Source organism: Streptomyces sp. NPDC048211 (assembly GCF_043202315.1).
Lineage (GTDB): Bacteria > Actinomycetota > Actinomycetes > Streptomycetales > Streptomycetaceae > Streptomyces.
Genome location: NZ_JBIDAD010000007.1, coordinates 56,900 through 114,570, shown reverse-complemented (window position 1 = coordinate 114,570; position 57,671 = coordinate 56,900). Strand labels below are relative to the sequence as shown.

Sequence of the window (57,671 nt, the reverse complement as noted above, 5' to 3'; positions counted from 1 at the left end):
TTCCGGCCCCGCAGGCGGAAGGACCCTCTCATGACGCGGAGCGCCAAGCGGCGGACCGGCCGTAAGAAGGCGGAGAAGCCCGGTGCCACGGCGCTGGTGACGCCCGAGGGCCCGGCGCGCGACGCCTGGCGCGAGGACTACCCGTACACGTCCAAGCTCGGCCGCAAGGCGTACGACACGTCCAAGCGCGCCCTGCAGATAGAGCTGCTGAAGCTCCAGCACTGGGTCAAGGAGCACGACGAGCGGATCGTCATCCTCTTCGAGGGGCGCGACGCCGCCGGCAAGGGCGGCACCATCAAGCGGTTCACCGAGCACCTCAATCCGCGTGGTGCGCGGGTGGTGGCGCTGGAGAAGCCCACCGAACGCGAGCGCTCCCAGTGGTATTTCCAGCGGTACGTGGCGCATCTGCCGGCCGCCGGGGAGATCGTGATGTTCGACCGGTCCTGGTACAACCGGGCCGGTGTGGAGCGGGTGATGGGATTCTGCTCGACCCCCGAGTACCTGGAGTTCATGCACCAGGCCCCGGGGTTCGAGCGGATGCTGGCGCGCGACGGCATCCACCTGGTGAAGTTCTGGTTCTCCGTCTCGCGCGACGAGCAGCGCAAGCGGTTCATGAGCCGGCAGACCGATCCGGTGCGGCAGTGGAAGCTGAGCCCGGTCGACCTCGCCTCGCTCGACAAGTGGGACGCGTACACCGAGGCCAAGGAGCTGATGCTCTTCCACACGGACACGGCGGACGCTCCGTGGACCGTGGTGAAGAGCAACGACAAGAAGCGGGCCCGGCTGGAGGCCATCCGGCACGTCCTGCACCGGTTCGACTACCAGGACAAGGACGCGACGGTGGCCGGGGAGCCGGACCCGCTGATCGCGGGCCCGGCCTCCCGGCTCTTCGAGCAGGGCGAGATGGAGGCCCGGCTGCTCACCACAGGACGCTCGGAGGCTTCCGCGGAACGTTAGAACACCACCAGGGCCCGGCCGCCCTTCCCGGCGATCATGTGGTCGAAGGCCGCCGGGATGCCGTCCAGCGCGATCCGGTCGGTGACCATCATCGAGAGGTCGAAGCGGCCCGCCCGGATGTGGTCGGCCAGCACCGGCAGGTCGCGGGCCGGGTCGCTGTTGCCGTACACGCAGCCGGTCAGGGACCTGCCCCAGTGGAAGATCTCCAGGGCGTTGAACGTGACCTGCTGGTCCTTGCCCCCGATGCCGACGACCGTGGCACGCCCGCCGCGGCGGGTGGACTCCCAGGCGGCACGGATGGTGGCGGCCCGGCCCACGCACTCGACGGCCACGTCGGCGCCCTGGCCGCCGGTGAGCCCCCGGATCTCACGGGGCGTGGTGGCGGAGGCGATCACGTAGTCCGTGGCACCCGCACGGCGGGCGAGGTCCTCCTTCTCCGGGGAGACGTCCACCGCGATGATCTTCGAGGCGCCCGCGATCCGGGCTGCCTGGAGCACGGCGAGACCGACGCCGCCGATGCCGAACACGACGACGGACTCGCCCGTGCGGACCCGGGCGCTGTGATGGACCGCGCCGTACCCGGTCAGCACCGCGCACCCCAGCAGGGCCGCGTCGGTGAGGGGGATGCCTTCCGGAGCGGGCAGGACGCAGTTCGCGGCGACCACCGTCTCCTGCGCGAAGGCCGCGACGTTGAGTCCGGGGTGCAGTTCGGTGCCGTCCGCGGTGTGGGCGTGGATGTGGGCCGCGCCTGCCAGCGCGTCCGTGCAGAGCCATACCTCGCCGATACCGCAGTGGCGGCAGCTGCCGCAGGACGGCGCCCAGTTGAGGACGACGCCGTCGCCCGGGGCGAGATGGCCGACGCCCTCACCGACCGAGACGACGGTGCCCGCGCCCTCGTGACCGAGGACGGCGGGGACGGGCAGCCGCATGGTGCCGTTGGACAGCGACAGGTCGGAGTGGCAGACCCCGGCGGCGGCGAGGCGGATGCGCACCTGGCCGGGGCCGGGCTCGGGCAAGGTGATGTCGGTGATCTCCAGCGGAGCTCCGACGGCGGGCAGTACGGCGGCGCGGACCACGGAGTGGCTCCTTGCTGATCGGGGGCGCGGACGGGGCGGGCGGTTCAGAACTGGAGGGACTTGGTCTGGAGGTACTCGGAGAGGCCGTGCTCGCCGAGTTCGCGGCCGACGCCCGACTGCTTGTAACCGCCGAAGGGGGCCAGCGGGTTGAACCGGCCGCCGTTGATGTCGACCTGACCGGTGTCCATCCGCCGGGCGAAGGCGACGGCCTCCGCTTCGTCGGCGGCCCAGACGGCGCCCGTAAGCCCGTACACGGTGCCGTTGGCGATGCGCAGCGCGTCCGCCTCGTCCTCGTACTTCAGGATCGAGACCACCGGGCCGAAGATCTCTTCCTGGGCGATGGTCATCTCCGGGGTGACGTCGGCGAACACCGTGGGGCTGACGTAGTACCCGGTGGCGAGCGGCGCCTCGGGGCCGCCGGCCACGACGCGGGCGCCCTCCTCGATGCCCTTCTCGATGTAACCGCGCACCCGGGCCTGCTGCTTGGCGTTGACGAGCGGACCGACGCGCTCGCCGGGTACGTACTTGGCGACGGCCGCGGCGGCGAGGGCGACCGCCTCCTCGTACCTGTCGGCGTCCACCAGCATCCGGGTCCAGGCGCTGCACGTCTGGCCGGAGTTGGACATCACGTTGGCGATGCCCACGTTGACCGCCCTGGCCAGGTCGGCCGAGGGCAGGATGACGTTGGCGGACTTGCCGCCGAGCTCCAGCGCGACGCGCTTGACCGCGCCGCCCGCCGTGGCGCCGATCTGCCGGCCGACCGCGGTGGAACCGGTGAAGGAGACCAGGTCGACGTCCTCGTGCGCGGCGAGCGCCTGTCCGGCGACCGGGCCGAGGCCGGTGACCAGGTTGAAGACACCGGCGGGCAGGCCGGCTTCCTCGGTGGCCTCGGCGAAGAGCTGCGCGGTGAGCGGCGTGTCCTCGGCCGGCTTGAGGACGACGGTGCAGCCCGCGGCGAGCGCGGGGGCGACCTTGGCGACGATCTGGTGCAGCGGGTAGTTCCACGGAGTGATGGCGCCGACCACGCCGACGGGCTCCAGGAACACGGTGGAGTTGCCGTGGCGTTCCTCGAAGGCGTAGGTCGCGGCCAGTTCGGCGTACGAACCGGCGACCAGGACCGGCACGCCCGCGTGCACCGTCTGCGACATCCGCAGCGGAGAGCCCAGTTCGGCGGTGACCGTCTCGGCGATCTCGTCCTTGCGGGCGGCCAGCACGTCGCGCAGGGCGCCGATCCGGGCGGCCCGCTCGGCGGGCGGGGTGGCGGCCCAGCCGGGGAAGGCGGCGCGGGCGGCGCGCACCGCGGCGTCGACGTCCTCCGCCGTGCCCGCCGGGACGTGCGCGATGACCTGCTCGTCCGCGGGGTTCACCACCGCGACGGTGTCCGTTCCGGCGGCGGGCCGCCATGCGCCGCCGATGTACATACCGTCATGGGCCTTCATGGCTGTTCCTCCCGGACGCGGTGACGGACGAGGTCGTCCGCGACCTAAACTAGCGCCGTTAGTTTTCTGGCGCCAGAGACGTCGGTCACGTGCCGGGGCCCGCCCGTCGCCCGGGGGAGGCGAGCGGCGGGCGGGCCCCGGTGTGTCGTCGCCCTACACCTCCAGGCCCGGCACGTCCCTCGGCAGCGGGCAGATGCGGCGGCCCTGGTGGTCGAAGACGTACAGGTGCGCCAGGTCGACCAGGAGCGGAACCTGGCCGCCGGTGCGCAGCCTCATGTCGGGGCCGGTGCGCACGACGAGGTCGCTGGACGTGACCGCGGGGCGGTCGGGGCTGCGCATGCCCGGCGGGAACGGCTCGGTCCCCGGGTCGTCGAGGACCGCGACGGGCGCTCCGGCCTGTCCGGTGGCGCGCTCCTTGAGCCGTTCCAGGACGCCGACCCCGGCGCCGCGGCGCTTGCGCAGGGTGCCGCGGTCCGGGCGGGCCGATTCCAGGTCCGGCACCACGGCGGGCTGCGAACCGGTGTTGAGGTGGACCAGCGCCTCGTGCCCCTGGTACTCGACGTGTTCGACGATGCCGCTGAGCGCGACCTCGCCGGGGCGGGCCTGGCTGGGCGGGGCGATCCGGACCGCCTCGGAGCGCAGCCCGACGATGATGCGCCGGCCCTGCTGGATGCGCAGCAACTGGTGGTCGGGGCTGAGGGGTTCGGGCAGCGGGAGGCGCTGGCGTCCGAGGTCGATCGACATCCGCCCTTCCAGGGGCGCGTGCACGACGGCCTGCAACAGGTTGATCCGCGGGGTCCCGATGAACGCGGCGACGAACACGTTCTCCGGCAGGGAGTACACCTCGCGCGGCGGGCTCACCTGCTGGAGCACTCCCCCGCGCATCACGGCGACCCGGTGGCCCAGCGACATGGCCTCCGCCTGGTCGTGCGTCACGTAGACCGTGGTGACGCCGAGTTCCTTGGTGAGCTGGGATATCTCGGCCCGCAGGTGGTTGCGGAGCTTCGCGTCGAGGTTGGAGAGCGGCTCGTCCATCAGGAAGGCCGAGGGCTGGCGCGAGATGGCCCGGCCCATCGCGACCCGCTGGCGCTCACCGCCGGAGAGCTGGCCGGGGAACCGGTCCAGGACGCTCTCGATGCCGAGCATCCTGGCCGTGTTCTCGATGCGCACGTTGTGGTCCTGGCGCGGGTTCTCCAGCTTCAGCGGGAAGCCGATGTTGGCGCGGTTGGTCATGGTCGGGTAGAGCGCGAAGTTCTGGAAGACCATGGCCATGCCGCGTTCGCGGGGAGTCAGGTCGTTGGCCGGTTCACCGTCGAGAAGGATCTCGCCCTCGGTGATGTCCTCCAGGCCGGCGATCATGCGGAGCACGGTCGACTTGCCGCACCCCGAAGGGCCCAGCAGGACGACGAACTCGCCCGGGTCGATGGAGAGCGAGAGGCGGTCGACAGCACGCGCGGAGCGTCCGTAGGCCTTGCTTACGTTGTTCAGGGTGATGGCGCGAGTCATGTGGTTCCGCCCGGGAGGATGAAGGTGGAGCGGTGGGGAGCGGCAGCAGTGGCCTGAAATTAGCCCACTGCGCAGGGTGAGGGAATGACTCGCGCAAAGGTTGCACCGCACGGGGCGTGCGGAGACGGAAGTGTCAGGTGGGATTCCGGTTGAGGCCGGCCCGCGCCGGGCCCTCCTCGGGAACGGCCGGATCCTGTTCCGGAACCCGGCCCGCACCCGACGCGCGATCATCCTTGCTCAGGACACCCAGACCCCCTACGGCCGGATCCTGTTCCGGAACCCGGCCCGCACCCGACGCGCGATCGTCCTTGCTCAGGACACCCAGACCCCCTGCCGCGACCAGCAGGGCGCCGAGCATGACGAACGGCGCTGCGGTGCCCGCCACTCCGGCGACGAGCCCGGCCGCGGCGGGGGCCGCGACCTGGCCGAGCCGGTTGCCGGTCAGCCGCAGGGCGAGCGCGGTGGAGCGCGCGGCCGCCGGGGCGGCCCGGACGACGGTGGTCATGGACAGGGGCTGGCCGACGCCGAGGCAGAAGCCGAGGACGGCGAGCATCAGGGCCAGGCCCGGGACGGGGACGGGGAGCGCGATGCCGGCGCAGAGCACCCCGGCCAGCAGACAGGTGGAGGCGAGCAGGGCGGTCCGGCCCAGTACCCGGAGCATCGGGGTCATCACGAGCCGGCAGGCGATGGTGGCGGCGGCGCGCAGACTCAGCAACAGGCCGACGGTGGCGGGGGCGATGCCGCGGTGCTCGCCGACGACCGGCAGATACGCGGTGAGGATGTCGGTCGCGGAGAGCACGGCGAGGCTGATGAAGATCCCGGCGGGGACGCCCCGGGCGCGCAGGATGCCGCCGACCGGCACCTTGGCGCCCGCGGACCCGCCGCGGCGCGCGGGGGCGGTCCGGTGCTCGATGCGCCGGAGCGAGCCGAAGGAGACGGCGGCGACGCCCGCCGCGACGGTCAGGGCGAGTGCGCTGGTACGGCCCATGGCCCCGTCGCGTTCGGAGATCAGGTACCCGGCGGCGATCGGGCCGATGAGCTGGCCGAGGGACGCGCCGATGGTGAAGTGGCCGAAGTTGCGGTCCTGATCGGCCGGGGCGGACTGGCGGGCGACGATCGACTGGGCCCCGATCACGAAGCACAGGTGACCGAGCCCCATGACTCCGCTCCAGGCCGCCATCGCGGTCAGGGACACCGCCCGGCCGCCGAGGGCGCAGCCCCCGGCGATCAGGACGACGCCGAACGGCAGGAGCGGTGCGCATCTGCCGTGGTCCGTCCGGCGTCCCAGGGGCACGGCGGCGAAGAGCGGGAGGAGCGCGTACGCCCCGGTGATCACACCGATGGCACGCGCGTCCGCGCCGAGCGCGAGGGCCCGGTAGGAGACGGCGGGCCGCGCCATCGACACCGCCCCCTGCGCGAACGCGAAGGCGATGACGAGGCGCAGCAGCCAGCTCCGGCCGGGCCCGGCGGTGTCGGCCATGGATCAGATGATCCCGAACAGGAGGCCGGCGCCGAGCACCACCAGGGAGGTGAGCGCGGCCCACTTGACGGTGAAGCGGGTGTGGTCGCCGAACTCGACCTTGGCCATGCCGACGAGGACGTAGACGGCGGGCACCAGCGGGGACGACATGTGCAGGGGCTGTCCGACCAGGGAGGCGCGGGCGATCTCCAGCGGGGAGACGCCGTGGGCGGCGCCGGCCTCGGCGAGTACGGGCACGACGCCGAAGTAGAAGCCGTCGTTGGACATGAAGTACGTGAGCGGGATGCTCAGCACGCCGGTGACCAGGGCCATGTGGGGCCCCATGCCCTCCGGGATCGCGCCGACCAGCCAGTCGGCCATGTGGTCGACCATGCCGGTGCCGGTGAGCACGCCGGTGAAGACGGCGGCGGCGAAGACCATGCCGGAGACGTTGAGGACGTTGTCGGCGTGGGCCGCGATCCGGGCCCGCTGGTCGGGCATGTGGGGGAAGTTGACGGTGAGGGCGAGGGCCGCGCCGAGGAGGAAGAGCACCGGGATCGGCATCAGCTCCATGATCATCGCGGTGAGCAGGGCGATGGTGAGTGCCGCGTTGAACCAGTAGAGCTTCGGCCGCAGGGTGGCGCGGTGGGGGTCGAGGCCCTTGAAACCGTCGTCGGCCTTCCCCGCTTCCTCGGAGCCCGTGCCGCCCGTACCGCCGGCGCCTGCGCTCCTGCCCGGGCGGTCGCCGCCGCCCGCGGCGACAAGAACGGTCTCGGGTTCCGTGACGGTGCCGGCCACCAGGGCCTCGTCGAGCGTGAGGGTGCCGAGCCGCTTGCGCTCACGCCTGCCGAGGACCACGGCCAGCAGGATCACCGCGAGCAGTCCGACGCCGAGCGCCGGGATCATCGGGACGAAGATGTCGCCGGCGTCCAGCTTCAGGGCGGTGGCGGCGCGGGCTGTGGGGCCGCCCCAGGGCAGGGTGTTCATGACGCCGTTCGCCGTGGCGGCGACCCCGGTCATCACGACCAGGCTCATCTTCAGGCGCTTGTAGAGCGGATACATCGCCGAGACGGTGATCATGAAGGTGGTGGAGCCGTCGCCGTCCAGCGAGACGATCGCGGCGAGCACCGCCGTACCGATGACGATGCGCATCGGGTCCGCCTTGCAGAAGCGCAGGATGCCCCGGACGACCGGGTCGAAGAGTCCGACGTCGATCATCACGCCGAAGTAGACGATCGCGAACATCAGCATGGCGGCGGTCGGCGCCAGATTGCCGACGCCTTCGATGACGTAGTCGCCGAGATGCGCGCCCTTGCCCACGGCTACGCAGAAGAGGGCGGGGATCAGCACGAGCGCCGCGATCGGCGACATCTTCTTCATCATGATCAGGACCAGGAAGGTCGCGATCATGGCGAAGCCGAGGATGGTCAGCATATGGATACCTATCGTTCACCCTTGAACTCCCACCGGAGCCGGCGGTGCGGATGACGTTAGGGCGCGCCATAAGGCGTTAACAAGGCGTTGACATGCGAGCAATACGAGCAAAACCCCAGGTCAACACGTAGGCGCCACGGAGACGGGGATTCCGTTGAGCACGGCGGTGCCGGAGAGCGGGTCGAGGCGGCTGCCGTCGAGGAGCTGGTTGACGTTGACGCCGGGCCGGTCGGCGGCGACGGACATCCTGGTGCCGGGACGGTCGTGCCCCCAGCCGTGCGGGAGGCTCACCACTCCGGTCCGCACGCTGTCGGTGACCTCGACCGGGACCGTCAGCGCGCCGCCGTCCGCGGTGACCGTGGCCGTCGCGCCGTCGGTCAGTCCGAGGCGTACCGCGTCCTCGGGGTGGACCTGGAGGGTGCAGACGTTGGACCCGCCGCGGAGCGCGGCGACGTTGTGCAGCCAGCTGTTGTTGGAGCGCAGGTGGCGGCGGCCGACGAGGACGAGCGCGTCGGGGTCGGCCCGCCCGTCGAGGGCGCGGCGCAGCCTGGGCAGATCGGCGGCGATCGGGGCGGGGAGGAGTTCGACGCGTCCGCTGCGGGTGGTGAGGACCTCCGGGACGCGGGGAGCGAGGGGGCCGAGGTCGATGCCGTGCGGGTGGGCGAGCAGCCGCTCCAGGCTCAGACCGTCGGCGTCGGCGCCGAAGCCCTCGCCGTACGGGCCGAGGCGCAGCATGAGGTCGAGGCGTCGCTCCGTCCCGGTGCGCCCGGTGAGCGCGGCACGGATGCCGGCGGGATCCCGGCCGTGGACGGGTGAGAGCGGGTCGGCGACCGCCTTGCCCACGGCCCGGTCGATGATCATGGCGTCCACCGCGTCCGGCTCCGCGCCGTGCATCCCGGAGGCGGCGAGGACGAGCCGCGCGAGGATCTCGGCTTCGTCCATCCCGCCTTCGTCCAGGGGCAGTGCGGGGCGGGTGTAGCGGACCTGGTTGCGGACGGCGAGGGTGTTGAACGCGAAGTCGAAGTGGGCGCTCTGCGAGGGCGGCGGCGGAGGCAGGACCACGTCCGCGTGGCGGGAGGTCTCGTTGAGATAGGGGTCGACGCTCACCATGAAGTCGAGCCCCTCGGCCAGCGCGGCATCGAGCCGGTCGCCGTCGGGGGCGGAGAGCACGGGGTTGGCGGCCAGCACGATCAGGGCGCGGATCCGCCCCTCGCCCGGCGTGCCGATCTCCTCGGCCAGTGCGGAGATGGGCAGTTCCCCCTTGGCCTCGGGGTGTCCGGAGACCCGGCTCGCCCAGCGGCCGAGGGCGAACCCCTTGCCGGGTGCGGCCGGGCGCGGGGCGCGGGCCGTCGCGGAGAGCGGGAAGAGGGCACCGCCCGGGCGGTCGAGGTTGCCGGTGAGGACGTTGAGGACATCGACGAGCCAGCTGGCGAGGGTGCCGTGTTCGACGGTGCAGCTGCCGATGCGGCCGTACACGGCGGCGGTCGGGGCGGCGGCCAGCTCCCGGGCGAGGGTCCGGATGGTGGCGGCGTCCACGTCGCAGGCAGGGGCTACGGTCTCCGGAGTGAAGTCCCGTACGGCGTCCGCGACTTCGTCGATGCCCTCCACGTGTTCCGCGAGCGCGCCGGGATCGGTGAGCTTCTCCTCGAAGAGGACGTGCGCCATCGCGGCGAGCAGCAGGGCGTCGGTACCGGGCCGGATGGCCACGTGCCGGTCGGCGAGGCGTGCGGTGCGGGTGCGGCGCGGGTCGACGACGGTGAGGCTGCCGCCGCGGCGGCGCAGCGCCTTGAGCCTGCCGGGGAAGTCGGGGGCGGTGCACAGACTGCCGTTGGATTCGAGCGGGTTGGCGCCCAGCATGAGCAGGTGGTCGGTGTGGTCGAGGTCCGGCACCGGGATGGTGTTCGGGTCGCCGAAGAGCAGCCCGCTGGAGACGTGTTTGGGCATCTGGTCCAGCGTGCTCGCGGTGAACAGCGCCCGGGTCCCCAGGGCCGCGAGCAGTGCGGACGGATAGAGGGCTCCGGCCATGGTGTGCACGTTGGGGTTGCCGAGGACGACTCCGACGGCCTGCGGCCCGTGTTCCCGCGCGATGGCCGGCAGCGCGCGGGCTATCGCGTCGAACGCCTCGGCCCAGCTCGCCTCCGTCAGAACGCCGTCCTTGCGGACGAGCGGGGCGCGCAGCCGGTCGGGGTCGTCGTCGAGTCCGCCGATGGAAGCGCCCTTGGGGCAGATGAACCCCTTGCTGAACACGTCGTCCCGGTCGCCGCGGGCGCCCGTGACCCTGCCCTCCTCGATGGTGAGCGTGAGCCCGCAGGTGGCCTCGCAGAGGGGGCAGATGCGCAGGGCGGTACGGGAGCTGCTGGGGTCGTGCGACATGGGCCCTCCCGGGCGGCGACAGCGGTGGCGCGCGGACATGAGCAAGCACGGCCGAGCATACCGACCGGTACGCATGCTGGGGAGGTGTGGAGGCGAGGAGCTTGCCCCGGAGTCCGTCCCCCTCAGTCCAGCACCCGCGCGAGGTAGGCCTGCACCAGCACACGGGTCTCGGCGACGATCGCCCGGTCGCCGGACGGGTCGGTGCGGAAGGCGAGTTGGAGCAGCGCGTCGGCGGCCTCCACGCAGACCAGGATGGAGCGCAGGAGGTCTTCGTCCGGCTCGCGCTCCAGATGGCCGGAGAGCAGCTCGGTGAGCCGTCCCGCGACGCGCTGGTTGGCGTCGTCCGCGGGGTCGTCCTCGGGCGCGGGGGCACCGAAGTCGATGAGGGAGAACCCCGGGACGGAGCTCTTCATCGCCAGGTACTCGTCGAGCACGGCGTCGATGGCGCGGCGCCAGTCGCCGGCCGGGATGACGACCAGCCGGTCGGTGATCCGCTCCACGTAGCTGTCCAGGTTACGGCGGGCGAGGGCGTCGGCCAGCGCCCGCTTGTTGGAGAAGAACCGGTAGACGGAGCCGATGGGAACCCCGGCGCGTACGGCGACGGCCCGGGTGGAGAGCTGCTCGTAGCCGGTCTCGTCCAGGAGTTCGGCGCAGGCGTCGAGTATCCGGGTGAGGCGCTCGGCGCTGCGCTGCTGAACGGGGGCGCGGCGGAGGTTCGTGTTCGCATGGGGCACGGGTTCCATGATGCCGTGGGGCTCCTCTGCCGGGTGCGGGGGCACCTTCCCGGCCTCAGGCTCTGCTGGGCGTCCGCCCTCGGGCTGCACGGGACAGGGGGCCACGCTCAGGTGTTGCGGGGCGCCCGCTCTCCGGTTGTGCGGGACGGGGCGTCCGCCCTCGGGCGTTGCGGGGTCTTCGCCCCCTGCTCCGCGGAGGCATCCGTCCTCCGCCACCCTGCGGGGACGCCCGCCCCCAGCGCCGCGGGGGCGTTCACTCAGGCGATGAGCAGCGCCAGTCCCCCGATCGTGTACGCGACCATCAGAACCAGGAGCGGAAGCTGGCCGGCGACGGCGCGTCCGGGCGGGAAGAGCCGGACGGAGCGGTCGTGGGCGGCGACGACGCCGAGAACGTGGCCGACAACGATCGCGACCACCTGGAGCGTGGCGACGCCGCCCGGCCCCAGCGGCGGTTCCGGCGGTGCGGGATTGTCAGCGCCCAGTGCCACCATGACGGTGCGTGGGCCTTCGGTGACGAAGAGTGTGAAGTAGTGGGCGACGAGATAGCCGAGGGCGATCGGGACCAGGGAGTGCGCGAAGGCGGTGAGGGGGTGCGGCAGTTGGCCGGAGAGGAGCCGGGTGGCACCGGCACAGAGGGCGTAGAGGGTGGCGACGAGGGCGACGGCGCCCAGGAGGCCCAGCGTGGCCGTGATGGTGCGGCCCAGCGCCGAGGTCTGGACGGTGGTGATCCAGGAGGGCGCGTCGGAGAAGCCGTCATAGGCGGTGGAGCCGAGCATCACGCAGACGGTGGCCACGAGACCGGGAAGCCCGGGCGTGGCGTCGAGTCCGTTGAACGGGGAGCGCAGGACGAGGCGGCGGTCCGCCCGGCGGCGTCCGATCGGGGAGAGCCGCGCGAGGAGGCCCGAATAGGCCTCGAAGGCATCGGCGTGGTCGAACCACCGGGCCCCGTACAGGGCGGCGCCCCCGAGTTGAACGGCGGAGTAGAGGGCGAGGAAGAGGAGCAGTGCGGTGGATGAGGCGGGGTCGGGGGCGACGAGTTCGAGCCAGGTGAAGGCGAGCAGCCCGACGGCGGCGGGCCACATCCCCAGGCGGACGGGCAGGGGGCGGCCGGCGGCCGGAGCGCGTCCGAGCGCCCGGCAGCCGAGGAGATGGAGGGTGCGCAGCGGGTTGAGCAGCCGCCAGACGGGCCCGAGCAGGAGGGAGGCCGGGACGAGCCCGACCCAGAGGAGTACGTAGACGGCGCCGGGGGCCGGGTTGCGGTCCGGGTCGGCCGGGCCGAGGAGGAGGTGGAGCACGACCAGGAGCGCTGCGGCCAGACCGAGCGCCCGGGCCGCGATGCGGGTGGAGCGGGCGTCGGCCACGCGTTGGACGACGGCCGGCAGGGGGCGGCCCGCCCGGTCGCCGCGGAACCGGGAGGCGGACCAGAGCAGGCCGAGGGCGAGAAAGGAGACGAAGAGCGCGGCGAAGGCCCCGGCGAACGCGTAGAAGGGCGAGAGGGGCAGGTCGTGCTGGGCGCCGATGCCGTGGGCGAGGACGCTCACGGCACCGGGATCATCGACGCCCGTCACCGTACGACGAGTTGGGTCAGGAGCAGGTCGGACTCGTGCGTCTCGACCTCGAAGAGCCCGGTGCGGTCGGCGGTGAAGGTGAGAGTGACGGTCCGGCCGGCGGGCAGCCGCGCCTCCTTGTCGTAGCCGTGTACGTGAAGGGTGTCCGCACGGTCGCTGCGGACCCGAAGACGCACGGTGCGGCCCTTCTTGACCTCGGTGCGCCCGGGGGCGGGGCTCACCCTGCCGTCGCGGACGGCGATTTCCACGGTGGTGCCGGGGGTGGGCGCGGGGCGGGTCGCCGACGTTGCCCCGCCGAGCGTGACGGCGGCCTGGACCGGGGCGGAGCCGACGGCCCAGGCGGTGTGGTCGTCGGCGTAGAGACGGGCCGTGAGCCGGGTGCCTCCCCCGGCGCCGCGCAGGAGCGACTCCGGGAGGTGGAACCAGGCGCCGTAGACACGGGCGAGGGGATGGCCGTCGAGGAGGAGTCGGGCGTGGCCGCGTCCGAGGAGTGCGGCGCCGCCGACACTGTCCGGGGTGAACCGGAAGTTCCGTACCGACAGGTGGACGTTCCAGCCGTCCTCCGAGTCCGGCCGCACGGCCAGGGTCACCTCGGGCGCGCCCTCGGCGTCGACCTGGCGCAGCCGGTGGCCGGAGCCGTCGTCCGCGGCCAGGAGCCGGCCGTTGCTGCCGGTGGCCTCCTCATGGCTGGTCCCCGGCTTGTGATGGGTCGTGGCCCGCCCTCCGCAGGCACTCGTGCCGGCCAGGAGGGCGACGGCGAGCAGCCCGAGGGCGACGCGACGGCCGGCCCGCCGGACCCGAACGGCCGGGCGGACCGGAAGGCCCCGGCCCCGGCTCCGGCTCCCGGCCGTGCCGGTGTCCCCGTTCGCGCCCGTGCCCAAGTCCCCGTTCGTGCCCGTGCCCGAGTCCCCGTTCGTGCCCATGCCCATGTCCCTGTTCGCGTTCATCGCCGTGCCCGCTTTCCCGTCCGTCGGCTTCGCACCCGCCCTCGCCCCCGCAGCCGTGGCGGCCGTCGCCCCCGCCCGCACCGGGGCCGCCGCGTCCACCGGGTGCCGCGTCACGACGGTTCTCCGTCCGGGGAGGCGGCCGGCGAGGCGGGCGCGGCCGGGCTCTCCGACGCCGACACGCCTACCGCACCGGTGCCCGAGTCCGGCCGGGTGCCCGGCGCCCGGTCCGGGTCCGCCGCCGGGGCCGTTCCCCCCACCGCCGGCTCCCCCTTCGCGCGTTCGCCGTGCCGGGCGGCGGCCACCACGGCCCACACCACCCAGACCAGGCCGAGCAGCCCGCGCCCCCAGGCCGGGCTCAGCGGGATCCACGGGATCATGAACACGCCCTTGTCCAGCGCGTCGAGCAGCGTCAGACCGCCCAGCACCACCGTGACCCAGCCCAGTCCCGGCCGTTCCCGCCGCAGCGCCAGCCCGATACCCGTCCACCAGAGACCGGTCAGCAGCAGCGCGAGAGCGGGGACGTAGGTGGAGGCGAGCCCCATGGTCGAACCGGCCACGTCCAGGGACAGACCGATGAGGCCGAGGACCGTGGCGGCCGTGGCGAACCGATCGGCCCGCAGCCTGCGCCACCACAGCACCCCGCCGACCAGCACCAGCACCACCGCGATCCCCAGGGCCGCCTGCACCTCGACGCGCTCGATGCCGCGCGCCCCGTACCAGTCGCAGCCGGCCGGCAGCCGGCGCGCCTGCACGTTGTAGTCGGCGCAGACCAGCAGCTGGGCGAGTTTGACGGGCTCGCCCACCAGCCGGTCCGTGCTGCCGCTGACGGAGCCGCGCTCGGACCCGCACGAGGGCAGCGAGCGCGGGGTGGACGCGCCCGCGTCGGACTGCCAGCAGTTGCCCGCCCCCTGGCCGTCCCACCACACATCGGTGCCGTTGGGGCGCGAGCGGCCCTGCTTGTCGGTGCCGAGGTGGTTGTTCGCGTACCGGTTGTGGTGCGAGGTGTCGGTCTGCTTGCCGAGCGCGTCCTCGCCACGGATGAAGGCGGGTACGGCGCTCAGGAAGAAGGCGGCACGCTTCTGCCCGTAGACCCAGTTGTTCTCGTAGAGGTTCCAGTTGCCGCCCGCGGTGATGATGCCGGTGCCCGGCGGCATGGAGATCTGCGGGCAGACCACCCCGTCCTCGTAGCCGCGCTCGACGGGCGGCTTGGCGCAGGTGCCGTCGGCGACGTACGGGTAGTAGTCGGCGTTGTTGTCGTGGATCAGGTTGCGTTCGAAGCGGGCGTGGTTCTGCGGCAGGCCGGGGTGGCCGGGGAAGGCGCTGTCCATCGAGGCGCCGCCCATGTTGTGGTCGAACTCGTTGTCGTGGACGTAGACCGAGTCACCCGCCGTGCCGGAGTAGCCGACCATGTTGTGGTGGCTGCGGCAGCCGGTGATCTCGATGGAGTAGCGCGGCACCTTGTAGCCGTACGCGTCGTTGATGTCCGACGCGCTGCCCGGGTAGATACCGGAGTCGCCGTTGCCGTACGACTCGCAGTTCCTGTACAGGCCGTGGTCGCTGGCGAAGGTCAGGAAGCCGTACTCGTCGTTCCACCGGGTCAGCACGTCGTCGATGACGAATCCGTCCTGGGCCAGGATGTACAGCGAGTTGAACGTGGTGCGCTGAGCGGTGAAGTTCTTGAAGTAGACACCGTCGGAGCCGTCCGCGCGCACCGCGTTGAGCTTCTGGTACTTGGCGTCGATGACGACGTCCGTGCGCGCGACGCCGGTGCCCTCGATCTGGAGGTCCTTCTTGCCGAGGATCGCGACCAGGTTCTGGTTGTGCGGGCACTTCGCCTGCTGCTCGTAGCTCAGGATCTGGTAGCCGAGCTGGGAGTTGGGTGCCTTCAGCCGGGCGCACTCCCCCTTCGGCTCCGGCAGCGAGGGCTCCTCCTCGTAGAGGCCGGGCAGGATCGCGATGTTCTTCCCGGGCCCGGTGACGGCGTCGACGGCCTGCTGGAGGTGGCGGTAGCCGGACTTCCGGCACCGCTCGAAGAGCGTCAGGTTCCTGGCCCGCAGGGCATCGGGGAATCCGGATATCCGGTGCTCGAAGTCGGCCCGGTCGTTCTTGCAGACCAGGAGGTCGGGCTCACCCGTGCGGTACACGGGGACGCTGCCGGTGCCGTCGGGCAGCGTGACCGGCCGTTCCTCGTGCGCCCGGGCGGCCGAGGCCGGGAGAAGGGCGGCAGCGAGGGCCGCAAGAACCACCAGAAGTCTTCGTGTCCACGACATGTGCCGGAGAGTAGAGCATTGTTCAACTTTTGGAACCCCCCTGTGCCGCACGAATGGCGTTGACTCGCCGCGATCCGATTCCTACGGTTGACCATAGGAATCCAGGATCGCGAACCCCTCTCTCATGCACCGGGAGCACTTATGAGCGGCATCGAGCAAGCACGGAAGACCGCGGAAGGGCTCGCGCATTCCGCCGGATTCGGCAATCAGCACAGCTCGGAGGCCGTGCCGGGGGCGCTGCCGCACGGCCGCAACTCGCCGCAGCGCGCACCGCTGGGGCTCTACGCCGAGCAGCTGAGCGGTTCGGCCTTCACCGAACCGCGCGTCCACAACCGCCGCTCCTGGCTCTACCGGATCCGTCCCTCCGCGGCCCATCCGCCGTTCGCCCGGATCGACAACGGCACCCTGCGCACCGCCCCGTTCACCGAATCCGTCCCCGACCCCAACCGGCTGCGCTGGGACCCGCTCCCGGAGCCCGCGCCCGGCACGGACTTCCTGTCCGGCCTGTGGACGCTGGGCGGCAACGGCGACGCCGCGCAGCGCACCGGCATGGCCGTCCACCTCTACGCCGCCAACGCGGCCATGACGGACCGGGTGTTCAGCGACAGCGACGGCGAGCTCCTGATCGTCCCCGAGCGCGGCGGTCTGCTGCTGCGCACCGAAATGGGCCTGCTGCGTGCCGAACCGGGCCATGTCGCCCTGATCCCGCGTGGTGTCCGCTTCCGGGTCGAGCTGCTCGACGCCACGGCCCGCGGCTACGTCTGCGAGAACTACGGCCAGCCGTTCGTCCTCCCCGACCTCGGCCCCATCGGCGCCAACGGCCTGGCGAACGCCCGGGACTTCCTCGCCCCGGTCGCCGCGTACGAGGACGTGGAACGCCCCGTCGAGGTGGTCAACAAGTACTGCGGGAACCTCTGGTCGGCGACGTACGACCACTCGCCGCTCGACGTGGTCGCCTGGCACGGCAACCACACCCCGTACGTCTACGACCTGCACCGTTTCAATGTCATCGGCTCGATCAGCTACGACCACCCGGACCCGTCGATCTTCACCGTGCTGACCTCGCCGACGGACACCCCCGGCCTGGCCGGCGTCGACTTCGTCGTGTTCGCGCCGCGCTGGCTGGTGGGCGAGGACACCTTCCGGCCGCCGTACTTCCACCGCAACGTCATGAGCGAGTACATGGGGCTGATCGAGGGCGCGTACGACGCGAAGACGGCCGGCAAGGGCGGCTTCGTGCCCGGCGGGGGCTCCCTGCACAGCATGATGTCGGCGCACGGCCCGGACCGGGAGACCTTCGAGCGGGCGAGCGCGGCCGAGCTGAAGCCGCAGAAGATCGACGACGGCCTGGCCTTCATGTTCGAGACCCGCTGGCCCGTCATCACGACCGGGCAGGCGGCGACGGCCGGACATCTCCAGCACGGCTACGACGACGTGTGGCAGGGTCTGAGCCGCAACTTCCATCCGTAACCGGGCCCCGTGTCCCAGCGACGACGAATGCAGGTGACCCTGGTGCCGCAGTCCCCTCCGCAGCCCCCCGCGCCCCCGGGGGCCGCCTTCGCGCCCGACTCGCTGGTCCTGAACCGCAAGCTGCCGCTGTGGTACCAGGTCTCTCAGTCGCTGCGGGCCTCGATACTGGGCCGCACGGCGGACGCCACCCTGCGGCTGCCGACCGAGGAACAGCTGGCCGCGCACTACGGCGTCAGCGTCCTCACCATGCGCCAGGCGCTCAAGGAGCTGGAGACCGAGGGGCTGATCAGCCGGCACCGCCGGCGCGGCACCTTCATCGAGCCGCGCGCCCGCCGGGTGTCGCCGGTGCGGCTGCTCGGTTCGATCGACGCGATCGTCGCCCAGCAGTCGGGCGAGCGGACCACCCTGCTCGACCACGGCCCGTCCCCGGTGCCGGGCGATGTCGCGGAGTACTTCCCCGGCTGCCCCGAGATCGTCGGCTACCGGCGGCTGCGGTGCGACGAGGAAACCGGCGAGCCGACCAACTGGGCGCAGAACTGGCTCCATCCACAGGTCGCGGCCGGTCTCGATCCCTCCGACCTCGACCGCTGGCCGATGACCAAGGTGCTGCGCGACCGCGTCGGCGTGCCCATCGCCCGGATCACCGACACCGTCGAGGCCACGCTCGCCGACCCGGTCACCGCCGGCCTCCTCCAGGTCCCGCTGCTCAGCCCGATCCTGCACTACACGGGGGTGACGTATGACGAGAGCGGCCGGGTGGTCGACGTGGCGCTGATCCGCTACCGGGGCGACCGGTTCTCCTTCTCGGTCACGGTGGAGGCGCGCTGACGGCTGCCGCGGGTCCCGGCAGGCGCCCCCTGCCGGGACCCGCGGCAGCGCCGTTACGATGCCGGGGAAGGCGGCAGACGTGGCGACGGGGAGGACGACACGGTGGCAGCTCCGGCAGCGGCCGGCTCCGGCGAGGGCCCGCACAGCCCGCTCCTCGACGACCTCATGCCCTGGTCGGTGCGGCCGCTCAGGACCGGGCGCCCCTGGGTGACCGCCCCGGACGCGGCATCGCTCAGGGCCCGCTGGGAGCGGTTGGTGCGGGCGCCGGAACCCGAGCGCGAGCGGTTGTTCGGACCCACCCGAGCGCGTACCCCGCAGACTCCGGTGGCCGCCCTGCCCGGGCAGTCCGCCGGGACCGTCCGGTTCGCCCGCGAGCCGGGGCCGTGCCCCGAGCCGGTACGGATCCTGCACGGGCCGTTCGACGAGCAGTGGCTCCTCCCCGACCACCGCCTGATCGACGTGGCCCGGCCCGAGCTGTGGCGGGTCGCCGACGACCACCAGGTCTTCCTGGTCGAGCACGGCCGGATCCCCCACGACGCGGGCCCCGCCCTCTCGGTGACCGCGCTGCTCCCCGACGGCCACTCCCCCGCGGGCCGGCCCGGCCGGATCCGTCCGCTGTACCGGCGTCCCGGCGGCGTCGAACCCAATCTGGCCCCGGGGCTGATCGACCTGCTCCGTGCCCGTCACGGAGCAGCGGTCACCGCCGAGTCGGTCCTGGCCTGGATCCTCGCGGCGGCCCGCCCCTCGCCGGCCGGCCCGGTGGTGCCGCTGCCCGCGGACACCGCGCGCTGGACTGCGGGGGTGGCGCTGGGGCACGAGCTGCTGCGGCTCCAGTTGCGCGGGGCACGGGGCGGCGAGCGCCCCCGGTTGCCGGGCGGGCGCCGCCCCTATGTGCGGGCAGCTGTGCCGCCCGCCCCGTCGGAGCTGTCGTACGACGCCGAGGAGCAGGTGCTGGCCCTCGGCTCCGGCCGCATCTCGCCGGTGCCCGCCGGTGCGTGGGAGTTCCAGGTGGGCGGCGTGCGGATGCTGGAACTGTGGTTCGGGCGCCGGACGGCGGTGTCCGGGGCGGATGGTCTGGAGACCGTACTCCCCCGCGCCTGGCCGCAGGAGTGGACCTCGGAGCTGCTGGAACTGATCACGCTGCTGGCCCTGCTCGCCGAGCTGCGGCCCCGGCAGCAGGAACTGGCGGAAGGGCCGGAGATCGACCTGCGCGAACTGCGGGCGGCGGGTGTGCTGCCGGTGCCGGCACCCGCCCGGCGGCCCGCGTCGGTGCTCGATCACCAGGAGGAGGGCCCGGACGGCCAGTTCGCCCTGCTGTGACACCGGCGGACCCGCGCCTTCACGTATTCCCGGAGGGCGGCTTCGGCGCCGCTACCCGGCCTCTTCCGCGCGGAAGGTGCGCCGGTAGGCGGCGGGCGTGGTGCGCAGCGCCTCGTGGAAGCGCCGGCGCAGGTTGACGGCCGAGGAGAGGCCGACCCGGCGTGCGATGGTCTCCACCGGCAGGTCGGTCTCCTCCAGCAGTGCCCGGGTGGCGGCGAGCCGCCGGTCGAGCAGCCGGCGGCCGGGGCTGATGCCCAGCTGCTCGGTGAAGCGCCGGGTCAGCGTGCGGGCCGAGACCTGGGAGCGGACCGCCATCTCGGCGACGCTGACCGGCTGGTCCAGGCGCCCGGCCAGCCATTCCAGCAGGGGGCGAGCGAGTCGGCGACCGGCCCGGACGTGGCCAGTTCGGCGTACTGCAACTGACAGCCCTCACGGTGCGGCGGCATCACCATCTGCCGTGCGATCCGCAGCGCGTGGGCGGCTCCGTGGTCGGTACGCACGAGGTGCAGGCAGAGGTCCACGCCGGCCGCCGATCCGGCACTGGTGGCGACGTCACCGTGATCCACGTACAGCACCCCCGGGTCCACCTGGACCTGCGGGAACCCGGCCGCCAGCTCGGCGGCCCGGGCCCCGTGCGTGGCGGCCCTCCGGCCGTCCAGCAGCCCGGCGGCGGCGAGCACGAAGGCGCCCGAGCAGATGGCGACGATGCGCGCACCCGCTCAGCCGGGCAGCGCGACCGGCCGGTCCAGTGCGCCCAGCAGGCACACGAAACTCGACTCCAGGAAGGCGCCGAGTTCGTCGAGGGCCTCCGGCCCGTCGAGCGGCCAGCTGGTGACGGCCTCCTCGGCAAAGGCCATCCAGGCCCGGGCGGCCACGAGCAGCCGCGGTGAATCCGGCATCCCGAGACGACGCTGCCCCTCCTGTACCCGCCGGGCCAGGGTGGTGCGGGTGGACTCGACTATGTCCTCCACGGCGGGATGGCTGCCGGCGGCGCCGCGGACCAGGGTGAGATAGACCCTGCGGTGCTCCGTGACGTACGCCGCGAACCCGGCGATGAACGCCCGCAGCCAGGGGACGGGCTCCAGCGAGGGGTCCGGCTCCGTGGCGTCGGCGAAGTCGTCGCACTCCTGCTGCACCACGGAGCGGTAGAAGTCGCGCTTGGAGTCGAAGTAGTGGAAGAGCAGCCCCCGGGAGATACCGGCGCGGCGCGCCACGGCGTCGGTGGAGAGCTCGTCCAGCGAGCGATCGGAAAGCATGTCCACGCCAATCGCGACCAATTGCGCCCTTCGCTCGTCGGGGCTCAGGCGCGCGGCTCGCTTCTCGGACATGCCGACAGTGTAGAAGTACTTCGGCGCCGAATTACCTCGGCACCCACTTCACCAGAAAAACACCATGCGACCACGAGCCAGGCCCGGCCGGACCAAGGCGTGTTTCGAAGGTGGCGCCGTCCGCCCGGAGGGCAGGGCTCGCGGCGTCCGGCGCGGCGCGCCGCAAGGCGGAGGGCCGCCCGCGCACGGGGCGTACTCGGGCGATCCCGACAACGCGGCGAGGTGCCGTGCCAGGCGTCGCGAGCCGGACGGGACTTTCGAAACACGCCCCGGAGGTCCACGCGGACATGGCGACGCGCCACTGCCGGCTCCGGGGATGACGGAAGAGCGGGCAGCAGCGCGGTACCTGGACCGGGGCGTCGAGTCAGCGGCGGCTGCCGAAGAGCGAGCGCCGCAGTCGCCGCAGCGGGGCGAAGAGCGAGACTCGCGCGCTCTTGCTCCGGCGGGTGTGCGCGGCATCGCGCGAGGTGAGCTCGCGCATCAGCAACGTCGCCTCCGCGGACTCGCGCTGCGGGACGACGGGGCCGCCCAGCACTGCGAGATGGCGGTCGAGGCGCGAACTCGTCGCACTGCTTCCGCAGGTGATAGCAGGCACACGCGCCCTGCTGCGCACCGTTATCTGTTCCATGTCACTCCCCACCCGTACGAGGGCACCCGGCCCGGGCAGGTTAACCCTATCGCTCCTCGGCGACACGCGTGTATCCCGGGCACAGGATTGAGCACACACATACGGAGGTTGACGACCTGTCCGCGGATCCGCCCGTTTCCGGGGCGAGTTGGACAGATCGTCAGGGTCCGGACACCTCAGGCCAGTCGGAATCCGTCGCGCGGGAGGAACCCCCGCCCGCAGGGACCCGTTCCGGCGGGCGGCCCGAGGGGGCTCCGCCCTCCGAGCGGCGGGCGGACGGACGCGCCGGTCAGTCGAGGGAGTTGAGCACGGGCAGATAGCCACCGGACTGCCCGGCCGCGAAGGGGTGGTACGACTCACCGATGTTGAGCCAGTTGAGGCTGTGCAGCCAGGCACTCCCGGAGCAGATCTCGTGCCCGGCGAACTGTCCGGCGACATCACCGAAGGTGAAGCCGTGGTCGGCGGCACGCTTGGCGGTGGCCGCGTTGAGGTAGTCGGAAGCGCTGTTGATGGCGGTGCGCACCTTGTCGCTCAGACCGACGACGCAGCTGCCGCCGATCTTGTAGAAGCGCGGGTAGCCCAGGACGACGACATGGGCGGACGGGGCCTTGGCGCTGATCGCGTCATACACCGAGTCGAGCTTGCCGGGCAGCGTGGAGTCCACGTAGCTGCGGGCGGTGGCGATCCGCGCGAGGCACGTGGACTCCGACTGGAGGACACAGGTCGTCATGACGTCGGCGAAGCCGGCGTCGTTGCCGCCGATGGAGATCGAGACGAGGTCGGTCGAGGAGGTGAGCGGTCCGAGCTGGCTCGCCGTCACGTCACCGGTGCGGGCACCCGAGCAGGCGGTGAAGGCGAACGAGGCGGGGGCGTGGGCGGCCGCCCAGAGCGAGGGGTAGGCGAGGGTGCTGCGCTTGCAGTCACCGCTGGAGCCGATGTAGCTGCCGGAACCGACCCCCGAGGAGTAGGAGTCGCCCAGCGCGACGTAGTCGACGGCCTGTACGGACGATGCGGCGTTCGCGGTGGCTGCCCCGGTCAGGGCGATGACAGCGCCGAGCAGGAGCGAGGACGAGAACGCCACGAGTCTGGACATCTTCATGGAACCTCCCTGGGACCGACCTGCAGGATCTCTGCCTACTCAGTGGTAGCAGCAGCGGAGGCTTTTTCGGAAGTGTCCATGCCAAGTCCATCGGATGACCTTTCCTCGCGCACCCCCTGACTTCCTGTCATATCGACTCGCGGCGGCATCCCCACGAGGGGCCCCGGACCACGCCCGCACCGAACGGAGCAGGTGACGAAACCTGGGTGCGCCGGGTGCGCCCGTGCCGGATCATGGGCGGCATGTCCGCCAACCCCGAGTCCGCTCTGCCGATCCGGCTCACCGTCGACGACAGCGACTCCCCGTCCGACGTCGTCGACGCGCTGTTCCTCGGCCGCTTCGCGACGGGTGAGCAGCCGTACTCGCACAGCTCGTCCCTCGACCGCGTCAGAACGGGTGCCACCCTCCTTCCCGCCGCCGCGACGGTGCTGCGCGCCGCCCGTGACGACGACCGCAGCGCCACGCTCGCCGAGGGCGAGGGCTGGACGCTGCTCATCTCGCGGTGGAACCGGGGCGCGGACGTCACGGTCACCGCGACCAGCGCCGAACTGGCCCAGAAGGTGCTCGACGAGGCCACGGAAGGCGCCCAGGACGAACCGGAGCCCCAGCCCGAGAACGTGACCATGGGCTTCTGGTACGTCTCACCGCGCCGCGGCCCGCACCGCACGACCCGTCAGATCGCGGCCGGCACATGGGACGAGGTCCGGCCCAACTACACCGCCCCCGTGGCCGATGCCATGGACCGGCTGATGAAGGTCACCCCGGACGACATCGCGGGCCGGCTGCTCCTGCTGCACGGACCCCCCGGCACCGGCAAGACGTCCGCCCTGCGGACGCTGGCCCGGTCGTGGCGGGACTGGTGCCAGGTCGACTGCGTGCTCGACCCCGAGCGGCTCTTCAACGACGTCGGCTATCTGATGGACATCGCGATCGGCGAGGACGACGGCAGCGCGAAGGGCCGCTGGCGGCTGCTGCTCCTGGAGGACTGCGACGAGCTGATCCGCGGCGAGGCCAAGCACACGGCCGGCCAGGCACTCTCGCGGCTGCTGAACCTCACGGACGGGCTGCTGGGCCAGGGCCGCAACGTCCTGGTCGGCGTGACGACCAACGAGGACCTGGAACGGCTGCACCCGGCGGTCGTCAGGCCCGGCCGCTGCCTGGCCCGGATCGAGGTGGGCCCACTGACCCGACGGGAGTCGGTGGCCTGGCTCGGCACGGAGGAGGGCCTGGGCCGTGACGCGGCCCGCGACGGAGCGACCCTGGCGGAGTTGTACGCGCTGCGCCGCGGCACGGGCCCCGCATCGGTTCCCAAGCAGGACTCGGGGGCGGACGCGGGGCTGTATCTCTGAGCGCCCCGGACGCGGGGCCGGCATCTCCGGCAGGGCCCGGGCGCGTCCGCGGGAAGCCGGTGCTCCGGCGCCGTGGGCGCACCCGAGAACCAAGCACCCGGACGCGCAGGAGCATGGGAGCCCGCTGAGCGGATCGCGGTGCTCGGGCGCCGTGGGCGCACCCGAGACCAAGAGGCCAGCACGCAAAAGCTTCGGAGCCCGCTGAGCGGATCGTGGTCGCGATGCGAACGAGCCGCACGGGAGCCGCTCAGGGCTGTCCCGCCATTCCTGGCGGGACAGCCCTCAGGAAGCCCGTTCCTCCTGCGCCGCGAAGACACCCGGCCGGAGGGCGCGCCACGCCACGGGCCAGGCGAGGGCCGATACCGCCAGGGCCACCAGCACCCCCGTCCCGAGGTCCCTCCCGTCACCCGGCCCTCCTCCCAGAGCCAGCACGCCGGCCGGTACGAACGCCGGACCCAGCGCGGCCGCGGTCCAGCCCGGCCCGCAACCGGACACCAGCGCACAGACCACGGCCACCAGAAGGATCAGCGCCAGCACACCGGCCAGCAGCAGCCGGCCCGGCCGCTCCATCACCTCATCGGCTTCCGTCACGGCCCGGCCCAGCGCCGCGGCGAGAGCCGCCACCGCGCAGGCGAACACGCAGTGCAGCGACAGCACGAGCCGCACCGGAAGCGCCCGCGGCGCCAGCAGCGGCAGCCCGTACGTCCCGGTGCGCAACGCCAGTGACCAGATCAGCACCATCAGCACGAACACCCCGAACGCGACGATGCGCAGGCCCCGGGTCCACGTCTCCTCGCTCGCCGCGTCCACCGACTGCACCATGCCCTCGCCCAGGGTGATGAGCACGAACAGCCCGAGCCGCTCGGCCAGGTGAGAGGTGTCGGCGACCACGACCTCCGGCTTCCGCCGCATCCGCCTGCGCGCACGGTCGGCCCGCAGGCGCGCCTCCTCGGGCGGCAGGGCGGCACTCCCGCGGCACCCCTCCTGCTCCAGCCGGCGCTCCAGCCGGCCTTCCGCCTGGGCCCACTTCTGATCGATCTCCGCCCGCAACGTCTCACGCGACACCCGCACCATGACCGCCATGTCGATCACCAGCCCCGCAGCCCACAGCCAGAGCCGCGCATCCCCGTGCACCCACAGCGACACCAGCCACGGCGTCAGACCGGCCCCGAGCTGAATGACCGGCAGATCCGCCACCACCTGCCGGCGCCCGCTCCACACCCGCGAGGCGATCAACCGCACCACGATGTAGGCCAGGGCGAACGCACGGGCCTTCTGGTCGGAGTCGCGGATCCCCGGCACGGCGGCGGCCATCACCGCCATCCCCAGCATGGCGGCCACCACGGCGACGATCCGTGTGCGCTGCCCCGCCACGTTCCCGTACATCGTCGACATGATCCACGCGAACCAGAAGGCCACGAACAGCAGCACGTACTCACCCGACGCCGCCCAGCTCGGCCCCGTACGCAGCAGGTGGGCGAGCTGCCCCACGCCGGCGACCGCGATCAGGTCGAAGAACAGCTCCAGCCACGACGCGTGCCGCTCACCGCCCGCCTGTTCGGGAACAGAGGGGATGGCACCACTCACGGAAGCAGACATATCGGGATTATGCTCATCGGTCACCTCGTGGGAGCGACGACCGCCACTCCGCATCCGGGCGGCCGCCGCACCACCCGGGCCGTCCGCCCGGACGCGGCGTGAACCGAATGCTCGGTGCCGTGGTGCGGACACCCGGTGGTGCGGGCGCCGGCGCCCGCACGGCCCCGGCTCAGTCCGTGTACACCGCCCGCACCGCGTCCTGGGCCAGCTCCAGCGCCCGGGCCCCGGACATCCCCAGCCGCCGGGCCTGCTCGGCGTACTCGCGCGCGGCGGACGCCGCGTTGCGCTCGGCGGCGTCACCGGCGGCGGCGACGAACGTCCCGTTGCGGCCCCGCGTCTCGATCACCCCGTCCGCCTCCAGCGCACGGTATGCCTTGGCCACGGTGTTGGCGGCGAGGCCCAGCTCCTCGGCGAAGCCGCGCACGGTGGGGAGCTTGTAGCCGACCGGCAGCGCCCCCGAGCGGGCCAGTTCGGAGATCTGCGTGCGCAGCTGCTCGTACGGGGCGGTGCCGGAATCCGGGTCAACAGCGATCTTCAGAGTCACGGCCGCATTCTCCCCCACCCCGGAAATATTCAAAGGCGCCCCGGCCCGCGGTCCGGATACGGTCCGGCGCATGACTGTCATCGTGCGCGATTTCCGGCCCGCCGACGCCGCGGACTGGGTCCGGGTGAGGCGCGCTGCGCTCCCGTTCATGGTCCTGACGCCGCAGGGAGTGGCCTTCGACCTGGCCACCGCCCATCCCGGCAAGCGCTACCGGATGCTCGTCGCGGAAGAGGACGGCGAGATCATCGCGACCTCCCAGATGGGTCTGGCCCACGGGAGCCCCGTGCCGGGACAGGCGTTCTGCAATACGCACACGCACCCGGAGCGGACCGGCCGGGGAGCGGGCACGCTGCTGCTGCGCGCCGCCGAGGAGTACCTGGACCTGGCCGGCGCGACCGCCGTCTACGCCTGGGTGCTGGACACTCCCGGCGATCGGGCGTTCGCCGAGAAGCACGGCTATGCGCCGAGCCGGCCCGCGCATTTCCTCCACCTCGACCTGACGGCAGGTGCGCTGCCGCCCCGTCAGGAGCTGCCGGCCGGTGTCGAGCTGCGCACCGGCGCCGACTTCGCCGACGATCCGCGCCCCCTCTTCGAGGCCGATGCCGAGACCACCGCGGACGAGCCCAGCGACACACCGGCCCGGCTGTCGGACTACGAGGACTGGCTGACGGGGACCTGGCGCAATCCCGGTCTCGATCACGACCTCACCTCGGTCGTCGTGACCGACGGGCGGGTGGCCGCGTTCAGCGCGGCGGAGACGGACGGTGCGGGCCGGTACTGGTCGGGGATGACCGGCACCCGCCGGGCCTACCGCAACCGCGGACTGGCGAAGCTCGCCAAGAACGACTCACTGCACCGGGCGCGCGACGCCGGGTACACCGATGCTTTCACCGGCAATGACGCCGACAACGGCCCTATGCTGGCGGTCAACCGCTGGTTCGGCTACGAACTCTGTGCCACGGAGGTGCGCTATGTCCGAACGCTCGGCTGAGCCGTCACTCACGATCACCCTGACGAAGGCCGGACGGACCAAGATCGCCTACCCGGCGGCGCTGGTGCACGACGACGGCGACCGTGTGACGGTACGCGCTCCGTGGGCCGCGCCCGGGGTCCGCGACTTCGGCTTCGTGCGGTTCGAACCGGGCGACGTGTTCACCGAGCACTACTGGCGCGACCGCTGGTTCGCGGTGAAGGAGGTGCGCACCGGCGCGGGCGCGCTCAAGGGCTGGTACTGCGACATCACCCGCCCCGCCGAGGTCCGGGACGGGGCGCTGCTGGTCGAGGACCTGGACCTCGATCTGTGGGTGTCGGCGGACGGCGCCACGGTGCTCCGGCTGGACGAGGACGAGTTCGAGGAGAGCGGACTGACGGAGCGCGATCCCGCGGCGGCCCGGGAGGCCCTGCGCGCACTGGACGGGCTGGAGCGGCTGGCCCGCGCCGAGGGTCTGGCCGGGCTGCTGGCCGGCCCTTCGGAACACGCCTGCGGGGACAGTCCGTTGATCTAGAGTGCTCAGGTCGTTACCGCCCAGGTGATCTGAGAAGGATGCACGGACTATGCCCACTGAGACGTTCGAGTTCCAGGTGGAAGCACGCCAGCTTCTGCAGATGATGATCCACTCGATCTACTCGAACAAGGACGTGTTCCTGCGCGAGCTCGTCTCCAACGCCTCGGACGCGCTGGACAAGCTGCGGCTCGAAGCGCTCCGCGACGACTCGCTCGGCGCGGACGTGTCCGACCTCCGCATCGAGCTCGAAACCGACCCGGAGGCCCGGACGCTGACCGTGCGGGACAACGGCATCGGGATGTCGCACGACGAGGTGGTCAGCCTCATCGGGACCATCGCGAACTCGGGTACGGCCGCGTTCCTCAAGGATCTCAAGGAGGCCAGGGACGCCGGGGACGGTGCCGCGGCCGAAGGGCTGATCGGCCAGTTCGGTGTCGGCTTCTACTCCAGCTTCATGGTGGCCGACGAGGTCGTGCTGCTGACCCGGCGCGCGGGTGAGGAACAGGGCACCCGCTGGACGTCGACCGGCGAGGGCACCTACACGATCGAGACCGTCGACGAGGCTCCCCAGGGCACCTCGGTCACCCTCCGGCTCAAGCCGGAGGACTCGGAGGACCAGCTCCACGACTACACGTCTCCCTGGAAGATCAGGGAGATCGTCAAGCGGTACTCGGACTTCATCACCTGGCCGGTGCGGATGGCCCCGGAGTCCGCCGGCACGGATTCCGGGGAGGGGGAGGAGGAGGCCGACGCCACCGCGCGCGAGCCCGAGACCCTCAACTCGATGAAGGCCCTGTGGGCACGCTCACGGGACGAGGTCACGGACGACGAGTACCACGAGCTGTACAAGCACATCAGTCACGACTGGATCGCCCCGCTGGAAACCGTCCGGCTCCAGGCCGAGGGCACCTTCGAGTACCAGGCGCTGCTCTTCATCCCGTCGCACGCGCCCCAGGACCTCTTCATGCAGGGGTACAAGCGCGGCATCCAGCTCTATGTGAAGCGCGTCTTCATCATGGACGACTGCGAAGCGCTGATGCCCTCGTACCTGCGCTTCGTCAAGGGCGTCGTCGACGCACAGGACCTCTCGCTCAACGTGTCGCGGGAGATCCTCCAGCAGGACCGCCAGATCCAGCTGATGCACCGGCGGCTGGCGAAGAAGGTCCTGTCGACGGTCAAGGACATGATGGCGCGCGACGCGGAGCGCTATGCCACGTTCTGGCGGGAGTTCGGCCGCGTGGTCAAGGAGGGGCTGCTCAACGACTTCGAGAACCGCGACGCCATCCTCGGTGTCGCCTCCTTCGCCACGACCCACGACAAGGACGAGCCGGCCACGCTGCGGCAGTACGTGGAGCGGATGAAGGACGGCCAGGAGCACATCTACTACCTCACGGGCGAGTCCCGGGACGCGATCGAGAACTCCCCGCACATGGAGGCGTTCCGGGCCAGGGGCGTCGAGGTCCTGCTGCTGACGGATCCCGTCGACGAGGTGTGGGTGGAGACGGAGCCCGAGTTCGACGGCAAGAAGCTGCTGTCGGTCGCCAAGGGCGAGGTCGACCTCGGCACGGAGGAGGAGAAGGAGGAGGCCGCGGCCGAGCGGGAGAACCGCCGGCAGGAGTACGCGGACCTGCTCACGTGGATGACGGACCGGCTGAGCGACACCGTCAAGGAGGTGCGGCTCTCCGCGCGCCTGACCGTCTCCCCCGCCTGCATCGTCTCGGACACGCACGATGTGACACCGGCCCTGGAGAGCATGTACCGCGCCATGGGGCAGCCCGTCCCCGAGGTGAAGCGCATCCTCGAACTCAACCCCGAACACCCGCTGGTCGCCGGCCTCAACCGGGTGTACGCCGCACGTGGCGACGGCGAGGAGGCGGGTCCCGGTCTGGAGGAGACGGCCGGACTCCTCCACGACCTCGCGCTGCTGGCCGAGGGCGGCGAACTGGGCGACCCGTCGCGGTTCGTGCGGCTGATGGCGGACCGTCTGGAGCGCACCCTCTAAGGGCTGTCCCTGCGCGGCCCCGCCGGGGGCCGCGCGGGACGCACCGGGGCTCAGTCCCGGCGCCGCGCCCATGTATCGGTGTCAGGCGCTCAGTCCCGGCGCCGCGCCCATGTATCGGTGTGCGGTGCCGGAGCCGGTGGCGCGGGGCGGGTGTGCGGGGCCCGGGCCACCAGCTCCACCTCGTACCCCGCCGCGTCCTCCAGATACGCGGCCACGTGCTCGTCGCCGCCCGCGTGCGGATGGCGGTCCGCGAAGAGCAGCCGCCAGCCGTGCTCCGGGGCCCGGGCCACCAGCGCGTCGAGGGTGGTCCGGTCCTCGACGTGGAACGCGAGGTGGTTGAGCCCCGGACGGCGTCGCTCGTGCGCTCCGGGTGCCAGGTCGGGCGACTGCTCGATCACCACGTAGCTGTCGCCCCGCCGCCAGCTGCGCCCGTGCGCCCATTGCTGGTACGGGACATGGCCCAGCTCACCGAGGAGCCAGCCCCAGCCGGACACGGCTGCCGCCAGGTCGGCCACCCACAGCTCGATGTGGTGCAGCCGCCCGGTGCGGACACCGCCGGCCGGCAGCGGGACGGCCCGTCGCACGCCCCGTGGTTCGAACGCGACGGTGTCGCCGTCCTCGTGCCAGTGGATCAGGAAGTGTTCCCCGGCCCGGTATCCGTCGAGACCTGCGCGGCAGTACGCGACCATGTCGTCCGGCAGGGCGTCCAGGGGGAACCACTCCAGCTCGGAGCACTTGTCCGGTTCGCGGTTGTACGGCGGCCGGTGCGGGTCGTACGCCGCCTCGAAGAACCAGCCCGTCCTGGGATGGCCGCCCGGCCCCCGGTGCTGCATGACCAGGGCGGTGCGCAGCTCTTCCGGTTCGAGCGTCACCCCGATCTCCTCGGCGGCCTCGCGGATCACCGCCTCCCGGACGTCCTCCCCGTCCTCCACGTGTCCGGACGGGGCGTGCAGCAGCCCGTCCGCGTACCCCGTGCCGGCCCGCCGGGCGAGCAGGACGTCGGAGCCGCGGCGGAGGATCAGATGCACATCGACGACCTCGGTGTGCCGGCGCGGGGGCTCGGCCCTCGCCACCAGGGCGTAGCGCTCGTCGTCGACCTCCTTGCCCCAGAGGTCGCGGTCGGCGGAGAGCGGATCGTGGTGGACGCGCTCGGTGAAGGGGGCGAGCAGCGCCGTGAGTTGCACGGCGGACAGGCCGACCCCGTTCCACACGCCCTCGACGAGGACCAGTCTGCCGCCGGGCCGCAGCAGGCCGAACCAGTGGCGCAGGACCTCGGCCGGATCGGGGAGCAGCCACACCACGTGCCGGGCCAGGATCACGTCGAACCGGCGGCCGCCGACCGGAGGTGACGCCGCGTCCCCCGTCAGCACCTCGGTCCCCGTGCCGGCCAGCTTGGCGCGCGCCTGCTCCACCATGCGGGGCGAGCGGTCCACGGCGGTGACCCGGTGGCCCTGTCCGGCGACGACGAGCGCCAGACTGCCGGTGCCGCACCCCAGGTCGAGCACTTCGGAACGCTCCCGGGGCAGCCAGCTCTCCAGGCGCTGGGCCCAGGCGTGCCGGACCACGGGATCGAGAAGACCGTGATCCGGCTCCTCGTCGAAGGAACCGGCGGCTGAATCCCAGTCGATCGTCGTCATGCACCGATGGTGCCAGCTGCCACTGACAACGGCGGCGGTGTCCTCGGGGAAGGCCGGTCCCGCTCCCGTCGGCGGCTGCTCTTAAGCGTTCGTGAGCGGCTCCTTAAGCCCGTCATAACGATCGTCGCCGCCTGTCCTGCCGAGCCTGCGCGGGGCCGGGCGCGGGCTAGCTTGCTGGTCCCGGGACGCACCGCACACCGATCCGACCGCTGAAGGAGTACCCCGCCATGCCCGCCATCACCACCGCCCGCCGCAGGGCCGCCGCCGTCGCCGCGCTCGGTGCGACGCCGCTCGCACTCACCGTCCTGGCCGCCGTCCCGGCCTCGGCGCACGGCTCGCTGACGGACCCGGTCAGCCGGGTCTCGGCCTGCTTCGCCGAGGGGCCCGAACACCCGCGGTCCGCCGCGTGCGTGGCCGCGGTCGCGGCCGGGGGCACACAGGCGCTGTACGACTGGAACGGCATCAACATCGCCGACGCGGCGGGAAACCACCGTCGGCTGATCCCGGACGGCAAGCTGTGCAGCGCGGGCAACGACAAGTTCAAGGGGCTCGACCTGCCGCGTGCCGACTGGCCGGCCACCGGCATGAAGGCGGGCACGCACACGTTCCGCTTCCGGGCCACCGCCCCGCACAAGGGGTCCTTCGCGCTGTACCTCACCACCGCCGGCTACGACCCGGCGAAGCCGCTGAAGTGGTCGGACCTGGAGGAGAAGCCGTTCGCCGAGGCCACCGACCCGGAGCTGGTGGACGGTTCCTACGTCTTCGACGGCACCGTTCCCGCGCGTTCCGGGCGTCAGCTGATCTACACCGTCTGGCAGCGTTCGGATTCGCCGGAGGCCTTCTACGCGTGCTCGGACGTGGTCTTCGGCAACGCGGGCACGAGCGGCAGTGACGCGAGCGGCTCGGTCGCCGCCGTGCCGGCTCCGTCCGCGTCCGCGCCCTCCGAGCGGGAGATCGCCGAGGGCGCCGGGAAGTCCTCGGTCGAACACGGCGGACACGGTGACGACGACGCCCGCACGGGAGCGGCCGTCACCGAGGCCGCGGGGGCGACCGCCCCGGCCCATGCCCCCGAACCCGACAGCGCGGCCGGTGACGCGCCCGTCGCGGGCGCCGACAGCCTCGCCGAGACGGGTGGCGACGCCGCCACACGCTACTGGGCCATGGGTGGTGCGGCCGCCATCGCGCTGGGCACGGCCGCACTGCTGGCCTCGGTCCGCCGCCGGGCCGCGGGAGCGGCCCGGCGCGGACTGTGATCCGGCCCGGTCCGAAGGCGGGGCGCTACCCGATGACCGAGGCGCAGGTCGTCGGGGTGGAGTGCGCCGGGTCCAGGGCGTTCGCCACCTCGTGGTAGGCGACCCGGTCGACCGTCCCGATCGCCACGTGCTCGGACAGGTCGACCGGGCACAGGTCCTGGAGCAGGACGTTGCGTACGTCCGGCCCGTCCAGGAACTGTGTCCGGTACGGCGTCACGACCTCGTCGTACCTGGTCGCGATGACGGTGTAGTGCACCCCGGGCACGGTGTCGGGCACCGAGTTGAGCTTGGTGACGAAGGGGGATCCGGCGACCTGGTCGGCGAGTCCGGGTGTGGCGGCGTTGAGCAGGTCCTCGGCTCCGGGGAAGTACGGCAGCAGCTTGGTCAGGCCGAGGAGGGTGGTGCCGTGATTGTCGGGTGCGATCCCGACCAGGGCGTTGACCTTGGCCGCTCCGCCGAGGAACTTCAGGTAGTAGTTCGGCATCATGCCGCCCTGGGAGTGGCCGACGAGGTCGGCCTTGGGAGCCCCGGTGGAGGCGAGCACCTTGTCGACGAAGGCGGCGAGCTGTCCGGCGGACTTGTCGATGGGGCCGAGGCCGTTGAAGAGCGGCACTCCGGGGAGCTGCCCGTAGTCGAGCGAGTAGACGCAGTAGCCCCGGTTGACGAGGTAGGGGGCGAGTACGAGCCAGTTGTCGACCGAGTTCCCGAAGGTTCCGTGGACGAGCACCACGGGCCGGGGGTGGGCTGCGGAGGGTTTGCAGGAGTAGTCGTTCCAGCCACGGGAGGTGGCCGTGGCGGCGGTGGGGGTGGCTGCAGCGGCAGTGGCCGTGGGGGTGGCGACTGCGGCGACGGCGAGGAGCAGTGCGGCGAGGGTTGTCCGCGCACGTGGGGTGCGCGACGCACGGGTCCAGGGCAGCATCGTGTGGTCTCCTTGCGGCTCAAGGGAGTTGCGATGTCTGTGCACCCTGCGGCCCGGACCACAAGTTCTGACGATGTTCTACGTGCTCATGCCAACTTACGCACGAGTAAGGTTGCCTGGGAAGTTACGCGTCGGTAAAAACTGACGCGGCGGTAACCGCGGCTTCAGGACAGTCCCCGACGGGCAGGTCAGGCCGCGAGTCGTCCCGGCATCACGGCCTGCGGCCCGAACTTCTCCCGCAGCCGGTCCGCCACCGCCTCGATCCGCCGAGCCCGTTCGTCGACCGGGTCGAAGGTCAGCTGGTGCGCGGCCCGCCCGGCGTCGCCGAGCCCCTCGGCGCGCAGCGCGATCCCCCGCACCCGAGCCCGCTGCAGGGCGAACGAGTCATGGATCCGGTAGGCGAGCGCGGTGAGTTCCGCGGAGTGCGCGGTGGGCTCGCGGAGCGCACGGCTGCGGGTCAGCGTCGAGTAGCCGGTCCGGTCGGCATAGCGCACGGAGACCGCGAGCGAGCGGCACACCCGCCCCTCCCCACGCATCCTCGCCCCCAGTTCCTCGGTGAGCGACATGAGCGCGCGCCGCTGCCGCTCCCGGTCCAGTTCGTCGCGCGGGAAGGTCCGTTCGGCGGCGAGCGAGCGCGCTGCGGCGTTCGGCACGACCGCCGTACGGTCGATGCCGTGCGCCCGCTCCCACAGCTCGCGCCCGGTCCGCACCCCGGTGATCCGCTGGAGGGTGCCGAGCGGGGCCGCCGCGATGCGGCCGACGGAGTCGAGCCCGTATCCGCACAGCGTGCGCGCCGTCGCCGCCCCGACACCGTCCAGTGCGGCGGCGGGCCGGTCCGCGAGGAAGGCGGCGGCCCCGCCGGCGGGCACCACGAAGGTCGTCCCGGGCGCGGCCTGCCGTGCCGCCATCCGGGCCAGCATCGGGTTCTCGGCGGCCCCGATGGCGCAGTCCGCTCCGTGCAGGGCCAGCGCCCGGACCCGGATCACCGAGGCCAGGCCCGTCACGTCCCGTCCGAAGTAGCGCAGCGCGCCCCGCACATCGGCCAGCGCCCCGTCGGGCGGCGCCGCCTCGACGACCGGGGTGAACGAGCCGAGCAGGGCGAGCAGCCCCGCGTAACCGGCGCCGTCCGGGGGACCGCCGCCGACCCGGCGGAACCGCAGGCAGAGAATTCCGGGCTGCTCGCTCATTCCACTCACCCCGCTCATCCCGCACTTCCCGGGCTCTGGTGCCACAGCTTCCTTCCGGTGGGCGCCCCCTCGCCCGGCGGCTGGAGGTCGGACCAGGGGTTCATCTCGTAACCGGTGGGCATCCGGATCCGGCGGCCGTCGTCGCCGGCGGACGGCTCCTCCTTCTCCTGAGCGGCTTCCTTCCCCGGAGCGGCCTCCTCCTCCGGAACAGGCACCTCCGCCAGCCGGGCCGCGACCGCGTCGAGCCCGCCGGTGCGCCGCAGTTCGGCCAGCTCGGCCAGATTCCAGGCGGCCGCGCCGACCACGCTCAGGCTCCGCGGCCCGCGCCGTTGCACCACCCCGCGCACCAGCAGCAGCCAGGAGTGGAAGACGGTGTACGCGCAGGCGGCGTGGCTGTCGTCGAAGAAGGCCAGGTCGACCAGGCCCGTACCGTCGTCCAGGGTGGTGAAGACCACCCGGCGCCCGGAGCGGATCGGCGGGGTCTGGGTGGCCGCCTTGGCGCCCGCGACCAGCACGGTGTCCCCGTGCCGCGCCTCGCGCAGCCGCTTGGCCGAGACCGCGCCGAGCTCCTTCAGGAAGGCGTGGTGATCGCTCATCAGGTGACGCGACACGTCCATGCTCAGCACGCCCAGTTCGGCGCTGAGCCGTTCCGCCTCGTTGAGGTCGGGCAGCCCGATGGAGCCGGTGCGGTGCCCGCCGCCGAGCGGGAGCTGCGCGCCGGAGCCGCCGGAGCCCGCGCCGCGCTGGGCGCGGTGGAGCTCGGACAGGTGCAGCAGCAGATCGCGGCGGTTGGCGCCGAACGCGTCCAGCGCGCCCACCTGGGCCAGCCGTTCGGCGGCGGGCTTTCCCGGGCGGGCCCGCTGCCAGAAGTCCAGCAGCGAGGTGTAGGGCTGCCCGGCCTCGATCCGCGCGACCTCGGCCTCACTGATCCCGTGGACGTCGGAGAGCGCCAGCCGCAGCCCCCAGGACTCCCCTCCCCCCTTCTCGTCAGACACCAGTTCGATTCGATGGGCGGCCGCCGACCGGTTCACGTCCAGCGGCAGCACCGGTACCCCGCGCCGCCGCGCGTCCGCGAGCAGCAGCCGCTTCGGGTACATCCCCGGGTCATGGGTGAGCAGCCCCGCGTAGAAGGCCGCCGGGTGATGCACCTTCAGCCAGGCCGACTGGTACGTGGGCACGGCGAAGGCCACCGCGTGCGCCTTGCAGAAGCCGTAGCTGCCGAACGCCTCGATGATCTCCCAGGCGCGGGCGATCACTTCGGCGCTGTACTTGCGCACTGCCGCGTGCTGCGCGAACCAGACCCTGATCCTGCCCTGCGACTCGGGGTCCGAGAGCCCGCGCCGGACCCGGTCGGCCTCGTCCCGGCCGCAGCCGGTCATGATGTCGACCATTTCGATGATCTGCTCGTGGAAGACCACCACTCCGTACGTCTCGCGCAGCGGCCCCTCCAGATCGGGGTGCGGATAGCGGACCGGCGCCCGGCCGTGCCGGGCCTCGATGAACGGGCGCACCATGTCGGCGGCGACCGGACCGGGCCGGAACAGCGAGATGTCGACCACCAGGTCGTGGAAGTCCGCCGGCTGGAGCCTGCCGACCAGATCGCGCTGGCCGGGCGACTCGATCTGGAAACAGCCCAGCGTCTCGGCGGTCCTGATCAGCCGGTACGTCTCCGGGTCACCCGGCTCCACCGCGTCCAGGTCCACTTCCCGGCCCGAGGCCCGCTTCACCTCCGCGACCGCGTGCGCCATCGCCGACTGCATCCGCACACCGAGCACGTCGAGCTTGAGCAGCCCGAGGTCCTCCACGTCCTCCTTGTCGAACTGCGCCATCGGGAAGCCCTCGCCGCTGGTGGGCATGACGGGGGTGCGGCGCAGCAGCGAGGCGTCGGACAGGAGGACTCCGCACGGGTGCATGGCGATGCCGCGCGGCAGGGCGTCCAGCGCCTCCACCAGCTCCCACAGCCGCCCGTACCTCTCCTTCGTCCTCGCCACTTCACGCAGCTCGGGCAGTTCCTCCATCGCCGCGAGGGCGTCGCGGGCCCGGATGTGCGGGAATGCCTTGGCGAGCCGGTCGGTCTCGGCGGGGTTCATCGACAGCGCGGCGCCGACGTCGCGGATGGCGTGGCGCACCCGGTAGGTCTCGGGCATGGCGACGGTGGCGACCCGCTCGGCGCCGAAGCGGCCGATGATCGCGCGGTAGACGTCGAGGCGGCGGGCCGACTCGACGTCGATGTCGATGTCGGGCAGCACGAAGCGGCGTTTGGACAGGAAGCGCTCCATCAGCAGCCCGTGCTCGACCGGGTCGGCGTGGGCGATGCCGAGGAGGTGGTTGACCAGGGACCCGGCCCCGGAGCCGCGTGCGGCCACCCGAACCCGCATCTCCCGCACGTCGTCGACCACTTGGGCGACGGTCAGGAAGTACGAGGCGAAGCCGTGGTGGGCGATGATGTCCAGCTCGTGGTGCATCCGGTCCCAGTACTCGCGCCTGCGGTCGTAGCCGCGCAGCACCATGCCCGCGGTGGCACGCGAGGCCAGCACCCGCTGGGCGGTGCGGCGGTCCGCGCCGACGAGGTGCGGCTCGGGGAAGTGGACGGAGCCGAGGCCGATGTCACCCCGGGGGTCGACCACGCAGGCGTCGGCGGTGCGCCGGGTCTCCGCGAGCAGCCGCGCCCCGGCGCCGGGGCCGAGCCCGGCGGCGGAGGTGATCCGCTCGGCGGTCTCCGTCATCGCGCGGGCGTCCTTGAGCCAGCGCTCACCGCTGTCGAGCGGGGCGCGGCGCGGGTCGACGGGGACGAGCCTGCGGGCGGAGTCGAGCACGTCGGCGACCGGGCCCTGACCCGCGTCGGCGTACCGGACGGCGTTGGTCAGCACGGCCCGTATCCCCTGCTCGGCGGCGAAGCCGACGGTACGGGCGGCGAGCCGCAGCGAACCGGGTCCGGTGCCGTCGCGGCCGTGGTGGACGGCTTCGAGCCGCAGGTCGTCGCCGTACACCTCCCGCCACGGGGCGAGCAGGGCGGCGGCCCGGTCGGGGCGGCCCGCGGTCAGCGCCCTGCCCACCTCGGAGGCGGGCCCGAGCAGCACGGTGAGCCCTTCGGCGGGCAGCGCGGAGCGGTCGAGCAGGGGCCGGCCGCCATCGGGCACGGCTCCGTGGGCGGCGGTGACGAGGCGGCACAGTTCGGCCCAGCCCCGGGCGCCGTCGCGGGCGAGGAAGGTGACCCGGGGTGCGGATTCATCGACAAAGACACCGCCCCGGGCCGGGGCCCGCAGCCGGTACGTACGTCCGTCGCCCTCCGCGCGCACGACGGGGGCCACGGCGAGCTCCACTCCGAAGAGCGGCCGCACCTCCGCCCGCTCGCAGGCCTTGGCGAACCGGACCGTACCCGCCAGGGTGTCGCGGTCGGTCAGCGCGAGGGCGTCCATCCCGCGCTCCGCGGCACGCTCCGCCAGCCGCTCCGGGTGCGAGGCCCCGTACCGCAGGGAGAACCCGGAAACGGTATGCAGATGCGTGAACCCGGGCACCCGCACCTCCTGAACCGATCCGTACTCGCCACCCCCTCGCTCTCCACCATAGACCAAGTTTCGAACATTCGTACGATATCCAGTGCGGGGGCCACCCTCCCCGCCCCTCAGCCATTCGGCCCGGCCCCGACTGCGTGGACGACGGGCACCCCGGAGCGTGGGGGCATGACTTTCGCTGACGAGGTGAAGAGCGCCGTCACACCACGGGCCGCACTGCTCGTGATCGGCGTACTGGCACTGCAACTGCTGTTCATCGCGTCCTATGTCGGAGCACTCCACAAGCCGAAGCCGACGGACGTCCCCTTCGGCGTCGTCGCACCCCAGCAGGTGTCCGCCCGGCTCGTCACCGAACTGAAGAACCTCCCCGGCGGCCCCCTCGACCCCCGCGCGATCACCGACGCGGCCACCGCGCGCACGCAGATCCTGAACCGCGACATCGACGGCGCCCTGATCGTCAGCCCCAGAAGCACGACCGACACCGTGCTGGTCGCCTCCGGCGGCGGCACCGTCCTGGCCGACTCCCTGACGAAGATCATCACGAAGGTCGAGCTCACCCAGCGGCGCACGGTGCGCTCCGTGGACGTGGCCCCGGCCTCGGACGAGGACTTCGACGGCCTCTCGTCCTTCTACCTGGTCGTCGGCTGGTGCGTGGGCGGATACCTCTGCGCCTCGATCCTGGCGATCAGCGCCGGCACCCGGCCCGCCAACCGTCAGCGCGCGGTGATCCGGACCGGAGTCATGGCCCTCTACTCGATCGCGGGCGGAATCGGCGGCGCGATCATCATCGGCCCGATCCTCGGAGCCCTCCCCGGATCCTTCTGGGGGCTGTCGGGCCTGGGTGCGCTGACCGTCTTCGCGGTCGGCATGATCACCCTCGCCCTGGAGGCACTCACCGGCATCGTCGGCATCGGCCTGGCCGTCCTGATCGTGGTGATCGCGGGCAACCCGAGCGCGGGCGGGGCCTTCCCGCTCCCGATGCTCCCGGACTTCTGGCGGGCGATCGGCCCCGCACTGCCGCCGGGAGCCGGGACCTGGGTGGCGCGCTCGATCGCGTACTTCAAGGGCAACGCGGTGACCGGACCGCTGCTGGTGCTGTCCGCGTGGGCGGTGGCGGGCACGGTCGTCACCCTGCTGATGGCGATGCGCAGGAAGCCGGAGACGGCGGAGCCGGCCGCCCCGCTCGCCGGACCGGCGGGCGGCGGGTCGACGCCGGCGTAGCGGGGGGACCGACTGTCCCCACGGCGGAGGGCGGCCTCCAGGCCGATGTACATCGACCCCATCAGCACCCGGGGCCCCTCCCCTCCGGGCCCGATCCGCCCTCTCCCGCTGCCGTCCCCGCCATGAGCGGGGGCGGCAGCGGCGTCCCCGTGACCACCACCGGGCCACCACGCCAATTCCCGGCGTCCAGTGGACGCAACGGCTAGTAATGACAGGTGCATGGCGGCATTCTTGGGGCCACCTCATGAACCCCGATGAGGTGCACGACCGCCCCAACACCTCCTCACCCCACGGAGATTGCCATGCGCCGCCGCGTCGCCACACTGCTCAGCACCGTCGTCCTGTCACTCCCGCTCGCCCTGCTGCCCGCCACGTCCGCTTCCGCCGCCCCCGCGGACAAGCCCCAGGTCCTGAGCTCCTGGACCCAGACGAGCGCCTCCAGCTACAACGCCTGGAAGGCCGCCCGCGGCAACCAGGGGGCATGGGCCGCGTACGGCTTCGACTGGTCCACGGACTACTGCAGCACGTCGCCCGACAACCCGTTCGGCTTCCCGTTCCAGACCGCCTGCGCCCGCCACGACTTCGGCTACCGCAACTACAAGGCCGCCGGCACGTTCTCCGCCAACAAGGCCCGTCTGGACTCCGCCCTGTACGCGGACCTCAAGCGGGTGTGTGCGGCCTACTCCGGGGCCACGCTGACCTCGTGCAACGCCACGGCCTGGACGTACTACCACGCGGTCGACATCTTCGGCGTCGCCCCGGCGGACGCGGGCGCCGGCAGAACGGCCCGGTCCGCCTGACCTGTCCCCTGCCCGGAGGCCCGGGCCGGTCCGCTCGCGGTCCGGGCTTCCCTCTTCTCCCGGAGCCCCTCCCTGCCGGGCCGTCACCTCGTCCTACGCGACGTCGGGCCGTGTCATCAGGGGCGACCGCACATGCAGTTGCAGGTCGGGGCCGGTGAGAGGCAGGGTGCTCCACAACGCCGTGCCAGTCCCGGCGTCGGCGTCGAGGACCAGCCGAACGCGGTGCGGGGTGGTGATGACGTAGAGATCGGCTACGAACGTGCCGCCCTGCCAGGCTCCGGCCGCGACGACGGGCCGGCCGAGCGGGGAGCTCTCCCGCCATGTCCCGTGGCCCACCTCGATATCGAAGAGCGACCCGAACCGCACCAGCCATCCGCCGTCGGCGGGATCGACGGTCACGGTCGTGCCGTCGGGCAGAGCAGACCCCTCGGCCGAGGCGTCGAGTCTCGCGCCGGCCGTACGCCGCGGACCGGCCGATCCCGGCACCGGCGGCAGCGACAGACGGCGCAGCCGCTCGGCGAGGAGCTCGTCCTCCCGGTCGCTCCCCCGGTGGCCCACGCCGGGCAGCAGACACTCCCACATCGCGTCGAGCACGTGCTGGGACTCGCCCTGGGCGGTCACGGCGACCACGAGGTCGTGCGACGGGACCACCACACACTGCTGTCCGAAGGCACCGTGGCCGTGATACCCGTGACGCGACATCCAGAACTGGTAGCCGTAACCGAGGGTGAAGTCGTCCCCCTGCGATCCGTCCTCGAACGGCAGGCTGTCGATGTGCCGGCCGGTCGCGGCCTCCACCCAATCGCCCGGGACCAGCCGCTGGTCACCCCAGAGGCCTCCGCGCAGCAGGAGTTCACCGAACGCGGCGACGGCCTCGGTCGTCAGGTGCAGGCCGTGGAATCCGAAGGCGGCACCGCTTGCCACCCGGTCCCACTCGGCGTGATCGACACCCATCGGCTTGAAGAGCCGTTCGTCGAGGAACTCCGGAAGGCCGCCGCGGCCCGTGACCCGCTCCACCATCCTGGCCAGGATGAACGTGGTCGAGTTGTCGTATGCGTGCCGCGTCCCCTCGGCCGCCGTGAACGGCAGGCGCAGGAACCCCTTCACCAAGTCGCCGGGCTCCCGTTCCCATGCCTCGTCGAGGCTGTCCGCGGGATGCCCGGCCGTCATGGACAGCAGGTGGTGAACGGTGATGCGGCTTCCCTGCTCCGAGATGCCGGCCGGGACGTGGTCGGGCAGCACGTCCACCACACGGTCGTTCAACGAGAGCAGCCCGTCGCCGATCGCGAGCCCCACGGCTATCGACGTGAACGACTTGGTCAGCGAGTAGAGGAGGTGCGGGCGGTCGGCCGAGTACGGCGCCCACCAGCCTTCGGCGACGACGTGCCCCCGGTGCACGATCATGATCGAGTGGCACTCGCCGGATCGCGCTTCGAGCCGGTCCAGCAGCAGGGCGATCGAACGGGACGATATACCGGAGACAGCCGGTGCCGAACGTGGAAGCAAGGGGCGCCGAGAAGACATCCTGGCTTTCTAACAGATCCGTGCCGCGCGGTGCGACCGAGTTGTGGACGTGCGCCGGTGACGGACCACGCACGCGGAACAGGGTGCGACCGCCCGCACGGCGTCCGCCGTGCGGGGTGCCTCGCGGAAAGGGCCCCCGGCACAGCCGGGGGCCCTGCGTCACCGCACGCGATCCGTCAGCCGATCTCCGCCCCGAACGCGGCCAGCGCCTCCGGCACCGGCTGGAAGAACGTCTCACCGCCCGAGGAGCAGTCGCCGCTGCCGCCCGAGGTCAGGCCGATCGCCGTGTCGCCGGCGAAGAGCGAGCCGCCGCTGTCGCCGGGCTCGGCGCAGACCGTGGTCTGGATCAGCCCGTTGACGATGTCGCCGTTGCCGTAGTTGACCGTGGCGTCCAGCCCGGTCACCTCGCCGTCGTGCACCTGCGTGGTGGAGCCGCTGCGCGACACCGTCATCCCGACGGTCGCCTCGCCCGCCTTGGTGATCGGCTGGGTGGAGCCGTTGTAGAGGTCGACCTCGCTGGGGTGCGCGGTGTCGGAGGTGTACTTCACCAGGCCGTAGTCGTTGTCGGGGAACGACGAGCCCGCGTTCGTACCGATCTCCGCGCCGCCCTGGGAGTCCGACCAGCTGGAGATCGCCTCGGTGCAGTGCCCGGCGGTCAGGAAGTACGGTTCGCCGTCCTTGACCACGTTGAAGCCGAGCGAGCAGCGCCCGCCGTTGCCCCAGATCGCGTCGCCGCCCGCGATGAACGGTGTGAACTCCCCGGCGGACCGTTTGAGCTCGGCCTTTCCGCCCAGGCTCTCGACCACCGAGCTGAGCCGCTGCCAGGCATCCCCCTTGACCGTGCGGTCGGCGGTGACGACCACCTTGTTGCCGACCGGGTCGACGGCCCATGAGGTGCCGGGGATCGTGGCCTTGCCGGTCAGGGTCTGCCGGGCCGACTTCAGCTCGGCGAGCGAGTTCTGCACGACTCTGGCCTTGCCGCCCGCCTGCCGGACCCGCTCGGCGGCGGCCTCGTCGACCACGTTCATCACGAGGTTCCTGGCGGAGGCGTCGTAGTACGCGCCGGCCGCGTCGGCGCCCAGGTCCTTGCCCAGACCGGTGGCGAGCTTTCCGGCCGCTACCGCGTCGAGCGTCCGGGCGGTGAACTGCGGTACCTCGTCACTGGCGTTCGCACTCTGGAACGTCACTCCTGCTGCCACCAGGGCGACCACAGCCGAACCGGCCAGCACTGCACGCTTCCTGGACATGCGTCGATGCTTCAACTTCGACCTCCTGTGGGGCCGCGCACAGGTGATGTGGGGTCGCCCGTACGCGGAGGATGGGGCGCCCACTATTCCGACCGCCCCGATAGCACACAAGGCCGACTTCAGGACGCACACACGACACCACCGGTTCGGTCGTGTCACGTTCACTTACCGGGGGTCAGGCCATGTCGGTCCCTTATGCGAACACCCGGTGCAACCGCCCGGTCGGCAGGGGGTGAGGTCTGGTCCTGTCCTGTATGCGCCCCCGCGGCTCCGGTTCCCGGCGCATCCCCGGGCCGCCGGCAGCCGTCCGCCACCCCGGAGCCTCCCAGATTCTGCCCACGCGCCATCCCCGTAACGGCTCTGATGGGTCATCATCGGATGGTGCGGGGAAAGCCGGACACGTCGTGTCCGCAGGAATCGCGAGGAGGCACGGAGTGCGCAGTCGGGTGCGCGCGGCCGACGGGCGGCAACTGGTGGTGGAGCGTCTGGGGGATCCTCGCGGCAGACCGGTCTTCCTGCTGCACGGGATGCCCGGCAGCAGGCTCGGACCGGCGCCGCGGGGCATGGTGCTGTACCAGCGCAAGACACAGCTGATCACCTACGACAGGCCGGGATACGGCGACTCAGACCGGCTGCCGGGCAGAAGCGTCGCGGACGCCGTGCAGGACGTACGGGCCATCGCGGACCACATCGGGCTCGACCGGTTCGCCGTGGTGGGCCGGTCCGGGGGCGCGTCGCACGCCCTGGCCTGCGCCGCTCTGCTGCCCGAGCGGGTCACCCGTACAGCGGCGCTGGTCGGGCTGGCCCCCCGGGACGCCGAGGGGCTCGACTGGTTCGAGGGGATGGCCCCCTCCAACGTACTGGCGTACACCACGGCGAGATCCGATCCGGACGGGCTCGCGCAGTCGTTCATCTCGCGGTCCGCGGTGATCCGGAAGAACCCGGTGCGCCTGATCGACGACCTGCGCCGGGAGCTGACCGACTCCGACCGGATGGTGGTCAACGACGTCGGCGTCCGCACCATGCTGTTGCGCAACTACCGCGAGGGGTTGCGCACTTCGGCATACGGCTGGATCGACGACGCGCTCGCGTTCAGCCATCCGTGGGGCTTCGATCCGGCCGACATCACCGGTCCGGTGCTGCTGTGGCACGGTGAGAAGGACGTGTTCTCACCGGTCGGGCACACCCGCTGGCTGGCGAGCCGCATCCCCGGCGCCACCGTCGTGGTGGAACCGGCTGCCGCGCACTTCGACGCGCTGCACGCGCTCCCCCGCATCCTCAACTGGCTGCTGGACACCTCCGAGGACTGAGCGGCGGGGACGGGGGGCGTCCGGCGCCGGCCGGACACCCCCCGTCCCGTGCCTCACACCGCCTGCGGTTCCAGTTCGCGCTGGAACCGGCGCTCGTCCCGGGCGATCCGGGTGAGCGGATGGTCGTCACCGAGCTGCCGGGTCAGTTCCTCGACCGTCTCCATCCTGACCTGGAGCGCCTCGTCCTTGCGCCCCATCGAGTCGAGCGTGACCGCCATGTTCGACTTCATGGCCAGCGTCTCCGGGTGGTGTGCGCCGAGCGCGTCCCGGAACTGCGTGGCCAGTTCCCGCTCGGTCTTCAGCACCAGGTCGAGATCGCCCCGCTCCGCCGTGGCGTTGGCCAGGTTCATCACGCTGAACAGCGTGTTGGGGTGGTTCCGCCCGTAGACCTCGCGCATCAGCGCGACCACCCGGGTCAGCACCTGCTCCGCCTCCTCGGCCGCGCCCGTCCCCCAGAGATAGACGCCCAGGTTGTTCAGGGCCGCCAGGGTGTAGGGGTGCTTCTCCCCCGGCACCTTCACGTACTGGTCGACGACCTCCTGCGCGGCGTCCCGGGCCTCGACCGCCTCACCGCCCGCGAACAGGTCGGCCGCCAGATTGAGATCGCAGGCCAGCGACTCCGGGTTGGCGGAGGTGTACTTGGCCCGGTACCGGGCCCGGGTCGCCACCGTGAGCCGGCGGGCGTCCTCCAGCCTCCCCGCCCGGCGCAGCGAGACCGCGAGGCTCTTGGCCGCGCTGAGCGTGCCGGGGAAGGACCGGCCGAGCGTGGCCTTGTAGCTGTCGTACGTACGGCTGAGGATGCCGACCGAGTCCTCGTACCGGCCGACGTCCCGCAGGTCACGCGCCAGGTTCATGGCCGAGGAGAGGCTGTACGGGTGCTCCTCGCCGAGCACCTCGCGGCGCCGGTCGAAGACGTCCTGGTCGATCTCGCGGGCCCTGGCGTACTGACCGATGGACCGCAGGGTGAAGGCCAGGTTGTTGGCCGCGGCCAGGGCCCTGGGGTGCGAGTCGTGGAAGATCTGGTTGAACCCGTCGGTGGCCTCGGTCGCCAGCTCGATCGCCCTGGTGTACTCGCCGAGCGTGCCGAGGTCGGTGGCCAGGCTGCTGGTGCTCATGTACGTGTGCGGATGCTCCGGGCCCAGCACCTCCCGCTGCGTCGCCAGGGTGATCTCGTCGAGCTCCATCGCCTCCACGTAACGGCCGCGCGAACGGTAGATGTTGGACAGATGGAAGCAGAGGTAGAGGTACTGGATGTCCCGCTCCCCCAGCGTCCCGCGCCAGATCTCGCGCAGCTCCTCGCAGAGCGTGGTGGCCGTCCTGAAGTCACCGCGCTTCCACAGGTAGCGCACCCGGTCGATCAGGAGCCTGCGCGCCTCGGGCTCCTTGCAGTTGCGGGCGTCGGACGGGCCGAGGTGCGGCCATATCGAGGAGAACTGAGGCCAGTTGGCCGGGTTGTCGATCGGCTCGTCGTCATCGGGACGGGCACCCGCCAGGATGCGGTGGACCGCGTGCCGGGCGTCCCGCTGCTCCTCCTCGGTGAGCTGGGCCCGGATGACGGCCTGGACGAGCCGGTGCACCTGGATGGAGTTGGAGACCTGGTCGACCTTGGCGAGGGCGAACCGGCCGATCTCCCGGATGACGCGGCCCAGCACCAGTTTCTCCTGGAGCGAGGCGTCGTACGGCTTCAGCGCCTCGATCATCTCCTTGCTGTACAGCAGGTTCCCCGAGATCGGCTCGGGGGCGAAGAAGGCGCAGAGCTGGAGGAGGCGCACCGCGGCGGGCGAGCGCTCCTTGAGCCGCTGGATGGAGATGTTCCAGGTCGCGGCGACCGGCTCGGGGTATCCGGCCGGCTGGTTGAGCGCCAGGACCTCCGGGGCCTGCTGGGCCAGCTGTTCCAGATAGGTGTCGATCGGGGTGGCGGTCTCCGCGATCCACGCCGCCGCCTGTTCGACGGCGAGCGGCAGGTCGCCCACCGCGGTGGCCACCTGGGCGGCGTCCTCGTCGCTCAGCCCCGGCGCCCGGCGCTGGAGGTGCTCGATGGACTCCTCGCGCAGGAAGACGTCGACGGGCAGCGCGTCGCCGTGCTGGGACCAGGCCTGGTTGCGGGAGGTGACCAGGATGTGGCCCGAGCCGCCCTGCGGGAAGTAGCGCCTCAGCCGTTCGGGGTCGTCGGCGTTGTCGAAGACCAGCAGCCAGCGGTCCGAGGGCACACCCCTGCGCAGCAGGTCGACGGCCTCCTGGGAGGCGGCCGCCATGTCGTCGCCGCCCTGGGCTCCGAGCCGGACGGCGAGTTCGGCGAGACCGGCGACGACGTCGTCGGTCTGCTCGGACGATATCCACCAGACCAGGTCGTAGTCGGCCATGAACCGGTGCACGTACTCCAGGGCGACCTGCGTCTTGCCGACGCCGCCGAGTCCGTACAGGGTCTGCGGCTGCGGCAGTACGACGGCCATGCCGCCGCCGAGCTGGTCGCGCATCCGCTCCAGGACCAGGGAGCGGCCGGTGAAGCCGGGGTTGCGCGGCGGTGCGTTCCAGATCCGGGGGACGGTGCCGGGGAAGCGCGGCCCCGGCGAGACCGCGTCGGTGAGCTGTACGGGCCGGTCCAGGGCGCGTAACAGGGCGGCGGTGGCGTGCACCTCGTCGAGCCGGAACAGGTCGACGGGGTTGCGGTCGATGTAGGGCGCGGACAGCCGCACGTCGCCGACCCTGAGCGGCAGCAGATGACGCCGTCCGCCGCCCGGGTCCTCGGCGACGGCCCGGTCCCAGAGGCTCACCGCACGCTGCGACTTGAGGTAGGCGCTGGAGAGCAGCACCACGGTGCGGACGGCGTTCTCCGTGGTGACGGCGGCCGCGTCCTGCGGTCCCCGCTCGGCGGACACGTCACGGGGCACGACGCGGAAGCCGGCCCGGGTGAGGACGGACTCGATCCAGTCGGCCCACATCCGGTTCTCCGCCACATAGCTGAGGAAGAGATCGGCGGGCAGCGCGGGCCTGCGCCGGGTGAACGCGTCACGGATGCGCAGCCGCACCTCTTCCCCGACCGGGGGCATCGAGGTGATCTGCTGGTCCGTGATGACGGAGGTGAGCCGTTCGAAGGCGGAGAGGAGGGAGTTGGTGAGCCCCGTCTCGTCCCCGAAGGTGGCCAGCGTCTCCTCGTACGCGTAGTAGGGGCGGTACGGGATCTCCACCGCGCCCCAGTAGGCGGTGAGTTCGTCTCCCGACAGGTCGCGCGGCAGCCGGTCGAACTTCAGCCGGGCCAGGGCCCGGCCGGCGTCGGCCTTCTCCTTCTCGCCCTCGTCGATGCGCATCGGGACGGGGAAGATGGAGATGGGACGGCCGGTGTACCGCTCGGAGATCTGCCGGGCGACCGAGGCGGCGCCGTCGATGGACTGGTCGCTGAGGGTGAAGCAGTCGACGAGCACGTCGGGCAGGTGGACGGTGCAGATGTCGGCGATGTCGCTGAGCCCGGTGCGGCTGTCGATGAGGATGTAGTCGTAGTTGGCCTTCATGTCGTCGCGCAGGGCGTCGAAGAAGTGGCCGCCGCCGAGCCGGTCGTAGAAGTTGTCCCAGTCGAACGTGGAGACGGTCGCGGAGTATTCGCGGTTCTGCCGTCCGGCGGAGACGAAGTCGAGCGTGCCGCCCTGCGGGAACTCCCAGCCGAGCGCCTCGGGGGTGAGCGAGACGGCGTGCGGCTGGATCCGGGCGTACTCCCGGTGCCAGTCGTCGGCCCGCTGCACCGGGCTGGTCGCGGCCCAGGCGTACTCGGTGATCAGGTCGATGACACCGGTGGTGGCGCCGAGGGTCGAGGGGTCGAGGAACGGGTGGAAGAACCGGTGGAGTCCCGGCGCCTCCAGGTCCCAGTCGACAGCCAGTACCCGCTTGCCGTTGGCAGCGAGAATCCAGGCGGTGTTCGCCAGGGCCATGGTGCGCCCGGTACCGCCCTTGTACGAGTAGAAGGTGACGATGCGCCCGTCACGACTGGCCGTCATCCGTGTCCTCCGCATCCGTCGAAGCGTCATGTGTTCCGGGGATGTACTGGGTCTGCGCCATCGGTCCCATCAGGCGGGTCCGTTCAGTGGGTCCTCCGCCGCCGGTGGCGGGCAGATAGACGGCCGCGTGTCTCAGGTACTGCTGGGCGGCCACCTCGACCACCTGCGGCAGGATCTGGCCGAAGGCCTCCATGCTCGGTACGCCCTTGGCCGCGGCCCGGCAGTAGGCCCGCCCCTGGCGCATCTTGGTCGGCATGGTCTGTTCGAGCCTGGCGGTCAGTTCGGCCTCCGCGGCTCTGCTCTCGTGGTCGTCGCGGTTCCACGGCACGACCATCGTGACCCAGGGGCGGTGTTCCGCGTCGAAGGCGGCGAGCCGTCTGCACCGTTCCTCGTCCCTGAGCGCCCAGCGGTCGACGAGGAGGATCTCCGGTGTGGTGGGCTGCTTCCCGACCGGGAGGCCGGCCTCCTCGTCGAAGGAGGTGACGGTGGCCTGGTAGTTGAGGGAGCGCACCAGGTCCTCGGCGACATAGGCCAGGGGCCGTGCGGCGTCCGGGTGGTAGGGGTTCCAGTCCTGGGGGTTGTCGCCGTAGTAGTCGGCGTTGCGCCCCTCGGGCAGGTCGTGGCGGGTGGCGGCCGCGATGGTCACCTGCATGGGGCGGGGGCCGCCGGCCACGCTGCCCGTCGAGCCGAAGGCGCTGGGGGCCAGCCGGTAGTCGACCGGCCGGCCGGTGCCGATCCGTACCGAGTCGGCGACACTGACGATGCGTTTGGCGAGCTCGTACACCGCCCGCTCGTACTCCTCGTTGAAGAGTTTGAGCTTGATCAGTCCGTAGAGTCCGTCGCTGACGTAACGGTCTCCGAAATCACGGTGGTTGAACTGTAATCGCTCGGCCGGCCCGGGCAGTTGGCTGGGCGGCACCGGCACCCAGAGCGCCGGGACGATCGCTTCGGCGGGCTGGTTGGAGCGGGCCCGGTAGTGGATGGCGCGCTGGGCGAAGGCGTACCACTCCTTGCCGCACATCTCGCTGGCGAAGTAGCGCGGCGAGAACAGCGGTACGAACACCCGGCAGGTGGCCAGCACCTCGCCGAGCCGTTCCGACCAGCCCTCGCCGGAGCGTATCTCGCGGTCGATGAAGCCCGCGGGGGCGCCCGCGGGCAGATCGGTCATGGCCATCACATGGCCACAGAGATCCTGGAAGAGCCGCTCGACCCACATGTCGGGGTCCGTGCCACCGCCGTACCCCGGTGTGTGGGCGTAACTCAAGAAGAAGTACGGCCGATGGTCCGCCGCTCGCTGCTGCGTCGTCGCGTGCACACGACCCCCGTCCTGTGTGAGCACCCGCACCCGAGGAGTGAAGAGAATGCGAGCGAATTCATCATTCCGGAGCGGACCTTGCTCCACCCCCATGACGTTCGGTCAATCAACGCCGCTTTTCAGTCATCTGTTCCCAGCCCCTGTCGATCACACTCCTGAGCACATGCGGTCTGCGGCCGTTCCTCCCGGTTTCCCGAGTCCGCGACCGCCCTCCCCATCGAACCGGAATTCTGGATTCAGAATTCTTTTCGCATCAGAGCCAGCAGTCGTTTCCCACCGACGGTGAGTTCGGCCGCCCCTTCGAGCGTGTCGAGCGCCTGCGGCACACCGTCCCGGTACCGGGAATCGAATGCCGCGAGCGCCAGCCGTTCATAGACGTCGGCCAGCAGCCGGGAAAACGGAACGAATTCTTCCCGCCAGGGCATTCGATGTTCCCAGGAGCCGTCCGCCGCGTAAAGATCCGCGACGTCCACAAGTGCCCGGAATCTCGCCCGCCGCACTCCGCGCAGCAGCGCGAGCGCCAGCGTTCCGGCGCTCCCGCCCGCCCCGATCCCGAGTGCGCCGTATCCGTGCCGCCCCACCGAGGGCTCCCCCGGCGCGACGCCGGCGAGGGGAGTGAAGGTGAGCGGGACTTCGGTCGCCGCCGCGCCGTAGGCGGGAGCCCGCTGCTCGATCAGCGCCCAGGCCTCGGTGAGCGCGGCGCCCAGACGGCCGGCCCCCGCCGCGTCGAGCGTGGGGGCCGCGGGTGCGCCGAAGCAGTCCCGGTGCGGGTCGAGGTCGTCGATCACAAAGCCCTGGCCCGGGAAGGGGCCGCCCGGCAGGACGAACCCGCGCACCGGCAGCCAGCCGGGCTCTGCCTCGGCGGACCGCCTGATCCGCCGCTCCGCCGCTCCGCCGGCGGAGCCGGCCAGGAACCCGTCCCCGGCCGCGCGCACCAGCACGGTGCCGCGCTCCCCCGGACCGGCCACCGTCAGCCGGCCCAGGGTGGGCAGGACGAGCCCGCCGTCCCGGTAGGGCGCCGGCACCGGCAGATCGAGGCCGGCCCGAACGGCGGCCGCGGCGAGAAGGGTCTGCAGGCCGTCCGCGGCTGCGGAGGGCGCTTCCGTCCGCTCCTCGTGCAGGGCGTCCAGCGCGTCGAGCAGCCAGGTACGTGTGTACGGATGGGCCAGTACGCCGTCCAGCCCCCGGGCCCCTTCCTCCGAGCCCTCCAGCACGGCCGCCAGCTCCCACGCCGCCGCCCACCGCTCGCCGCCCCTGCCGTCCAGGTCCGCGTGCAGCCGGGCCAGCAGGGTGCGGGTGAGGTCCTCCTGGGCCGCGAGCAGTTCGGCCGGATCGGCCACCGCGGGCGCCACGGTGTCCGCGGGCGTACGCGCCTCGATGCCACGCACCAGGGCGGCGAGGTCGTGGCAGTACACGGACGGGTTGTCGAATCCTTCGCCGTCGCCGGCGGAACGGTAGCGGTGGGTGTACAGACCTCCCCCGCACGAACGTACGACGGGGCAGCGGCGGCACGTCTCGCTGACGCCCGCCAGGCCGAGCTGCCTGGCCCGCACCCCGGGATGCGCCGCGACCTCGTCGAAGGCGTGCGCGAAGACGTCGAATCCGGTGTCCGCAGCGCCCTCGTACGCACTCTTCAGCGAATCGACCTGCTCCAGCCGGCCGTCGGTCTCCACGACGACGAGGTCGGTCGGCGCGAGGCCCAGCGACTCGGTGAGGCTGGGGCCGCCGTTGAGCGTGGAGGCGACCGAGGAGAAGATCCGCACCGGCACCGGACGCCCCTGCTCCTGCCAGCGGTCGAAGACCGCGAGGAGCCAGTCGGCGTAGGCGGTGGGCGATCCGTCCGGCCGCGGCGGCGGGTCGTCCCAGGTGGCGTGGGGCAGCAGGAAGTCGATGAGCGGCGGTTCGAGCTCCGTGAGTGCGTCGAGGACCGCGACCGGGTCGTTCTCGATGTCGATGGTGCACAGGAGACCGAGGTTGAGATGGCGGTAACGCTCCTGCCGGAGCAGCTCGACGGCCTTGAGCACCAAGGGGTGACTGCTGCGCCCGTCGGCGAAACGGCGGTGCCGGTCGTTGGCCGCCCGGTCGCCGTCGAGGGAGATGCCCACCTTGACGTCGTACTCGCTGAAGAGGTCGAGATAGCGCGGGCTGAGCTGCAGGCCGTTGGTGTGGATCCGCAGATCCAGGGCGGCGATGCCGTCGAAGGCGGAGGTGAGCTCTTCGCAGATGCGCCGCAGCCGGGCGGGACCCGCCAGCAGAGGCTCCCCTCCGTGCAGGATTACTGACACGGAGGGCAGTGCGTGTGTCTTGGCATGCTCAGCCAGGCGCTGAGCAGTCCGGAAGATGACTTCGTCAGAGATTGTTTTCGGACGGGTTCGCCAGCTCTGATCGGCATGTTCGTAGACATAGCAATGGTCACAGGCAAGATCGCACCTGCTGTGAACCTTGAGGACTACTTCACGGAAAGGGACCAGGGGTCCTGTCATTCCACCAGTCTAGCCAGCCCGGAAGGGTGATCCGGCAAACCGGCCGCCCCGGAGGAGTGATCCGTAATACGGGATCAGAGGGAGGAGTTGAAGGTGGATGCCTGGCTGGGGCGACCGGCGGAGGCGACATGCACCCGACCGAGCTTCCTGGCTGCTTCGCCACCACGCGCGTCGATCGCGGCGAGCGGCACACGGCTCTTCTTCGCAACGGCGAAGGAGAGGGAGGATTCAGTGGTCTTCACGGCCGTCCTTGAGGGGATTCGTTCCGATGGAATGGTTCCGGACAGGAAACCAGCGTTGGTACCTGCACCATTGCAGTGTCCGGCGGCACGACTTTACTCTCATGACCTCGGTTGGCAACTGAGGACGCCCACTTGGAACAAGAGCGTCACACGGGGCCGGCCACGATCGAGCGGAACGATAGATTCCGCCATCAGGGTGACGACATAACCGCAGACGGGAGTGAACATGACGGCGATTCCCGGACCACTGCAGAGCATGGTCTTCAGGAACGCTGATCTGCCCGAGCTCTTTCATCACACGGATGCCATTGCGATCGCCCGCCAGCGGGAGGCGGTGAATACCACCCGCTGGCAGCTCATCCTACTCGTCGCGGGCACGGTTCCGGCCGCGCTGCCCTGGCGCGCGGAGGTCGGGGGCACGCTCCAACTGACGGACTGCGCGGCAGTGTTGGCCTACCTTGGCGTCCTGGTCACCACCTACCTCACCTCCCGGCGGAAAGCGAAGTCGCATTGGCAGCTCAATCGCTCCGCGGCGGAGTTCATCAAATCGATGTGCTGGCGTTACTCCGTGCATGGCTCACCTTTCGATACCGGCACGCAGCACCCCGAAGCGGTGTTCGCCAACCGGCTCGAAGAAGGACTGCAGGAGCTCCGCAAGGTGGGCTGGGCCGACCCCCGGGACCAGACGGCCGATTCCGGCGGGCTCATCACCGATTCCATGCGCGCATTGCGGGACAAGGCATTCACCGTGCGCAAGGAGACCTATGTGCGTGACCGGCTGATCGAACAGCGCAGCTGGTACCGCAGACGCCAGGAGGTGTCCCGGCGGGCCACGCTGGTCTGGTCGACCACCATCGCCGGGCTGACGGCCCTCGCCCTGCTCCTCGCCGTCCTCAGGGCCTTCTCGGCCGGCCAGTCCTTCGCACTGACCGGCGTGCTCTCCGCGGCCGCCGCCGCATGTCTCGCCTGGTGCGAGATGCGCCGCCACCATCCGCTGATCTCGGCCCACTCCCTGGTGGAGAAGGACCTGGAGTCGATGCAGATAGCGATGGAGACCACCCTGAACGAGCGCCAGTGGCCGCGGGCGGTGTTCGAGACCGAACGCATCGTCTCCCCCCAGCACACCGACTGGCTCGCGCGGCACCAGATGTGACGCGGCTCCTCGAAGCGGAGACGGGCCCGCCACCGTAAGGGTGACGCGCCCTTTGTTCTCTTCGCGAGGGGTCAGCGGCGGGTGCTCATCCAGAGGACGAGCACGGTCACCAGGCCGCTTCCTGCCCGGTAGGCCGCTCCGCGGAGGGCTTCGTACCCCAGATCGAATGACTGGTGCCCACGACGCTTCAGCGAAACCCGCAGGTAGCGGAGGGTGCGCCTGAACACTCGGTCCACGGCGGAGCTGTGCTCGTCGTCGCCATCCGAGCTATTCTTCATGTGGTGTCCTTTCATGCTTCCCGTTGGATGTGGCGCCGCGCGAGGAGCTCGTCCCGACTCATTGGCCTAGGAACCGGAGTCGGGGCAGAGCTCCTTTTGCGCTACCCAGATTCTACTCGGCACCCGGTGGGTGCTCCGGGTGCCGAACCGAGTTTGAGTGCCACGCTGAAGGTGGATGCCCGGGCACGGCGGCCGTCGTTCAACTTCTTTGCTTAAGAGGTTGGTTGACCCGGGGAACACCTTGATACCTGCACCGTTGAGTGACCGGCGGAACGACTTTACTCTCATGACCTCGGTTGGCAACTGAGGACGCCCACGTGGAACAAGAGCGTCACAGGGGTCGGCCCCCAAAAAATCGGAACTCCAGATTCCGCCAACAGGGCGCGAGGGCACACCTGTTGGGCACCCACCAAACCGACGGCCCTCGGCGCACTCCAACACGCGGCCTGAGCAGTCAAGTTGGCAGGTCCTGGCTTCCCGGTCACCACCCGCCCCCTCCCGGCGGAAGGCAAGGACACGTGGAGGGCTCAATCACTCAGCGGCGGAGTTCATCAAATCGATGTGCCGGCGCTACTCCGTGCACGGCTCACCTTTCGATACACGCAGCACCCCGAAGCGGTGTTCGCCAACCGGCTCGAAGAAGGACTGCAGGAGCTCCGCAAGGTGGGCTGGTCCGACCACCGGGACCAGACGGCCGATTCCGGCGGGCTCATCACCGATTCCATGCGCGCCTTGCGGGACAAGGCATTCACCGTGCGCAAGGAGACCTACGCGACCGGCTGATCGAACAGCGGAGCTGGTATCGCAGGTGCCAGGAGGTATCCCGGCGGGTCGCACAAACGCGGCCTGCCGACGCCTATGACAACCAGTCAGCTCCGCTCGACCCCGTCGCGCCAGATCACCGTGACCGGGCGGCCGAGCCCGCGGGCGTACGTCACGATGTCCCCCGTGCCGCCGAGGCCGCGGGCGGGGCGGCCGTCCCACACGGCGAGCAACCGGTCGCAGTGCTCGGCGATGTAGGCACCGGCCGCGTAGTACGCCTCGTCGGTGGAGTGCGGGTAGTCCAGTCTGACCTCCCGCACGGCGCGGGCCTTGAGGGCCCGGTAGCGGGCCAGTTCGGCTCCGTCGGCGAAGCACTCCTCGTAGTCGCCGCTGGGGATGACCGCGGTCAACTGGGCGCCGTGGGCGAGGGCGAGGTCCGCGAAGAGCTGATCCGCCCCGACGGCGAGGCTGGACAGCGCCTCCACCGAGCCGTCGAATCCGCGGAACGCCGCGCGCATCGACGCCAGCACGTGGTCATGGGCTTCCTGCGGGATGCTGCGGTGACCGGTCACTCCGATGCGTTTCACGGACCTGGAACCCCCTGGGATGTCTGCCGGGGGTTCCCGGAGGGCATTCCTCCGGAAGACGCAGCGTCCGCCCCCGTTGCTCCGGCGTGACCGTTCTGTGCCACATCCTCTCAAAAGCCGCGGCCCCAGCGGGAGCCCCCGCCCGTAATTCGGGCGGGGGCTCGTCGTGTTCGAGGTGCGCTTTCGAGGTGCGGGCCGGCTCCGGGGGCAGATCCGGCCGCCCGGTGCGTCAGTAGACGCTGACGCCGTACGCGCTGAGCGCCTCGGTGACCGGCTGGAAGAACGTCGTACCACCGGAGCTGCAGTTGCCGCTGCCGCCCGAGGTGAGTCCGATCGCCTTGGAGCCGGAGTAGAGCGGACCGCCGGAGTCACCGGGCTCCGCGCAGACGTTCGTCTTGATCATGCCGTAGACGATGTCGCCGCTGCCGTAGTTGACCGTGGCGTTGAGCGCGGAGACGGTGCCGCTGTGGATGCCGGTGGTGGAGCCCCGGCGGGTGACGGACATCCCGACCGTGGCGTTCGCCGCACTGGTGATGTCGACGCTGCCGACGGTGCCCTCGTGGGAGACGGCCGCGTTGTCGTAGCGCACCAGGCCGTAGTCGTTGGTCGGGAAGCTGGAGCCGACCGTCGGGCCTATGTAGGTGGTGTTGGAGGAGTTGGTGTACCAGGGAGGGTTGCCGTCGGTGCAGTGACCGGCGGTCAGGAAGTAGTACGTGCTGCCGCTGCGGACGTTGAATCCGAGGGAGCAGCGCCAGCCGGGTGCGTAGATGGCGTCACCGCCGGAGAGCAGCTTGCTGAACTTCCCGGAGGTGCGCTCGATGCGCAGGGCTCCGGCGTCGGCCCCCGCGGAGTCCTTGATCTGCTGGATCTCCGCGGCGGAGACCGTGCTGTCGGCCGTGACCACGAGCTTCTTCGTCACGGGGTCGACGTTCCAGGCCGTACCGGCCACGTCGGCGCCGAGGACGGCGTCGCTCACGGCGGACAGCTGGCTGGCGCTGTACGTTCCGGTGGAGCTGGCCTGTGCGCTGGGAACGGCGAGTGCCGCGACCGCCACGAGACCCGCGGCGATGGCGACGGCCCTGCTGCGTCTCGCGGCAGTGCTGAGGGGGGTGGTGCGCTTGATCCTCACTTGTTTCCTCCCGAGGGGAGTCGGGGGTCCGCCTGTGGGGTGGCCGGACCCGTGAGGCGCAGTCAGGGGCGCGGCTGTCCGTCCGCATTCCGAATGTGCCGTGCTCCTGACAAGCGCTGCTCGGGAGTATTCAAGGCGTCAACTTCTTGCGCAAGACCGCCTTTTGGCCTGAGCTTGCCGGATCCCGGGTGTCGCCGCGCATGCGTCCGGCCCCGGCGCAGGACGGTCCGCCGGGGCCGGACGCGGGCGGGCAAGGGCGCCCTGGTTCAGCCGTCGGTCCGCGTGCGCTCCCCTGCTTCGACAGCGACGGGAAGCGTGTTGCCGGGCGGCGGGAAGGGGCAGATGAAGTGGTCGGCGAAGGCGCAGGGCGGCAGCAGCGCGCGGTTGAGGTCCACCGTCACCGACCCGTCTTCGGCCGGGGCGGCGGGCCGCAGGAACCGGAAGCGGTAACTGGTGTTCCCGCTGGTGGCGTCGGCGAAGACCGCCCAGAGCGAGCCGTCGCCCTCGACGGCGACCTGGAGGGTGTGCTCGACGCCGTCCAGCGCGAAGGCGATCTCCCCGCCGAGCCCCAGCCCGCGCTCGACGCCGTCGGCGTTCTCGACCCGGACGGTGCGCGAGATGCCGTAGGGGCGGAAGACGCCCGGCACGGCCCAGCGCGGTTCGTACGGGGTGGCCTCGATGGCGCGGAAGGCGCGCCGCGCCGCCGAGTCGGGGTCGAAGTCCCTTACCGCCCAGAGGCCTTCGCGGCTCAGCACGACGAGGCGGCGCTCGCCGTGCGTCACCCGGGAGGCGTCGATCGGGCCGCGGTCGGCACCGAGCCGGACCTGGCCGGTCAGGGGCTTCCCGTCGACGCTCAGGCCGTCCTCGGGGACGGCGGTGAGCACCACCTCGTCGCCGTCCTCCTGCCAGTGGCCCGGGACGGCCGGAATTCGACCGTCCGGGTAGTCGGAGAGCCAGTGGGTGCCGGTGAGGGAGAGCGGCCCGTACGGTGCGGCGACCGTGGCGGTCCGCTCCCGGTGCCAGTCGTTCCAGTCCCGCGCTGCCTGCTGCTGTGCGTCCGTGCTCATGTGGTCAACCTTTCCATACCGGCTCGGCGATCCCGAGGTGCGACCGCAGCGTGGAGCCGGTGTACGCGCTGCGGAACACCCCGCGTTCCTGGAGGAGCGGAACGACCTGGTCGACGAAGTCGTCGAGGCCGCCGGGTGTGAGATGGGGGACGAGGAGGAAACCGTCGGCGGCACCCGTGGCGACGAGTCCGGCCATCTCCGCCGCGACGGTCCGGGGGCTTCCGATGAACGTCTGCCGGCCGGTCGCCTCGATGACGGTCCGCCGGATGGACAGTCCCTTCTCCCGGGACAGTGCGCGCCAGCGCGCCGCGACGGCGAGGGCGTCGCCGGGCCGCCGGCCCGCGGGGTCCGGGTCGATCACGGGCAGCGGCCCGTCGGGATCGTACGAGGAGAGGTCGCGGCCCCAGACCCGCTCCAGGGCCAGGATCGCGTGCCGGGGCGAGACCTGCTGGAGGCGGATGCCGGCCGCCCGCTCCCGCGCCTCGGCGTCGCTGTCGCCCAGCACCACGCCGACGCCGGGCATGACCGTCAGTTCGTGGGGCTCCCGGCCGTACTTCGCGAGCCGTCCCGTGATGTCGGCGCGGAAGGCGCGGCCCGCCTCCCGGGTGCCGTGCCGGG

At 71.7% G+C, this 57,671-nt stretch carries 44 protein-coding genes and 2 pseudogenes (2 of these 46 running past the window's edge); 15 read left to right on the top strand and 31 right to left on the bottom strand.

The genetic code is table 11. The features are described from left to right. Window positions 1-65, top strand: partial view of a DMT family transporter gene (locus ACGFZA_RS25255; protein ID WP_385281513.1) — the final stretch only. 916 nt of this gene lie to the left of the window's left edge; only the last 65 of its 981 coding nucleotides appear in the window; its start codon lies beyond the left edge, outside the window; it ends in the stop codon at window positions 63-65. Further along, entirely contained in the window at window positions 31-957 is a 927-nt protein-coding gene (gene ppk2 / locus ACGFZA_RS25250; RefSeq protein ID WP_393682062.1) for a polyphosphate kinase 2, read from the top strand. Before ACGFZA_RS25255 ends, ppk2 begins: the two co-directional genes overlap by 35 nt. On the opposite strand, the gene ACGFZA_RS25245 is transcribed toward ppk2, so the two are convergent. The 10 genes from ACGFZA_RS25245 to ACGFZA_RS25200 form a co-directional block, all read right to left on the bottom strand. Beyond that, window positions 954-2,033 (bottom strand): Zn-dependent alcohol dehydrogenase, encoded by a 1,080-nt coding sequence (locus ACGFZA_RS25245; protein ID WP_393682060.1) that lies wholly within the window; start codon window positions 2,031-2,033, stop codon window positions 954-956. The two genes, ppk2 and ACGFZA_RS25245, sit on opposite strands and share 4 nt — an antisense overlap. 44 nt (window positions 2,034-2,077) lie before the next feature. Beyond that, the gene (locus ACGFZA_RS25240) at window positions 2,078-3,472 is read right to left on the bottom strand and encodes an aldehyde dehydrogenase family protein (protein WP_385281520.1); all 1,395 of its coding nucleotides are present in this window, start codon (window positions 3,470-3,472) and stop codon (window positions 2,078-2,080) included. Window positions 3,473-3,625: 153 nt separating this feature from the next. Further along, entirely contained in the window at window positions 3,626-4,978 is a 1,353-nt protein-coding gene (locus ACGFZA_RS25235; RefSeq protein WP_385281523.1) for an ABC transporter ATP-binding protein, read from the bottom strand. 133 nt (window positions 4,979-5,111) lie between these two features. Continuing rightward, window positions 5,112-6,458, bottom strand: coding sequence for an MFS transporter (locus ACGFZA_RS25230; RefSeq protein ID WP_393682057.1), 1,347 nt, complete (start codon window positions 6,456-6,458; stop codon window positions 5,112-5,114). A 3-nt stretch (window positions 6,459-6,461) separates the two neighbouring features. After that, on the bottom strand, window positions 6,462-7,871 hold the full coding sequence (locus ACGFZA_RS25225) for a CitMHS family transporter (protein ID WP_385281529.1): 1,410 nt from the start codon (window positions 7,869-7,871) through the stop codon (window positions 6,462-6,464). 120 nt (window positions 7,872-7,991) lie between these two features. Next, the gene (locus ACGFZA_RS25220) at window positions 7,992-10,244 is read right to left on the bottom strand and encodes a molybdopterin-dependent oxidoreductase (protein ID WP_393682055.1); all 2,253 of its coding nucleotides are present in this window, start codon (window positions 10,242-10,244) and stop codon (window positions 7,992-7,994) included. Window positions 10,245-10,366: 122 nt separating this feature from the next. Beyond that, window positions 10,367-10,987, bottom strand: coding sequence for a TetR family transcriptional regulator (locus ACGFZA_RS25215; protein WP_385281534.1), 621 nt, complete (start codon window positions 10,985-10,987; stop codon window positions 10,367-10,369). Window positions 10,988-11,235: 248 nt separating this feature from the next. Continuing rightward, on the bottom strand, window positions 11,236-12,546 hold the full coding sequence (locus ACGFZA_RS25210; protein ID WP_385281536.1) for a hypothetical protein: 1,311 nt from the start codon (window positions 12,544-12,546) through the stop codon (window positions 11,236-11,238). Next, complete coding sequence (locus ACGFZA_RS25205) at window positions 12,543-13,310, bottom strand: hypothetical protein (RefSeq protein ID WP_393682393.1); 768 nt, start codon at window positions 13,308-13,310, stop codon at window positions 12,543-12,545. Before ACGFZA_RS25205 ends, ACGFZA_RS25210 begins: the two co-directional genes overlap by 4 nt. 293 nt (window positions 13,311-13,603) lie before the next feature. Further along, window positions 13,604-15,763, bottom strand: a complete 2,160-nt coding sequence (locus ACGFZA_RS25200) for a right-handed parallel beta-helix repeat-containing protein (protein ID WP_393682052.1) — start codon at window positions 15,761-15,763, stop codon at window positions 13,604-13,606. Between the two features lie 141 nt (window positions 15,764-15,904). Between ACGFZA_RS25200 and hmgA the strand changes: the two genes are divergently transcribed. From hmgA to ACGFZA_RS25185, 3 genes are all read left to right on the top strand, one after another. Further along, on the top strand, window positions 15,905-17,233 hold the full coding sequence (gene hmgA / locus ACGFZA_RS25195; protein ID WP_385281539.1) for a homogentisate 1,2-dioxygenase: 1,329 nt from the start codon (window positions 15,905-15,907) through the stop codon (window positions 17,231-17,233). 27 nt (window positions 17,234-17,260) lie between these two features. Further along, window positions 17,261-18,061, top strand: a complete 801-nt coding sequence (locus tag ACGFZA_RS25190; protein ID WP_393682049.1) for a GntR family transcriptional regulator — start codon at window positions 17,261-17,263, stop codon at window positions 18,059-18,061. Between the two features lie 102 nt (window positions 18,062-18,163). Then, window positions 18,164-19,381, top strand: a complete 1,218-nt coding sequence (locus ACGFZA_RS25185; RefSeq protein WP_393682047.1) for a type ISP restriction/modification enzyme — start codon at window positions 18,164-18,166, stop codon at window positions 19,379-19,381. Window positions 19,382-19,432: 51 nt separating this feature from the next. Here ACGFZA_RS25185 and ACGFZA_RS25180 read toward each other — a convergent pair. The 4 genes and pseudogenes from ACGFZA_RS25180 to ACGFZA_RS25165 all read right to left on the bottom strand — a co-directional run. Continuing rightward, window positions 19,433-20,097, bottom strand: a pseudogene (locus ACGFZA_RS25180) (GlxA family transcriptional regulator); the annotation flags it as partial. A 3-nt stretch (window positions 20,098-20,100) separates the two neighbouring features. Next, the gene (locus ACGFZA_RS25175; RefSeq protein ID WP_393682045.1) at window positions 20,101-20,709 is read right to left on the bottom strand and encodes a TetR/AcrR family transcriptional regulator; all 609 of its coding nucleotides are present in this window, start codon (window positions 20,707-20,709) and stop codon (window positions 20,101-20,103) included. Window positions 20,710-21,073: 364 nt separating this feature from the next. Further along, entirely contained in the window at window positions 21,074-21,337 is a 264-nt protein-coding gene (locus ACGFZA_RS25170) for a hypothetical protein (protein WP_393682043.1), read from the bottom strand. Between the two features lie 289 nt (window positions 21,338-21,626). Continuing rightward, a complete protein-coding gene (locus ACGFZA_RS25165; protein ID WP_385287268.1) occupies window positions 21,627-22,436 on the bottom strand; it encodes an SGNH/GDSL hydrolase family protein in 810 nt (269 codons plus the stop codon). 242 nt (window positions 22,437-22,678) lie between these two features. Here ACGFZA_RS25165 and ACGFZA_RS25160 point away from each other — a divergent pair, with 242 nt between their 5' ends. Continuing rightward, entirely contained in the window at window positions 22,679-23,785 is a 1,107-nt protein-coding gene (locus ACGFZA_RS25160) for a DUF5925 domain-containing protein (RefSeq protein WP_385287267.1), read from the top strand. Between the two features lie 282 nt (window positions 23,786-24,067). On the opposite strand, the gene ACGFZA_RS25155 is transcribed toward ACGFZA_RS25160, so the two are convergent. After that, a complete protein-coding gene (locus ACGFZA_RS25155; protein ID WP_393682040.1) occupies window positions 24,068-25,384 on the bottom strand; it encodes a low temperature requirement protein A in 1,317 nt (438 codons plus the stop codon). 169 nt (window positions 25,385-25,553) lie between these two features. Beyond that, the gene (locus ACGFZA_RS25150) at window positions 25,554-25,928 is read right to left on the bottom strand and encodes a GntR family transcriptional regulator (RefSeq protein ID WP_385287263.1); all 375 of its coding nucleotides are present in this window, start codon (window positions 25,926-25,928) and stop codon (window positions 25,554-25,556) included. Between the two features lie 70 nt (window positions 25,929-25,998). On the opposite strand from ACGFZA_RS25150, the gene ACGFZA_RS25145 reads away from it, so the two are divergent. The 3 genes from ACGFZA_RS25145 to htpG are packed head-to-tail and all read left to right on the top strand — an operon-like array spanning window position 25,999 to window position 29,435. Next, entirely contained in the window at window positions 25,999-26,919 is a 921-nt protein-coding gene (locus tag ACGFZA_RS25145) for a GNAT family N-acetyltransferase (protein ID WP_393682037.1), read from the top strand. Beyond that, on the top strand, window positions 26,900-27,433 hold the full coding sequence (locus ACGFZA_RS25140) for a DUF402 domain-containing protein (protein ID WP_393682035.1): 534 nt from the start codon (window positions 26,900-26,902) through the stop codon (window positions 27,431-27,433). The genes ACGFZA_RS25145 and ACGFZA_RS25140 overlap by 20 nt, the downstream gene beginning before the upstream one ends. A 49-nt stretch (window positions 27,434-27,482) precedes the next feature. Further along, the gene (gene htpG, locus ACGFZA_RS25135; RefSeq protein ID WP_385287258.1) at window positions 27,483-29,435 is read left to right on the top strand and encodes a molecular chaperone HtpG; all 1,953 of its coding nucleotides are present in this window, start codon (window positions 27,483-27,485) and stop codon (window positions 29,433-29,435) included. 89 nt (window positions 29,436-29,524) lie between these two features. On the opposite strand, the gene ACGFZA_RS25130 is transcribed toward htpG, so the two are convergent. Then, window positions 29,525-31,072: a trifunctional class I SAM-dependent methyltransferase/NUDIX hydrolase/VOC family protein gene (locus ACGFZA_RS25130; protein WP_385287256.1), complete on the bottom strand. Its 1,548-nt coding sequence runs from the start codon at window positions 31,070-31,072 to the stop codon at window positions 29,525-29,527. Between the two features lie 227 nt (window positions 31,073-31,299). On the opposite strand from ACGFZA_RS25130, the gene ACGFZA_RS25125 reads away from it, so the two are divergent. Then, window positions 31,300-32,325 carry a lytic polysaccharide monooxygenase gene (locus tag ACGFZA_RS25125; protein ID WP_393682032.1) on the top strand — a complete coding sequence of 342 codons (1,026 nt, stop codon included), beginning with the start codon at window positions 31,300-31,302 and terminating at the stop codon, window positions 32,323-32,325. 25 nt (window positions 32,326-32,350) lie between these two features. On the opposite strand, the gene ACGFZA_RS25120 is transcribed toward ACGFZA_RS25125, so the two are convergent. From ACGFZA_RS25120 to ACGFZA_RS25110, 3 genes are all read right to left on the bottom strand, one after another. Further along, on the bottom strand, window positions 32,351-33,244 hold the full coding sequence (locus ACGFZA_RS25120; RefSeq protein WP_385287253.1) for an esterase/lipase family protein: 894 nt from the start codon (window positions 33,242-33,244) through the stop codon (window positions 32,351-32,353). Between the two features lie 188 nt (window positions 33,245-33,432). Continuing rightward, on the bottom strand, window positions 33,433-34,431 hold the full coding sequence (locus ACGFZA_RS25115; RefSeq protein ID WP_385287252.1) for a hypothetical protein: 999 nt from the start codon (window positions 34,429-34,431) through the stop codon (window positions 33,433-33,435). Between the two features lie 14 nt (window positions 34,432-34,445). Beyond that, a complete protein-coding gene (locus ACGFZA_RS25110) occupies window positions 34,446-37,949 on the bottom strand; it encodes a DNA polymerase III subunit alpha (protein ID WP_393682029.1) in 3,504 nt (1,167 codons plus the stop codon). Between the two features lie 165 nt (window positions 37,950-38,114). Here ACGFZA_RS25110 and ACGFZA_RS25105 point away from each other — a divergent pair, with 165 nt between their 5' ends. Then, complete coding sequence (locus tag ACGFZA_RS25105; RefSeq protein ID WP_385287249.1) at window positions 38,115-39,167, top strand: DUF3533 domain-containing protein; 1,053 nt, start codon at window positions 38,115-38,117, stop codon at window positions 39,165-39,167. Window positions 39,168-39,469: 302 nt separating this feature from the next. Further along, window positions 39,470-39,967 carry a phospholipase gene (locus ACGFZA_RS25100; RefSeq protein ID WP_385287247.1) on the top strand — a complete coding sequence of 166 codons (498 nt, stop codon included), beginning with the start codon at window positions 39,470-39,472 and terminating at the stop codon, window positions 39,965-39,967. A gap of 93 nt (window positions 39,968-40,060) precedes the next feature. Here the strand turns inward: ACGFZA_RS25100 and ACGFZA_RS25095 are convergent, their stop codons facing one another. Next, a complete protein-coding gene (locus ACGFZA_RS25095) occupies window positions 40,061-41,371 on the bottom strand; it encodes a serine hydrolase domain-containing protein (RefSeq protein WP_393682026.1) in 1,311 nt (436 codons plus the stop codon). A gap of 296 nt (window positions 41,372-41,667) precedes the next feature. Beyond that, window positions 41,668-42,753 carry a S1 family peptidase gene (locus ACGFZA_RS25090; protein ID WP_385287243.1) on the bottom strand — a complete coding sequence of 362 codons (1,086 nt, stop codon included), beginning with the start codon at window positions 42,751-42,753 and terminating at the stop codon, window positions 41,668-41,670. A gap of 419 nt (window positions 42,754-43,172) precedes the next feature. Between ACGFZA_RS25090 and ACGFZA_RS25085 the strand changes: the two genes are divergently transcribed. Further along, window positions 43,173-44,048: an alpha/beta fold hydrolase gene (locus ACGFZA_RS25085; RefSeq protein ID WP_385287242.1), complete on the top strand. Its 876-nt coding sequence runs from the start codon at window positions 43,173-43,175 to the stop codon at window positions 44,046-44,048. Window positions 44,049-44,101: 53 nt separating this feature from the next. On the opposite strand, the gene fxsT is transcribed toward ACGFZA_RS25085, so the two are convergent. From fxsT to fxsA, 4 genes are all read right to left on the bottom strand, one after another. Next, window positions 44,102-48,037: an FxSxx-COOH system tetratricopeptide repeat protein gene (fxsT, locus tag ACGFZA_RS25080; RefSeq protein ID WP_385287240.1), complete on the bottom strand. Its 3,936-nt coding sequence runs from the start codon at window positions 48,035-48,037 to the stop codon at window positions 44,102-44,104. Beyond that, window positions 48,021-49,376 carry an FxsC protein gene (gene fsxC, locus ACGFZA_RS25075; RefSeq protein ID WP_385287275.1) on the bottom strand — a complete coding sequence of 452 codons (1,356 nt, stop codon included), beginning with the start codon at window positions 49,374-49,376 and terminating at the stop codon, window positions 48,021-48,023. The genes fxsT and fsxC overlap by 17 nt, the downstream gene beginning before the upstream one ends. A gap of 212 nt (window positions 49,377-49,588) precedes the next feature. Further along, entirely contained in the window at window positions 49,589-51,835 is a 2,247-nt protein-coding gene (gene fxsBH / locus ACGFZA_RS25070; RefSeq protein ID WP_393682022.1) for a radical SAM/SPASM protein FxsBH, inactivated beta-hydroxylase extension form, read from the bottom strand. 74 nt (window positions 51,836-51,909) lie between these two features. Continuing rightward, window positions 51,910-52,077 (bottom strand): FxSxx-COOH cyclophane-containing RiPP peptide, encoded by a 168-nt coding sequence (gene fxsA / locus ACGFZA_RS25065; RefSeq protein WP_219571751.1) that lies wholly within the window; start codon window positions 52,075-52,077, stop codon window positions 51,910-51,912. A gap of 226 nt (window positions 52,078-52,303) precedes the next feature. Here fxsA and ACGFZA_RS25060 point away from each other — a divergent pair, with 226 nt between their 5' ends. Beyond that, complete coding sequence (locus ACGFZA_RS25060) at window positions 52,304-53,230, top strand: DUF4231 domain-containing protein (protein WP_393682020.1); 927 nt, start codon at window positions 52,304-52,306, stop codon at window positions 53,228-53,230. 71 nt (window positions 53,231-53,301) lie between these two features. On the opposite strand, the gene ACGFZA_RS25055 is transcribed toward ACGFZA_RS25060, so the two are convergent. Continuing rightward, entirely contained in the window at window positions 53,302-53,508 is a 207-nt protein-coding gene (locus ACGFZA_RS25055; RefSeq protein WP_385287238.1) for a hypothetical protein, read from the bottom strand. A 496-nt stretch (window positions 53,509-54,004) separates the two neighbouring features. Between ACGFZA_RS25055 and ACGFZA_RS25050 the strand changes: the two are divergent. Continuing rightward, window positions 54,005-54,344: pseudogene (locus tag ACGFZA_RS25050) on the top strand (SLATT domain-containing protein); the annotation flags it as partial. Between the two features lie 33 nt (window positions 54,345-54,377). Here the strand turns inward: ACGFZA_RS25050 and ACGFZA_RS25045 are convergent. The 4 genes from ACGFZA_RS25045 to ACGFZA_RS25030 form a co-directional block, all read right to left on the bottom strand. Next, on the bottom strand, window positions 54,378-54,857 hold the full coding sequence (locus tag ACGFZA_RS25045) for a hypothetical protein (protein WP_385287236.1): 480 nt from the start codon (window positions 54,855-54,857) through the stop codon (window positions 54,378-54,380). Window positions 54,858-55,086: 229 nt separating this feature from the next. Beyond that, window positions 55,087-55,986 (bottom strand): S1 family peptidase, encoded by a 900-nt coding sequence (locus ACGFZA_RS25040; RefSeq protein ID WP_385287234.1) that lies wholly within the window; start codon window positions 55,984-55,986, stop codon window positions 55,087-55,089. A 266-nt stretch (window positions 55,987-56,252) separates the two neighbouring features. Continuing rightward, entirely contained in the window at window positions 56,253-57,053 is an 801-nt protein-coding gene (locus ACGFZA_RS25035; protein ID WP_393682016.1) for a DUF1684 domain-containing protein, read from the bottom strand. A 4-nt stretch (window positions 57,054-57,057) separates the two neighbouring features. Further along, window positions 57,058-57,671 carry the 3' end of an NtaA/DmoA family FMN-dependent monooxygenase gene (locus ACGFZA_RS25030; protein ID WP_393682014.1) on the bottom strand. 676 nt of this gene lie beyond the right edge of the window, so 614 of the gene's 1,290 nt are visible here — the last part of the coding sequence; its start codon lies beyond the right edge, outside the window; the stop codon is at window positions 57,058-57,060.

What these genes read in the sequence shown, in the direction of transcription:
- ACGFZA_RS25235 (WP_385281523.1), bottom strand. Translation starts at nt 4,978, where the DNA reads ATGACTCGCGCCATCACCCTGAACAACGTAAGCAAGGCCTACGGACGC.
- ACGFZA_RS25170 (WP_393682043.1), bottom strand. Translation starts at nt 21,337, where the DNA reads ATGGAACAGATAACGGTGCGCAGCAGGGCGCGTGTGCCTGCTATCACC.
- hmgA (WP_385281539.1), top strand. Translation starts at nt 15,905, where the DNA reads ATGAGCGGCATCGAGCAAGCACGGAAGACCGCGGAAGGGCTCGCGCAT.
- ACGFZA_RS25145 (WP_393682037.1), top strand. Translation starts at nt 25,999, where the DNA reads ATGACTGTCATCGTGCGCGATTTCCGGCCCGCCGACGCCGCGGACTGG.
- fxsBH (WP_393682022.1), bottom strand. Translation starts at nt 51,835, where the DNA reads ATGACAGGACCCCTGGTCCCTTTCCGTGAAGTAGTCCTCAAGGTTCAC.
- ACGFZA_RS25175 (WP_393682045.1), bottom strand. Translation starts at nt 20,709, where the DNA reads ATGTCCGAGAAGCGAGCCGCGCGCCTGAGCCCCGACGAGCGAAGGGCG.
- ACGFZA_RS25125 (WP_393682032.1), top strand. Translation starts at nt 31,300, where the DNA reads ATGCCCGCCATCACCACCGCCCGCCGCAGGGCCGCCGCCGTCGCCGCG.
- ACGFZA_RS25105 (WP_385287249.1), top strand. Translation starts at nt 38,115, where the DNA reads ATGACTTTCGCTGACGAGGTGAAGAGCGCCGTCACACCACGGGCCGCA.
- ACGFZA_RS25115 (WP_385287252.1), bottom strand. Translation starts at nt 34,431, where the DNA reads ATGAGCGAGCAGCCCGGAATTCTCTGCCTGCGGTTCCGCCGGGTCGGC.
- ACGFZA_RS25230 (WP_393682057.1), bottom strand. Translation starts at nt 6,458, where the DNA reads ATGGCCGACACCGCCGGGCCCGGCCGGAGCTGGCTGCTGCGCCTCGTC.
- htpG (WP_385287258.1), top strand. Translation starts at nt 27,483, where the DNA reads ATGCCCACTGAGACGTTCGAGTTCCAGGTGGAAGCACGCCAGCTTCTG.
- ACGFZA_RS25215 (WP_385281534.1), bottom strand. Translation starts at nt 10,987, where the DNA reads ATGGAACCCGTGCCCCATGCGAACACGAACCTCCGCCGCGCCCCCGTT.
- fxsT (WP_385287240.1), bottom strand. Translation starts at nt 48,037, where the DNA reads ATGACGGCCAGTCGTGACGGGCGCATCGTCACCTTCTACTCGTACAAG.
- ACGFZA_RS25055 (WP_385287238.1), bottom strand. Translation starts at nt 53,508, where the DNA reads ATGAAGAATAGCTCGGATGGCGACGACGAGCACAGCTCCGCCGTGGAC.
- ACGFZA_RS25095 (WP_393682026.1), bottom strand. Translation starts at nt 41,371, where the DNA reads ATGATCGTGCACCGGGGGCACGTCGTCGCCGAAGGCTGGTGGGCGCCG.
- ACGFZA_RS25165 (WP_385287268.1), bottom strand. Translation starts at nt 22,436, where the DNA reads ATGAAGATGTCCAGACTCGTGGCGTTCTCGTCCTCGCTCCTGCTCGGC.
- ACGFZA_RS25120 (WP_385287253.1), bottom strand. Translation starts at nt 33,244, where the DNA reads ATGCTGCCCTGGACCCGTGCGTCGCGCACCCCACGTGCGCGGACAACC.
- ACGFZA_RS25130 (WP_385287256.1), bottom strand. Translation starts at nt 31,072, where the DNA reads ATGACGACGATCGACTGGGATTCAGCCGCCGGTTCCTTCGACGAGGAG.
- ACGFZA_RS25155 (WP_393682040.1), bottom strand. Translation starts at nt 25,384, where the DNA reads ATGTCTGCTTCCGTGAGTGGTGCCATCCCCTCTGTTCCCGAACAGGCG.
- ACGFZA_RS25190 (WP_393682049.1), top strand. Translation starts at nt 17,261, where the DNA reads ATGCAGGTGACCCTGGTGCCGCAGTCCCCTCCGCAGCCCCCCGCGCCC.
- ACGFZA_RS25035 (WP_393682016.1), bottom strand. Translation starts at nt 57,053, where the DNA reads ATGAGCACGGACGCACAGCAGCAGGCAGCGCGGGACTGGAACGACTGG.
- ppk2 (WP_393682062.1), top strand. Translation starts at nt 31, where the DNA reads ATGACGCGGAGCGCCAAGCGGCGGACCGGCCGTAAGAAGGCGGAGAAG.
- ACGFZA_RS25220 (WP_393682055.1), bottom strand. Translation starts at nt 10,244, where the DNA reads ATGTCGCACGACCCCAGCAGCTCCCGTACCGCCCTGCGCATCTGCCCC.
- ACGFZA_RS25200 (WP_393682052.1), bottom strand. Translation starts at nt 15,763, where the DNA reads ATGTCGTGGACACGAAGACTTCTGGTGGTTCTTGCGGCCCTCGCTGCC.
- ACGFZA_RS25140 (WP_393682035.1), top strand. Translation starts at nt 26,900, where the DNA reads ATGTCCGAACGCTCGGCTGAGCCGTCACTCACGATCACCCTGACGAAG.
- ACGFZA_RS25160 (WP_385287267.1), top strand. Translation starts at nt 22,679, where the DNA reads ATGTCCGCCAACCCCGAGTCCGCTCTGCCGATCCGGCTCACCGTCGAC.
- ACGFZA_RS25060 (WP_393682020.1), top strand. Translation starts at nt 52,304, where the DNA reads ATGACGGCGATTCCCGGACCACTGCAGAGCATGGTCTTCAGGAACGCT.
- ACGFZA_RS25225 (WP_385281529.1), bottom strand. Translation starts at nt 7,871, where the DNA reads ATGCTGACCATCCTCGGCTTCGCCATGATCGCGACCTTCCTGGTCCTG.
- ACGFZA_RS25240 (WP_385281520.1), bottom strand. Translation starts at nt 3,472, where the DNA reads ATGAAGGCCCATGACGGTATGTACATCGGCGGCGCATGGCGGCCCGCC.
- ACGFZA_RS25100 (WP_385287247.1), top strand. Translation starts at nt 39,470, where the DNA reads ATGCGCCGCCGCGTCGCCACACTGCTCAGCACCGTCGTCCTGTCACTC.